The organism is Arsukibacterium sp. MJ3, from assembly GCF_000987765.1.
Taxonomy (GTDB): domain Bacteria; phylum Pseudomonadota; class Gammaproteobacteria; order Enterobacterales; family Alteromonadaceae; genus Alishewanella.
The window spans coordinates 57,672-115,342 of record NZ_LAHP01000010.1 but is presented as its reverse complement, the minus strand read 5'-3'; the positions used below and the strand labels follow the sequence as shown (position 1 = coordinate 115,342).

At 47.2% G+C, this 57,671-nt stretch carries 50 protein-coding genes (2 of these 50 cut by a window edge); 19 read left to right on the top strand and 31 right to left on the bottom strand.

Translation table 11 applies throughout. From position 1 onward, the window contains the following. The 5 genes from VT06_RS09380 to VT06_RS09360 form a co-directional block, all read left to right on the top strand. On the top strand, positions 1 to 42 hold the 3' end of the coding sequence (locus tag VT06_RS09380) for a universal stress protein (RefSeq protein WP_046554031.1). The gene continues 813 nt to the left of window position 1, outside the view; only the last 42 of its 855 coding nucleotides appear in the window; its start codon lies off the left edge, out of view; it ends in the stop codon at positions 40 to 42. A gap of 80 nt (positions 43 to 122) precedes the next feature. Then, positions 123 to 1,580 (top strand): NAD-dependent succinate-semialdehyde dehydrogenase, encoded by a 1,458-nt coding sequence (locus VT06_RS09375; protein WP_046554030.1) that lies wholly within the window; start codon positions 123 to 125, stop codon positions 1,578 to 1,580. Between the two features lie 86 nt (positions 1,581 to 1,666). After that, positions 1,667 to 2,062: a DCC1-like thiol-disulfide oxidoreductase family protein gene (locus tag VT06_RS09370; protein WP_046554029.1), complete on the top strand. Its 396-nt coding sequence runs from the start codon at positions 1,667 to 1,669 to the stop codon at positions 2,060 to 2,062. Between the two features lie 136 nt (positions 2,063 to 2,198). Next, the gene (gene nhaD, locus VT06_RS09365) at positions 2,199 to 3,683 is read left to right on the top strand and encodes a sodium:proton antiporter NhaD (protein ID WP_046554074.1); all 1,485 of its coding nucleotides are present in this window, start codon (positions 2,199 to 2,201) and stop codon (positions 3,681 to 3,683) included. 56 nt (positions 3,684 to 3,739) lie between these two features. Next, positions 3,740 to 4,432: a ZIP family metal transporter gene (locus VT06_RS09360; protein WP_046554028.1), complete on the top strand. Its 693-nt coding sequence runs from the start codon at positions 3,740 to 3,742 to the stop codon at positions 4,430 to 4,432. Positions 4,433 to 4,472: 40 nt separating this feature from the next. Here the strand turns inward: VT06_RS09360 and VT06_RS09355 are convergent, their stop codons facing one another. Genes VT06_RS09355 through VT06_RS09345 form a run of 3 tightly spaced genes read right to left on the bottom strand, consistent with a single transcriptional unit; the run spans position 4,473 to position 6,177 of the window. Beyond that, the gene (locus tag VT06_RS09355) at positions 4,473 to 4,874 is read right to left on the bottom strand and encodes a hypothetical protein (RefSeq protein ID WP_046554027.1); all 402 of its coding nucleotides are present in this window, start codon (positions 4,872 to 4,874) and stop codon (positions 4,473 to 4,475) included. A gap of 33 nt (positions 4,875 to 4,907) precedes the next feature. Continuing rightward, positions 4,908 to 5,618 carry a DUF3379 family protein gene (locus tag VT06_RS09350; RefSeq protein WP_046554026.1) on the bottom strand — a complete coding sequence of 237 codons (711 nt, stop codon included), beginning with the start codon at positions 5,616 to 5,618 and terminating at the stop codon, positions 4,908 to 4,910. A 4-nt stretch (positions 5,619 to 5,622) separates the two neighbouring features. Continuing rightward, positions 5,623 to 6,177, bottom strand: a complete 555-nt coding sequence (locus tag VT06_RS09345; RefSeq protein ID WP_235357399.1) for a sigma-70 family RNA polymerase sigma factor — start codon at positions 6,175 to 6,177, stop codon at positions 5,623 to 5,625. Positions 6,178 to 6,430: 253 nt separating this feature from the next. On the opposite strand from VT06_RS09345, the gene VT06_RS09340 reads away from it, so the two are divergent. After that, on the top strand, positions 6,431 to 7,027 hold the full coding sequence (locus VT06_RS09340; RefSeq protein WP_046554025.1) for a TetR/AcrR family transcriptional regulator: 597 nt from the start codon (positions 6,431 to 6,433) through the stop codon (positions 7,025 to 7,027). Positions 7,028 to 7,065: 38 nt separating this feature from the next. Here the strand turns inward: VT06_RS09340 and VT06_RS09335 are convergent, their stop codons facing one another. From VT06_RS09335 to VT06_RS09310, 6 genes are all read right to left on the bottom strand, one after another. Further along, entirely contained in the window at positions 7,066 to 7,758 is a 693-nt protein-coding gene (locus VT06_RS09335; RefSeq protein ID WP_046554024.1) for a cytochrome c biogenesis CcdA family protein, read from the bottom strand. Further along, on the bottom strand, positions 7,759 to 8,142 hold the full coding sequence (locus VT06_RS09330; protein WP_046554023.1) for a thioredoxin family protein: 384 nt from the start codon (positions 8,140 to 8,142) through the stop codon (positions 7,759 to 7,761). Between the two features lie 102 nt (positions 8,143 to 8,244). Beyond that, a complete protein-coding gene (locus VT06_RS09325) occupies positions 8,245 to 9,021 on the bottom strand; it encodes a DUF2063 domain-containing protein (RefSeq protein WP_046554022.1) in 777 nt (258 codons plus the stop codon). Beyond that, positions 9,018 to 9,872: a DUF692 domain-containing protein gene (locus VT06_RS09320; RefSeq protein WP_082122486.1), complete on the bottom strand. Its 855-nt coding sequence runs from the start codon at positions 9,870 to 9,872 to the stop codon at positions 9,018 to 9,020. The genes VT06_RS09325 and VT06_RS09320 overlap by 4 nt, the downstream gene beginning before the upstream one ends. Before the next feature lie 3 nt (positions 9,873 to 9,875). Next, positions 9,876 to 10,238: a hypothetical protein gene (locus VT06_RS09315; RefSeq protein ID WP_046554020.1), complete on the bottom strand. Its 363-nt coding sequence runs from the start codon at positions 10,236 to 10,238 to the stop codon at positions 9,876 to 9,878. Between the two features lie 78 nt (positions 10,239 to 10,316). Continuing rightward, positions 10,317 to 10,592 (bottom strand): hypothetical protein, encoded by a 276-nt coding sequence (locus tag VT06_RS09310; RefSeq protein ID WP_046554019.1) that lies wholly within the window; start codon positions 10,590 to 10,592, stop codon positions 10,317 to 10,319. Positions 10,593 to 10,762: 170 nt separating this feature from the next. Here VT06_RS09310 and VT06_RS09305 point away from each other — a divergent pair, with 170 nt between their 5' ends. Together VT06_RS09305 and VT06_RS09300 are read left to right on the top strand one after the other, a co-directional pair. Continuing rightward, positions 10,763 to 13,153 (top strand): Lon protease family protein, encoded by a 2,391-nt coding sequence (locus VT06_RS09305; protein WP_046554018.1) that lies wholly within the window; start codon positions 10,763 to 10,765, stop codon positions 13,151 to 13,153. Beyond that, on the top strand, positions 13,146 to 15,059 hold the full coding sequence (locus VT06_RS09300; protein WP_046554017.1) for a TIGR00341 family protein: 1,914 nt from the start codon (positions 13,146 to 13,148) through the stop codon (positions 15,057 to 15,059). The genes VT06_RS09305 and VT06_RS09300 overlap by 8 nt, the downstream gene beginning before the upstream one ends. A 350-nt stretch (positions 15,060 to 15,409) precedes the next feature. Here the strand turns inward: VT06_RS09300 and VT06_RS09295 are convergent, their stop codons facing one another. The 11 genes from VT06_RS09295 to VT06_RS09245 all read right to left on the bottom strand — a co-directional run bounded on the left by VT06_RS09295 (position 15,410) and on the right by VT06_RS09245 (position 31,168). Next, complete coding sequence (locus VT06_RS09295; RefSeq protein WP_046554016.1) at positions 15,410 to 17,047, bottom strand: S8 family serine peptidase; 1,638 nt, start codon at positions 17,045 to 17,047, stop codon at positions 15,410 to 15,412. 307 nt (positions 17,048 to 17,354) lie between these two features. Beyond that, positions 17,355 to 18,884 (bottom strand): apolipoprotein N-acyltransferase, encoded by a 1,530-nt coding sequence (lnt, locus tag VT06_RS09290; protein WP_235357398.1) that lies wholly within the window; start codon positions 18,882 to 18,884, stop codon positions 17,355 to 17,357. Positions 18,885 to 18,919: 35 nt separating this feature from the next. Further along, on the bottom strand, positions 18,920 to 19,792 hold the full coding sequence (locus VT06_RS09285; RefSeq protein ID WP_046554014.1) for an HlyC/CorC family transporter: 873 nt from the start codon (positions 19,790 to 19,792) through the stop codon (positions 18,920 to 18,922). A gap of 48 nt (positions 19,793 to 19,840) precedes the next feature. After that, the gene (ybeY, locus tag VT06_RS09280) at positions 19,841 to 20,302 is read right to left on the bottom strand and encodes an rRNA maturation RNase YbeY (protein ID WP_046554013.1); all 462 of its coding nucleotides are present in this window, start codon (positions 20,300 to 20,302) and stop codon (positions 19,841 to 19,843) included. After that, positions 20,302 to 21,306 (bottom strand): PhoH family protein, encoded by a 1,005-nt coding sequence (locus VT06_RS09275; RefSeq protein ID WP_046554072.1) that lies wholly within the window; start codon positions 21,304 to 21,306, stop codon positions 20,302 to 20,304. The genes ybeY and VT06_RS09275 overlap by 1 nt, the downstream gene beginning before the upstream one ends. A gap of 25 nt (positions 21,307 to 21,331) precedes the next feature. Beyond that, entirely contained in the window at positions 21,332 to 22,756 is a 1,425-nt protein-coding gene (gene miaB, locus VT06_RS09270; RefSeq protein WP_046554012.1) for a tRNA (N6-isopentenyl adenosine(37)-C2)-methylthiotransferase MiaB, read from the bottom strand. A gap of 139 nt (positions 22,757 to 22,895) precedes the next feature. Then, a complete protein-coding gene (locus tag VT06_RS09265; protein ID WP_046554071.1) occupies positions 22,896 to 23,744 on the bottom strand; it encodes a DMT family transporter in 849 nt (282 codons plus the stop codon). 50 nt (positions 23,745 to 23,794) lie between these two features. Further along, on the bottom strand, positions 23,795 to 28,342 hold the full coding sequence (locus VT06_RS09260) for an EAL domain-containing protein (RefSeq protein WP_235357397.1): 4,548 nt from the start codon (positions 28,340 to 28,342) through the stop codon (positions 23,795 to 23,797). Positions 28,343 to 28,497: 155 nt separating this feature from the next. After that, complete coding sequence (locus VT06_RS09255) at positions 28,498 to 29,460, bottom strand: cobalamin biosynthesis protein (RefSeq protein ID WP_046554011.1); 963 nt, start codon at positions 29,458 to 29,460, stop codon at positions 28,498 to 28,500. Between the two features lie 2 nt (positions 29,461 to 29,462). Next, a complete protein-coding gene (gene mtnN, locus VT06_RS09250) occupies positions 29,463 to 30,173 on the bottom strand; it encodes a 5'-methylthioadenosine/S-adenosylhomocysteine nucleosidase (protein ID WP_046554010.1) in 711 nt (236 codons plus the stop codon). 98 nt (positions 30,174 to 30,271) lie between these two features. Then, the gene (locus tag VT06_RS09245) at positions 30,272 to 31,168 is read right to left on the bottom strand and encodes a pirin family protein (protein ID WP_046554009.1); all 897 of its coding nucleotides are present in this window, start codon (positions 31,166 to 31,168) and stop codon (positions 30,272 to 30,274) included. Positions 31,169 to 31,394: 226 nt separating this feature from the next. Here VT06_RS09245 and VT06_RS09240 point away from each other — a divergent pair, with 226 nt between their 5' ends. Continuing rightward, positions 31,395 to 31,931 (top strand): membrane protein, encoded by a 537-nt coding sequence (locus VT06_RS09240; protein WP_046554008.1) that lies wholly within the window; start codon positions 31,395 to 31,397, stop codon positions 31,929 to 31,931. A gap of 77 nt (positions 31,932 to 32,008) precedes the next feature. Here the strand turns inward: VT06_RS09240 and VT06_RS09235 are convergent, their stop codons facing one another. Continuing rightward, complete coding sequence (locus VT06_RS09235) at positions 32,009 to 32,473, bottom strand: methylated-DNA--[protein]-cysteine S-methyltransferase (protein ID WP_046554007.1); 465 nt, start codon at positions 32,471 to 32,473, stop codon at positions 32,009 to 32,011. A gap of 198 nt (positions 32,474 to 32,671) precedes the next feature. Between VT06_RS09235 and VT06_RS09230 the strand changes: the two genes are divergently transcribed. Genes VT06_RS09230 through VT06_RS09220 form a run of 3 tightly spaced genes read left to right on the top strand, consistent with a single transcriptional unit; the run spans position 32,672 to position 35,420 of the window. Continuing rightward, complete coding sequence (locus VT06_RS09230) at positions 32,672 to 33,010, top strand: HopJ type III effector protein (RefSeq protein WP_046554006.1); 339 nt, start codon at positions 32,672 to 32,674, stop codon at positions 33,008 to 33,010. 37 nt (positions 33,011 to 33,047) lie between these two features. After that, positions 33,048 to 34,283 (top strand): DUF819 domain-containing protein, encoded by a 1,236-nt coding sequence (locus VT06_RS09225; protein WP_046554005.1) that lies wholly within the window; start codon positions 33,048 to 33,050, stop codon positions 34,281 to 34,283. Between the two features lie 51 nt (positions 34,284 to 34,334). Further along, a complete protein-coding gene (locus VT06_RS09220; RefSeq protein WP_046554004.1) occupies positions 34,335 to 35,420 on the top strand; it encodes an AI-2E family transporter in 1,086 nt (361 codons plus the stop codon). Positions 35,421 to 35,535: 115 nt separating this feature from the next. Here the strand turns inward: VT06_RS09220 and VT06_RS09215 are convergent, their stop codons facing one another. Beyond that, the gene (locus VT06_RS09215; RefSeq protein ID WP_046554003.1) at positions 35,536 to 35,730 is read right to left on the bottom strand and encodes a hypothetical protein; all 195 of its coding nucleotides are present in this window, start codon (positions 35,728 to 35,730) and stop codon (positions 35,536 to 35,538) included. 167 nt (positions 35,731 to 35,897) lie between these two features. Beyond that, positions 35,898 to 36,557: a DUF2726 domain-containing protein gene (locus VT06_RS09210; RefSeq protein WP_046554002.1), complete on the bottom strand. Its 660-nt coding sequence runs from the start codon at positions 36,555 to 36,557 to the stop codon at positions 35,898 to 35,900. A 196-nt stretch (positions 36,558 to 36,753) separates the two neighbouring features. Between VT06_RS09210 and aceB the strand changes: the two genes are divergently transcribed. Beyond that, the gene (gene aceB, locus VT06_RS09205; protein WP_046554001.1) at positions 36,754 to 38,358 is read left to right on the top strand and encodes a malate synthase A; all 1,605 of its coding nucleotides are present in this window, start codon (positions 36,754 to 36,756) and stop codon (positions 38,356 to 38,358) included. 347 nt (positions 38,359 to 38,705) lie between these two features. Here aceB and VT06_RS09195 read toward each other — a convergent pair whose 3' ends face one another. After that, positions 38,706 to 39,644, bottom strand: a complete 939-nt coding sequence (locus VT06_RS09195) for a LysR family transcriptional regulator (RefSeq protein WP_046553999.1) — start codon at positions 39,642 to 39,644, stop codon at positions 38,706 to 38,708. A gap of 193 nt (positions 39,645 to 39,837) precedes the next feature. Here VT06_RS09195 and VT06_RS09190 point away from each other — a divergent pair, with 193 nt between their 5' ends. From VT06_RS09190 to VT06_RS09175, 4 genes are all read left to right on the top strand, one after another. Further along, positions 39,838 to 41,424: an isocitrate lyase gene (locus VT06_RS09190; RefSeq protein ID WP_046553998.1), complete on the top strand. Its 1,587-nt coding sequence runs from the start codon at positions 39,838 to 39,840 to the stop codon at positions 41,422 to 41,424. A gap of 57 nt (positions 41,425 to 41,481) precedes the next feature. Further along, positions 41,482 to 44,802, top strand: a complete 3,321-nt coding sequence (locus VT06_RS09185; RefSeq protein ID WP_235357396.1) for a winged helix-turn-helix domain-containing protein — start codon at positions 41,482 to 41,484, stop codon at positions 44,800 to 44,802. Positions 44,803 to 44,858: 56 nt separating this feature from the next. Continuing rightward, positions 44,859 to 45,200: a DP-EP family protein gene (locus VT06_RS09180; protein WP_235357395.1), complete on the top strand. Its 342-nt coding sequence runs from the start codon at positions 44,859 to 44,861 to the stop codon at positions 45,198 to 45,200. Between the two features lie 169 nt (positions 45,201 to 45,369). Further along, positions 45,370 to 46,344 carry a GGDEF domain-containing protein gene (locus VT06_RS09175; protein WP_052750215.1) on the top strand — a complete coding sequence of 325 codons (975 nt, stop codon included), beginning with the start codon at positions 45,370 to 45,372 and terminating at the stop codon, positions 46,342 to 46,344. Between the two features lie 81 nt (positions 46,345 to 46,425). Here VT06_RS09175 and VT06_RS09170 read toward each other — a convergent pair whose 3' ends face one another. Continuing rightward, the gene (locus VT06_RS09170; RefSeq protein WP_046553996.1) at positions 46,426 to 46,653 is read right to left on the bottom strand and encodes an RNA-binding S4 domain-containing protein; all 228 of its coding nucleotides are present in this window, start codon (positions 46,651 to 46,653) and stop codon (positions 46,426 to 46,428) included. A gap of 27 nt (positions 46,654 to 46,680) precedes the next feature. After that, the gene (locus VT06_RS09165) at positions 46,681 to 47,373 is read right to left on the bottom strand and encodes a tRNA-uridine aminocarboxypropyltransferase (protein WP_046553995.1); all 693 of its coding nucleotides are present in this window, start codon (positions 47,371 to 47,373) and stop codon (positions 46,681 to 46,683) included. A 118-nt stretch (positions 47,374 to 47,491) separates the two neighbouring features. Here VT06_RS09165 and VT06_RS09160 point away from each other — a divergent pair, with 118 nt between their 5' ends. After that, a complete protein-coding gene (locus VT06_RS09160) occupies positions 47,492 to 48,388 on the top strand; it encodes a pseudouridine synthase (protein ID WP_046553994.1) in 897 nt (298 codons plus the stop codon). 2 nt (positions 48,389 to 48,390) lie between these two features. On the opposite strand, the gene VT06_RS09155 is transcribed toward VT06_RS09160, so the two are convergent. The 5 genes from VT06_RS09155 to VT06_RS09135 form a co-directional block, all read right to left on the bottom strand. Then, on the bottom strand, positions 48,391 to 48,843 hold the full coding sequence (locus VT06_RS09155) for a YaiI/YqxD family protein (RefSeq protein WP_046553993.1): 453 nt from the start codon (positions 48,841 to 48,843) through the stop codon (positions 48,391 to 48,393). A gap of 63 nt (positions 48,844 to 48,906) precedes the next feature. Next, positions 48,907 to 52,245: a two-component regulator propeller domain-containing protein gene (locus VT06_RS09150; protein ID WP_046553992.1), complete on the bottom strand. Its 3,339-nt coding sequence runs from the start codon at positions 52,243 to 52,245 to the stop codon at positions 48,907 to 48,909. A 58-nt stretch (positions 52,246 to 52,303) separates the two neighbouring features. After that, positions 52,304 to 53,821, bottom strand: a complete 1,518-nt coding sequence (locus tag VT06_RS09145) for a bifunctional ADP-dependent NAD(P)H-hydrate dehydratase/NAD(P)H-hydrate epimerase (protein WP_052750214.1) — start codon at positions 53,819 to 53,821, stop codon at positions 52,304 to 52,306. 22 nt (positions 53,822 to 53,843) lie between these two features. Then, complete coding sequence (gene aceK, locus VT06_RS09140) at positions 53,844 to 55,583, bottom strand: bifunctional isocitrate dehydrogenase kinase/phosphatase (protein ID WP_046553991.1); 1,740 nt, start codon at positions 55,581 to 55,583, stop codon at positions 53,844 to 53,846. A gap of 4 nt (positions 55,584 to 55,587) precedes the next feature. After that, entirely contained in the window at positions 55,588 to 57,021 is a 1,434-nt protein-coding gene (locus tag VT06_RS09135) for a YfcC family protein (RefSeq protein WP_046553990.1), read from the bottom strand. A 215-nt stretch (positions 57,022 to 57,236) separates the two neighbouring features. On the opposite strand from VT06_RS09135, the gene VT06_RS09130 reads away from it, so the two are divergent. Next, a protein-coding gene (locus tag VT06_RS09130) for a spermidine synthase (RefSeq protein WP_235357394.1) crosses the window boundary here: on the top strand, positions 57,237 to 57,671 show its beginning. 1,608 nt of this gene lie beyond the right edge of the window; 435 of the gene's 2,043 nt are visible here — the first part of the coding sequence; its start codon is at positions 57,237 to 57,239; its stop codon lies off the right edge, out of view.

Here is a 57,671-nt window from a genome sequence, read left to right as displayed (position 1 = left end):
ATGATAAGCAAAGCTAAATGTTCCTTGTTAATTCTTCGCTAAAACCTAAACCGGCTTGCTATCTGTCGGTTTAGTGCCTTATAGCCTGCAAAGATAACGCGGTATTCGATTAAGGAGGTGTTATGACCACATTAAACGATCAGGGTTTATTAAAAAGTGCATCTTATTGGCAAGGAGCGTGGCACCCGGCAGCAGAACATTTTGCCGTAACCAACCCGGCCAATGGCGACGTTATTGCTAAGGTGGCGAATGCCAGCCCGGCAGATGCTGAACAAGCCGTTACGGCAGCAGCAGCAGCTTTTGCTGGTTGGTCCGCCTTGCCTGGGGCTGAGCGCGCCAGCATGTTAATGCGTTGGCATCAGTTGATGCTGCAGCATCAGGATGACTTAGGCCTGATATTAACGCTGGAGCAAGGCAAGCCACTGGCCGAAGCCAAAGGTGAAATTGCATATGGCGCCTCGTACTTGCAATGGTTTGCTGAAGAAGCGAAGCGCGTATACGGCGACACTATTCCTGCCCAAGCCAATAATCAACGGATTGTGGTGCTAAAACAACCAGTAGGGGTGGTAGCGGCCATTACACCATGGAATTTCCCCAATGCCATGATTGCCCGTAAAGCTGCGGCTGCTCTTGCTGCAGGCTGTACCTTCGTGGTTAAACCTGCGCAACAAACGCCGTTGTCGGCGTTGGCTATGGCTGAATTGGCTCAGCGAGCGGGTATTCCTGCCGGCGTATTTAATGTTGTGGTAAGTACTGACGCGGCCGGTATTGGTAACGTGCTAACTCAGGATAAGCGGGTGGCAAAGTTTAGTTTTACCGGTTCCACCAAAATTGGTAAACAGTTAGCAAAGCAATGCGCTGATAGCGTTAAGCGGGTGTCGATGGAGCTGGGTGGTAATGCACCATTTATTGTGTTTGCTGATGCCAATCTGGATGCTGCGGTTAGCGGTTTAATGGCCTCTAAGTTTCGAAATGCCGGCCAAACCTGCGTTTGTACCAACCGGGTGCTGGTGCAACAAAGTGTATTGGCGGCCTTTACTGCAAAGTTGCAGCAAGCAATGACAAACTTAACCCTGGGGGACGGTACCACAGCGGGAGTAAACATTGGCCCGCTAATCAGTGATGATGCCTGCAATAAAGTAGATGAGCTAGTTAGAGCAGCCGTTAAGCAAGGGGCGCAGCTGCACTGCGGCGGTGAGCGCCAATCGTTAAATAGTTTATTTTATTTGCCGACCGTAATTACTAACGTCACCAGCAACATGACATTGGCACAAGAAGAAATTTTTGGCCCGGTGGTGGCCATTCAATGTTTTAGTGATGAAGCGCAAGCTATTAGTCTGGCCAACGCTACTGAATATGGTTTGGCCGCTTATTTTTACAGTCGTGACATTGGCCGGGTATGGCGGGTAGCAGAAGCACTGCAATTTGGTATGGTTGGGGTGAACGAGGGCATTATTTCTAATGCAGCTGCACCTTTTGGCGGTGTTAAGCAGTCAGGATATGGTCGTGAAGGCTCACAATATGGTCTTAACGATTATCTGGACATCAAATATCTGTGTTTTGGTGGTTTAGACAACTAATATCAACCATGCAGATTGCAGATTGCAGATTGCAGGCGGCTGGCAGGTGAACGAGAGTAAGGGCGACAAAACATGGCATTAAGCTTATGACTACTGCAGCAGATAGTAGCAATGACATTATGCTTATTTTTGATGGCGATTGTCCACTTTGCCGCAACTATAGCCAGGCAGTAAGGATCCGCCAGAGTCTGGGCCAGTTGCACTTAGTTAATGCCAGAAATGATGCGGCTATGCGCAGTGAACTGCAACGTCGGCAACTGGATATTGATCAAGGTATGGTGCTGAAGCTGGGTGATAACTGGCATCACGGTGCCGAGGCTGTGCAAATGCTTGCCATGATTAGCAGCCGCAGTGGCTTGTTTAACCAGTTTCACTATTGGTTGTTTAAATCGCCTGGTCGAACCAAGTTAATGTATCCATTTCTGCGAGCTTGCCGCAACGCGTTATTAACGTTGCTAGCGAAAACCAAAATCAATCAGTAGCCGGCAATATTGTTACGCTGTATTGCCGCTATACAGCTGCCTTTATTGTGAAGCAACCCCAGCTTCAGTATGTTTGAGCTAAGTTAGCCAATTATTGTTATGAAGTTTGGTTTATACTATGCGCCCATCATTTTCCATGTTCTATTTGTTCAACCCAGAGGGTAAAACCGTGAAGCAGTTCCTGCTGTGCTTTTTTCTTTTAGCAGGGTTTTCTCCTGCGGCGTTTGCTACAACCGGAAGCCTTGATCTAACATTGGCGCCAGTCGGCATTATTTCGTTGGCGCTGTTTGTGCTGGCATATATGTTGGTAATGGCAGAGGAAAAACTTCATCTACGTAAATCTAAGCCAGTACTGGTAGCCGCGGGTATTATCTGGGCGTTAATTGCCTGGCGCTATATGCAAGATGGCATTCCAGGTGTTACTGCCGAGGCGTTTCGTCATACCTTGCTTGAATTTTCTGAATTAATGCTGTTTCTACTGGTGGCAATGACGTACATCAACGCACTGGAAGAGAGACGGCTGTTTGATGCACTGCGCGCCTGGATGATCCGCCGTGGTTTTAGCTACCGCACCTTGTTCTGGATCAGTGGCGTGCTGGCTTTTGTTATTTCGTCTTTTGCCAATAATATGACTACCGCCATGCTGATGTGTGCAGTGGTAATGAAAGTAGCTGAAGGTGACAAGCGCTTTATTAACCTGACTTGCGTTAACATTGTGGTAGCCGCTAATGCTGGTGGTGCCTTTATTCCGTTTGGTGACATTACCACGCTGATGGTCTGGCAGGCCGGCATTATTACCTTTAATGAGTTTTTCACCTTGTTTGTTCCGGCTGTTGTGAATTATCTGGTACCGGCGATTATTATGAGCTTTTTTGTCGAGCGGCGTTACCCGGCAGCGTTACAGGAAGACGTTGAGCTAAAACGTGGTGCACTGCGAATTTTAACGTTATTTTTGGCAACGATTGCCATTGCTGTGTTGTACCATTCCTGGTTAGATTTACCGCCGGTACTGGGCATGATGACTGGCCTGGGGCTGCTGCAGTTTTTCGGTTACTTTTTGCGTAAAACGCTGCCCGGTTCACTGGCGCGCAAGCGTGCTATGGCCGAAAGGTATGGTGATACTGAACGTTTAAGGGCATTGGGTAACATTGTGCCATTTGATGTGTTTAGCCGTATCGCCCGCGCCGAATGGGACACCTTACTGTTTTTCTACGGGGTGGTCGTCTGCGTGGGTGGCCTGGGGTATATCGGTTATCTGGAAATGTTATCAACTGGGTTGTATGGGGGCGGTAATCATACTTCAGCCAATATTATTTTAGGTTTAATGTCGTCGGTAGTGGATAACATTCCGGTCATGTTTGCGGTATTAACCATGCAGCCTGATATGTCACATGGCCAGTGGTTATTAATTACCTTAACTGCCGGGGTCGGTGGTAGCCTGTTATCCATTGGTTCAGCGGCCGGTGTGGCGTTAATGGGCCAGGCGCGAGGCTACTATACCTTTGTGGGTCATTTAAAATGGGCACCGGTTATTTTGCTTGGTTATGCCGCAAGTGTGCTTACACATCTGTATTTAAATGCCGAATTATTTGAAATATTTGGGCGTCCTGGCGGGCATTAAAACCAGTAACAATTGTAACAATTGGATCTTGTATCTTAAAAGTTTGGAGTTGCTACATGCAGGAGCTGCATATCATTTTGTTAGCCACCCTGGGCGCTGGGCTTGCTATGCCAGCCGGTGCCATGCTGGCAGCTTTTGAGCGTATCCACTCTGACTGGTTAGAACAAGAGTTTCGTCATAGTGTAATGGCTTTTGGTGCAGGGGCTTTATTGTCTGCTGTGGCTCTGGTGCTGGTGCCAAAAGGTATTCAGCATCAGTCTGCTTTATCGGCCTCGTTATGGTTTATTGGCGGTGGTTTTGGCTTTATGTTGTTGGATATTGCTTTAAAAAAAGCCAATACCCCGGCCAGCCAGTTAGCCGCAATGTTAGCCGATTTTATGCCGGAAGCTATCGCTTTGGGCGCAACATTTAGTGCCGATCCCAAACTGGCACTATTGCTGGCGGGCATTATTACCTTGCAAAACTTTCCTGAAGGTTTTAATGCCTATCGTGAGTTGCATCAGGCGTCTGCCTCACCATGGCGCGTAATTAGCGGTTTTACTGTTATGGCGTTATTGGGGCCGATTGCCGGGCTAACCGGTTATCTCTGGTTGCAACATGAGCCACAAATTATTAGCGTCATGATGTTATTTGCGGCCGGTGGTATTTTGTATTCGGTATTTCAGGATATGGCACCACAGGTTAAGCTGGAACACCACTGGGGGCCGCCAATGGGTGCCGTAATGGGATTTGTACTGGGTATGGCCTGATTTATATTGGCACACTAATCCCTAAAGTTAACCCTTAAAGTTATAGCCACAGCCGCAACAGGCTGGCAGCAATAAGTGCCAGATAAGTAATGGCAACGGTTGGCTTTAACGCCTGGCGGGCATAACCGATAATAAGCTGCAGCGGCTTCTGGCGTTGGAATTGCCATTGGCTATGCCACTGACAACCGATATCCTGTGCTTGTAAAATGGCTTGTTCTAACTGCAACAAACGATCGGCAGCGCGTTGCTGCCAGGTTTTAAGCAAAGCTTCATGCAACCAGAATAAACCAATAATCCCCAATTGCAGTTCCAACCCGGCGGTATTTTTTAGTAACCATAGCCAAACCAGTATGGCTATAATTTTTAGCCAAAGCGCTTGTTGTTCTTGTTTATCATAACATTGTTGAATAAGCAGCCATTCGGCCTGGTTTTTATCAGTCATTAGGCATCCCTGCAGGTTGGGTTTTGTGCTTGGTTAAATAAAAAATTTAAGTTGCTGCTCAAGTTTAGCCGGCAACTGTTTTAAATCGTCATCGTGCTCGCTTACTACTACCACATCGGCGGTTTTTAATGCCAGGCTGCGGCCACGATAAGTGCCGTCTGAAAAATCTTTTTCAAATTCAAGGCTGCTGCCCGTTGGTATAATAAATACGGTCGCCAAGCCATTACTGGTTTGCATCACCAGATGCAACGAGCGGGTGCCACGGAAATCGCAAAAGTTAGCATAAACAATAGCTTGCTGCCAATCACTAAGTTCGGCACCAAAGCTCGCCAACTTAGCATTAACCTGACTTAGTGGTTGCGGTGTAAGCATTTGGTCCATGTAAGGGGCCTCATGGTAAATATGTGCCAGCGCATGCTGGCCCAGTGTCATTTGCGGGTGGCCATAGTTAAACCAATTCAGGGTAAGCCCGGCAATAAACGCCATCGATGCGGCCAAAGCAATAGCACCGGTAAAGCGCTTTTTCTGTACTTGCTGAGCTAACTGCATATGTTGACGTAACAGGTTTAATGCCAGGGTATCAGGCACCTTAAATTGCAACGCTTGTTTTATGCTGGCTTGGTCTAGCAATAATTGGCGTTGCAGCTGTTGCAGCGCAGGATCAGCGGCTACCGCGTTGGACACGTGGGCAGAGCGCGCCTGCGGATCGGCAATTAAGGCTTGTTTTATCGTTAAGTCGGCCATAGCATTACCCCTTTTGTTGCGCAGTTAAGCGCTGTTTAAGTAATTGGCGGGCCCGGAATAAACGGGTATTAACGGTATTTACATTTAAACTCAATAGTTGACTAATTTCATCGCTAGTAAAACCCGCCAAGGCTTGCAGCAGCAATGGCTCTCCATATGCTGGTGGCAACAGTAACAGTTGCTGCTGTAGCAAGGTGTCATCGTATTGTTGCTCCAATGCCGGGTTTGTGTCGTCAGTTAAGCTGTCTTGTTCAACGTCACTGTAATCTAGTTGTTTGCGCTCAAAGCGACGGGCATTTTCCCGGCGCAAAATAGTAATTAGCCAGGCTTTGGCCGCATTATCATCCAGCAGCGACTCTAACGCTTTCCAAGCTCGTAAAAAAGTATCCTGTACAATATCTTCAGCGATATGCTGATCACGACATAACCAAAATGCGTAACGGTATAAATCAGCATGGTACAACCGGACTAATTGCTCATAACGTTGACTGTTGCTTTGCGTTTTACGCTTAAATAAAGAGACCGGCAAACTGAACAGACCATTTCGTGATAGAGGCATTACTAGAGTCTTTTGTTCACTGAAAGAGGTGTTTAGCGTAATTGACATAAGCTGACCCTGTAAAGCATTAATTTGAACATTTGTTCAAGGTAGGTATCAATCGCATTGATTTCTTTTCTTGGTGAGTGCATGAAGAATAAGACAGGATATACAGCAGAAAGCTTTCAACAATATTTTGAATAATGATAAAAAAGCAAAGTTGATATTAAACCGTTTTTTGATGTATATTTGAACAATTGTTCAAGAGGTATTTATGGTAAACAGTGCAAAATTCGACCGGCAACAGGTTATTGCCAATGCCACCCATTTATTTTGGGCCCGGGGTTTTAATGGTTGCTCTATGCGTGATGTGCAGCAAGCTGTCAATTTAAGGCCGGGCAGTTTGTACGCCAGTTTTGGTGATAAAGAAACCTTATACCGTGAAGCGTTATTACATTATGCTTCGCAGGGCATGGTGGCATTACAGGCTTTGGAGCAGCAGCTGGTCTGCCCGCTGGCGGTGTTACGCCAGTTTATGCGGCAGGCCTTGGCCAGTAGTTTAGCTGACGCGCCAGATAAGGTGTGTATGCTGGTCAAAACGGTGCATGAGCTTGGTGGTGCGCAGCACCCGTTAGCTAAACTGGCCCGGGAATTATTGCAGCAAATGGCAAATCAGTTTGCCCGTTTGTTACAACAAGCGAAACAAGCAGGCAACTTAGCCCCCGCGACCGATGTCAACGCGTTAGCTAGCTTTTATCAAATGCAGCTAATTGGCCTGAAAAGTTTTGCTCAGTTGCAGCAAAATCCGGCGTTACTGGATACGCTGTTGCAACAAGCGCTGGCAATATTACCGGCAGAAAAAGCACACTGAAGGCGTGCCATTGCCACGCCTTCAGTGTGAAATGAGACTCAGATAGACGTTACCCAATCGGGCAACCATTCAATGGCCCAGATTTCCAGCACTTTATCAAAGCCGCTAAAAATCATTATTGCGATCAGTAGCAGTGCCGTGCCCAGCAGGTACTTAGTAAACTGACCTGACAGGCGCAGCTTAGCCAGCTGTTTGCCCGAGAGATGCCCAACAAAAACCAGTGGCAGGGCAGCACCCAAACCAAAGGTTAGCATGACAACAAATGCCATTGGCATGCTTTGCCCGGTTGAGGCTAAAGCAATAGCTGTGCCCAGGGTAGGGCCAACACAGGGTAGCCAGATTAAACCCAGTGAGGCGCCCACCACAAACTGCATAGCGACACCATTGCCGGTAATATTCTGACCGGGTAAATGGCTGGTTAAACGAGATAGCCAGAACGCCATTTTATCACTCAGGGCCGGTACTAGCAGCACCACACCCATAAGCAATAACAGGCCAGCTGAAAAGTAACGTAAAACGTCAGGTGATATGCCAGCATTTAACAATGCAAACGTTAACACCGTTCCCGCTAAAGCGAATGATAAACTAATACCCGCAGCCAGCATTAATAAGCCAAGACGCGATGACTGCATTGCCGACGCGGCTACCGCAGGTACCATCGGCAACACACATGGCGATAACAAGCTCAGTACGCCCGCCAGCAAGGCCAGCGGGATAGCCGTAAATTCCATTTAGTTAGCCTGCTCTGCGTCTCTGAGTATTTTAAAAATTCTCTCTTTATTGGTTTCGGCAACGGAAAAATGTACTTGCTCAAAGCCGTTATACACTAACAGGGTAGATTGTCTTGGTGCTTTAAAGTGTGTTACCCACTCTTTTTGGCTGTCAAAATCAACGGTCAGCAACTGGATTTTACTCTCTGGATTTTCAGTAAAATATTCAGCAATAATTTTACTTTGCCGACGACAGGTTGGGCACCAATCGGCATAGATGTCGATTAGTATTAACTGCTCAGCGTGTTGAGCTTGTTGAAATTTTTCAGTGGTAAAGGGGGTTTTTGCCATGGCATTGCTACTAATAAACAAGCCAAAAAGCAGTGTCAAAAAAAGTTTTTTCATGGGGTATTCCTTTGTTATTGAGATTATATGTAAAAGTATCAATAACAAGACCCGCACACACGCAATGCTATTTCAGCAATTTGGAACAATTGTTCAATTTAATTAATTAACTCGGCAGATAGCGCCTTTGCGGGTTAATTCCTGCACTAAAGGCAGGGCGCCCTGTTGCAGTTGTTGCTCGGTTAAGCCGGGTAGTTGCGGGCTAATATTGCGGATTAACGCATTAAAGCTCTGGCCTGGGTGTTCTGCCAACGTATTAAGTAGCAGTAACGTAGCCTGGTTTAGTTGCACAAATTTCACTTCATCTTCTGCGTTGCGATACAGTAAAAAAAACACCGGTTGTTCTGGCGCATCAGGTTGAAAATCAATGCAAATTTGTTGTACCGGGTATTGATAAGCACAAAGCATCGCCAGTTCAGAGAGTTGTAATGCGGTACTATCAAGTTGCGGCTCTGTTAGCTCAGTTGGGTTTACTGCCGGCGGCTGACTACCAACTATGGTGGCAATATACAGCTCGGCCCATTCATAATGTGCCAGCTCTGCTAAAAAAGCCGGGTCGTGCTCATTTGGCTGATAATCTTGTAAAAACGCCACAAACTGCTCGGCAATATGCAAAAAATAAGGGCTGTGGCAGGCATGCTGGCTAAAAAACTGTTGCGCTAAGGCGGTCCAGTTATGGTCGCTGTACAGGCTTTTTAATACCGGAAATGCGGTGTCGAGAAAGCCTTTAACATTATTAAAAAACAGCTCGCGATACACTTTTAGCCGGCGTGGCTCTATGCCGGGCGGCGGCGGGGCGCGGTCCGGGTTACGAATATAAGCCGCCAACTGCTGTTGCACCTGGCTAAAGTCACTTGGGTTGTTGTCTGCAGTACTCATAGCGCAAACTGCTTTAGCGCGTTGGCGCTGAGCGCTTGTTGTTGCAGAGCCCTGATAGTGTCCAGTTCGCCCGCGAGGTCGCTAAGCGCCGGAATATTAAAATCGCGCTCGTATAAGGTGGGTTTTACGCCATGCTGCAGGTAGGCCTGTTGCAGAAGCTGCCATACCGGGTCCGGAATATCGGCCCCATGGGTGTCGATCAATAAATCAGGCGCTTGCTGATAATGCCCGGCGACATGATAATAGGCGATGCGTTCCGTTGGCATTGCTTGTAAAAAAGCCTTGGCATCGTAACCATGGTTTACCGAATTAACATAGATGTTATTGACATCCAGTAATAGCTGGCAATTGGCCATCTGCAGAACTTCACGGATAAAGTCCAGTTCACTCATTTGCTGGCCGGGCGCGGCATAATAAGACACGTTTTCCAAAATAAGCGGCTGCTCCAGAATATCCTGCACCGTGCGAATCCGGCCAGCGACATAGCTGGCGGCTTCTTCGGTAAAGGGAATTGGCATTAAGTCATACAGATGGCCGCCGGCTGAGCAGTAACTCAGATGTTCACTGTACAGGCTAATATTATGCTGGCGCAAAAACAGCTTTAGCTGTTTTATAAAGTTAATATCCAGTGGATCCGGGCTGCCGATTGATAGTGATAAGCCATGGCAGGCAAAGGAATGGCGTTCGGTTAGTGCTTTAAACTGTTTGGCCAGTTTGCCGCCATAAGGCAACCAATTTTCTGGTGCTACTTCAAAAAAATCAATTGCCTGGTTGTCACTGGCCAACACCTGCTGCAGCATTTCACGGCGCAGGCCAAGGCCTGCTCCAGATAATGTTGTTGGCAATGTCACTACTTATGCCACACCGCACTTTCCTTCGCCACACTTCATTTCTTTACTTTTTTCTGTGGCTTTATCATCAGCCTTCGCTTTGGCGTCGTCTTGCATTTTTTCGGCTTTATCACCACCGCATTTGCCTTCACCGCACTTCATTTCTTTGGTTTTATCGGCTGCTTTATCTTTCGCTTTGTCTTTGGCTTTATCAGCACCGCACTTACCTTCACCACATTTACCTTCGGTAGCCGCCAGCTGATAGGCCATGCTAAGTTCTGCGGCCGCAAAAGGGTTAGTATCAGCCTGAACAGCGCTGGCGGCTACTGAGCCTAGTGCCATGGCGCCAAGGGCGAAAGAGAGTTGCGTTTTGTTTAATGTTTTCATTAGAGGTTACCTTAATGGTTGTCAGAGTCAGTTGTAAGACCCCACCAACGGTAAAGGTATTTCAAAAAAATATATTTATCAATGTACCCGGTAAAAACGACAGAAAAAATCAATGACGCTGTCCGGGTCAAGCCGGCTGAACCGGACGTTACGATTAGCCACTATTGCCTCGCCTAAGGTGCGTAATGTATGGTCCAGCGGCGTGCCTGCAGGGCGTGGTATACCGTAATCGGCAAACAAAAAATTTAGCGCGGTAGCGGTATAAGATTTACCTGGCTCCAATGTCACTAGTTCAAGCTCTTGTAAACGAACACCAAGATTACGAATTTTTTGCAGGCAGTGTTGTTCGTTCATAATAGCCTCGGCTAAGGTTAATTTCTGTTACTAAGCTTGTATCGGCGTGATAGCGGTTTTCTTTAATCATTGTCTTGCAACATCAGGCCAAAAAAGCAAAATAGCCCGCACAGCTTGCCGGGTTTTTGGTAGTATGTCGGCAATTGCACAAGCTTTAATTAAGGGATGACATGACCCACACCCATTTGCCGTTAGCACTGGAACCTGCTCACCTTGGCCCACAATTGGACGATGCTCAAATTGAGCTGGCGCTGGCCACGGCTGAACTTATTCCTGGTTTTATTGGCCAGGAACGCGCCAAGTCAGCACTGGCGTTTGCCATTGGCATGGATATGCCAGGTTATAACCTGTATGTAATGGGTGAGCCGGCACTGGGACGCTTTACTCTGGTTCAGGATGTGTTGCAACACGCGGCGGCAGAGAAAGCCACGGCTAATGAGTGGTGCTACCTGAATAATTTTGAAGATGAACGGGTACCAAATACCTTAAGGTTGTTACCTGGCGATGGTCGGATCCTGGTAAAAAAAATAGAAGCATTAATTGACGAGTTGTTGGATACCTTTCCGGCGGCGTTTGATAATCCGGGCTATCAGCGCAAGAAAAAATCTATTGCCCGTCAGTTCGACGATCGTTACGAGCAAGCGATAGAGCGGGTTGAAAAAATTGCACTGGAAAAACAAGTAGTATTGTACGAAGACAATGGTGCGGTGAGTTTTTCACCAATTATTGACGGCAAACCGCTGGATGACAGTGAATTTAGCAAAATGACTGATGAGCAGCGTCAGTATTTTTACGCGTTGGTGTCAGAACTGGAAACCGTGCTAAATGATGCGTTGCTGGAGCTGCCGCGCTGGAAGCGGGAGTTATCGGAAAACCTGCGTACGCTGCGCAACGAAACGATAGAGCAAGCGATTAAGCCAATGCTAAAGCAAATGGAGCATGATTACAGTACCGAGCTTGGTGTACTGAAGTACCTAAAAGAGATGCGGCCACATTTGGTAAAAGCCGTGCTGGAGTTACTGCCGGATGAATCAGACGGCGAAAAACAAGAAGAGATCGACAGCCGGGAAATATTTGTTGAAGAATTTGTACCTAATGTATTAGTGCATCATGAAGCCATGGCTGGCGCCCCAATTATATTTGAACCTAACCCCAGCTATGGCAACTTGTTTGGCCGGGTAGAATACAATTCGTCCAGTGGTGCTCTGTATACCAACTATCGCATGATCCGGCCCGGTGCGTTGCATAAAGCTAATGGTGGCTATCTTATTCTGGATGCCGACCGTTTGTTATCACAAGCGCCGGTATGGGATGCACTAAAACTGGCCTTAAAATCTGGTGAAGTGGTTATTGACACCTTAAGCGAGCATGCGGTAACCAACTCCACTATTATTACGCCCAAGGCCATTCCATTGAATGTCAAAGTGGTGTTGCTTGGCTCGCGTGACTTGTATTATCTGGTGCAAGAGGTAGACGAGGAATTTAACGAGCTGTTCAGGGTGTTGGCTGATTTTGAACATTATTTGCCTTACAACGAGCAAACCCTTAGCTTTATGTCACGACAGATCCAGCTGCAAATGCAGCAACTTAACATTAATCAGCTAACAAAATGTGGCTTGCGCCAATTATTGCAGTTTAGTTTCCGCCAGGCAGAGCATCAACGTAAACTGTCGGCACGTTTTGCTGATGTACTGGAGCTGGTGCGTGAGGCCTGTTTTTACGCCGCGCAAACGGAGAGTGATATTTTAAATGAAAGCCATGTGCAGCAAGCGCTGCAAGGTAAGCAGCACCGCACTGGCCGGATAAGTGAAGGTTTTTTAGAAGACATTCAGGAAGGGCAAATATTAATTGATACGGAAGGCCTGGCGGTTGGTAAAATCAATGGTTTGACGGTGCTGGAAATTGGTGACACCGCCTTTGGTACGCCGGCCAGAGTCAGTGCTACGGTATTTGCCGGCTCTAGTGGCGTTATTGATATTGAGCGGGAAGTAGAGCTTGGTAAAGCCATTCATTCTAAAGGGGTATTGCTGTTAACGGGTTACCTCGGCGCCAAATATGCCCGTAAATTCCCACTGACCTTAAGTGCCAATATTGCTATGGAGCAATCTTATGGGCATATCGATGGTGACAGTGCATCGTTAGCCGAGGTGTGCGCCCTTATTTCTGCTATTACCGACATTCCCATTAAGCAAAGCCTGGCGGTCACGGGGTCTATCAATCAGCATGGCCAGGTGCAGGCCATTGGTGGGGTTAACGAAAAAATTGAAGGGTTTTTCCGATTGTGCCAGTCCCGCGGTCTGACCGGTGAGCAAGGCGTAATTATTCCCGCCAGTAATCAGCTAAATCTGGTGTTGCGGGATGAGGTTATTGCGGCGGTGCAACAGCAAAAATTTCATATTTTTGTCGTAAAAACAGTGGATGAGGCACTTGGTTTGTTAACGGGTGAGGAGACTGGCGAGCTAAATCGGCGCGGTCAGTATCCGAAAAAATCTGTAAATGGTCGGGCAATGCAACGTTTGGCTGAAATTGCTGAACTGGTAAACGGCAGTATCGATGAATAAACGTCAGCTAACAGATCAGCCGATTATATTATTGTATGCGGATTTAGATGCGCAGCGGGTACAGCAGCAGGTAATGCCATTGCTAGCTAAACGCTTGGGTGATGACTTTAGTGCGCTTAGGCTTCAGGTATTTAACCCGGAACAGCCGGTCTGCTTTAACCCGGGCAGCCGACTCGTATGTTACCTCAGCGATGAACAGTTGCGTGATGTAGTGTTGCAAATTCAACAGCAGCCTCTTACGCTGGCATTACTACCACATCCGGAAATGAAACATGCCCGTTATGGTTTTGGCATTGCCGGTAAAATGGATGATGCACTGGCCGATGCGTTAAATACTGTCCAGATAGCGGCTGACTTATTGCTGTGTAATGACGTGCCGGTATTTAATTCGGTGGTAATAGGTGATGCCCTGACCTTAACACCAGGCGAAGCCTTAGCCGAACCCTTAGCGCAGCGCATAAAACGCTTTGCCCGGCTGGTCAGTGGTATTGGTGAGGTCACGTTTAACGCCTTTAAAATGACCACCCATAAAGAAAAAATTATTGATACCGCCGCTCTGGGAATTGTGGTGGTTGAGCATGGCCGTAGTTCAGTACTGTCGCGCCGGTTGGTGGCCGACTCTAGTGTAAATGACGGCATGTTGCATGCTCTGGTGTTAGCGCCGCGTTCGGTGTTTGAAATGCTGCGGTTTTTATTTGCCTCGTTGTTTTTACGTCATTATTGGAATAATCATCATCCGTCATTTGTTGGCCATATTAAAAGTCGCAGCTTGATCATCACCAGCCCTAAAGTGATCAGTTATACCCATGATGGCTTGATTGAAAAATGTACAATGCTGCAATTAAAAGTAGAGCCACGGGTGTTGCAACTGGCCCCCGGTCGCCACCTGGCGCTGGAGGATACAGAGGTTGAAAGCAAAGAAGTGGTTAAAACCCAGGCATTGCCTGCCGGGAAGGCAAAAACTGAGCTGGTAACGTATGCGCTGCCGTGGATCCATCATGCGGCAACGGACGAGTTTAAAGAATTGTTTATGGCCATGCGTGAAAGTGCCAAAGCCTCGCCTTCTTATTTAACACTGATGGTGCTGGCAACCTTACTGGCCGTATTTGGTTTATTTGCTAATTCTACGCCGGTCATTATTGGCGCGATGATTCTGGCACCACTAATGGGGCCGATAATTTCCATGGCGCTGGGTACCCTGCGCCAGGATGAAAGTTTAATGCTGGTAAGCAGTCGCAGCATTGCCGTCGGCACGGGGCTGGCCATGGGCTGCGCCATGGTTGCTACCTGGTTTATACCACTGACCACCATTAACAGCGAAATTGCGGCCCGAATTAGCCCAACGTTATTAGATTTAGGCGTCGCGGTCATATCGGGTGTTGCCGGCGCTTACGCTCATGCGCGAGCCGAAGTGGCAAAAAGCCTGGCGGGCGTTGCCATTGCTGTGGCACTGGTGCCGCCGTTGGCAGTAGCGGGTATTGGCCTGGGCTGGCTTGATTTTACGGTATTTTGGGGGGCTTTTCTGTTGTTCTTAACCAACCTGGTGGGGATTATTTTAGCTGCAGTAGTCACCTTTATGTTTTTGGGTTACAGCCCGTTTCACCGGGCTAAACGTGGCTTGGCGTTAACGTTAACGCTGGCGGTTATTTTGTGTATTCCACTGGCAATTGGTTTTGGCCATATGGTCACAGAACACCAAATAGTGCAGCAGCTGGATGGGTTTGAATTAGATGAAGTAAAACTGCGGGATGTTAGTGTCAGACCCGGGACACCGCTTAGAATAAGCCTGACATTAGTCTCGGGTAGTGCAGTAGATGATGCCATTATGGACCGTGTTAAGCAGCGTATTGAACAAAAACTGCAACAGCCGGTTGAACTGGAAATTGGTGTTAAAATTATTCGTTAGAGTGGGCTAATGTTCCATTATTAATGTAATGACAACATGACATTACAATTTCTGCCTTGCTGCTAAATAAACGGTCGTCGTCATCAAAGCCCTACTGTTGAATAACATAGGGGGCTACAATGCCAACATTGTTAACCTGAAGAAAACTGTCATAGTGTTTTAGTTACATCGGAAAACCAAGCAAAGGTTGTCAGTCTAATGGATATCCTGATGATGAGCAAAATAAAGTAATGACTAAAGTGACTAAAGCCAAAAGTGCGTATTTTTTATTGTCCAGAGTATAGTGCGAGTCTTTTACGTTATAAAACAATAAGCCGGCAGTAAACCGGCTTATTGTTTATGTTAGCAATTTAACCGCATTTTCTTGGGCCGCCTTTACATGGCGCTGGTTCGGTACCGCCACCACCACCTGTGCCGCCACCAGCGCAACCATTGGCCGTCAGATAATCGTATGCGGCTTTAGCTTTAACAATGCCATAGCCGAAGTATACGTCTTTACCCGCTGCACCAGCATCTTGAGCCGAAGCTTTTAAGGCATTGCGGATTTCAGTACCGCTACAACTTGGGAAGTTAGACCATACCAAAGCGGCCACGCCCGCTACTGCTGGTGTTGCCATTGAAGTGCCGCTCATATAGCCGTAATCACTGCCTTCAATTGTTACGGTCATGCTGCTAGCTGCTAACAGCGCAGAGCGATCTTCCAGTGCAGCACCTACCGCAGGAATAGAGGTGGTGTTGGCGGTGCCTTCACCTAAAGTTCCGTACAGCATGCCAGCTGCGTTATTAATAAGCACGGCACCGATACCGCCTGAGGTTTCGCAGTTTTTCACTTTGTCATGGAATGAAATAGTGCCGCGGTCGATTACGCACACTTTACCGGCAGCGCCACTGTTGGTGCTGGTCGCTTCGCCCATAAAGAAGGTGCTACCAGTTGCTGAACCGGTGTTTTCCATCGCAGATGAGGCAAACGCGCTAGTACCTGCATACAGTGATGAAGATGTTGCGCCATCAGCAGGGTAAGTAGACAGGGTGTCTACGCCGCCGGCAGTTACTTCGACACAGATGGTTTCATCATTGGTCGCATTTTTACCTTTGCCGCTGCTGCAGCTTGGGAACTGCGAGAAATCAGCAATAGCGTTATTGCCGTCATTCGCGCCAATCATCATTACTGACGGATAACCGGCAGGGTAAGAGCGGGTAGTGTTACCATCGTTACCGGCTGCGGCCAGCACTAAGCCACCGTTATTGGTAAAAGTAGCAAAGGCATTAGACTCGGTACTGTTAGCACCACCACCGCCTAAGCTCATGGTAATAATATTGGCACCGGCTGTGGTACATTTCTGTGCTGCAAAAGCCAGGTCGGATGAATAACCCCAGCCGGCAGCATTAAATACTTTAATAATGTGCATGGCGACACCAGGAGCCATTCCTACCACGCCAACGCCGTTATTTGCAGCACCTACCGTACCTGCTACGTGAGTACCATGTGGGCCGCCATTTACGTCCCAATTACCCGTGCCAGAGTTATTGTCACCACTAATATTGCCCCAGTCAAAATCGATGTTAGAGCGGTCCAGTCCAGAGTCTATAACACAAACTTTCATACCCGCACCCAGGTTTAAAGCAACTTGATTGGCCTGCGACTGATACACCGCATAGGGGGTTAACTGCTCCGTCATAGGGTTACCCAAGTCATCATTGTACACTGCCAATGGCTTACGTAACTGGTCTTCTTCTACTAACGTAATATGTGGATTATTTAACAGCCCTTTGATTTCACTTAATGATTTGCCGCTGAATTGCGCCGCAATAAAGCCATCCGCATCAACTTTTACGTCACCGCCAAGTTGTTTGGTCAGCGCTTTAACCACGCCTTTTTTGCTGTTATCAACCTGAATAACAACCCGATCAGATGCTGCCACAGCAGCAGTAAAACCCATCGCCAGCAGGGTGGCGGTCGCGATGGTAGATAATTTATTAAACTTCATTTAGGTACTTCCTCTGGATTTTGTTTCAATCAGTCATATTGCTGATTTTATCTGATGCTTATAGCGCTTTAATAGCGCTTTATCGCATTGCTGTTTTATTCAGCATGAACAAAGTTTTTTCACAGAAAAAGCACCAATGCAACCATAAATGAAAAGTTCCCGAAAAGTGTTGTTTTGTGTAATTTCTATGCTAGGGCTTAACTAAACATTTGTTACAATTTGTAATTCAGCTGATTTTTATCAGGCGTACAACCTTAAAAAAGTGTAGAGCTTTAGCAGTTTAGGTGGCTGGGTGACGCAATTAAAATCAAGACTGGCGAAAATGACGATGCAGCCATCCGCTAGCTAGGAATACTGTCAGAAATAACGCCAAGGGCCAATCGCCAAAGCGGCTATACCAAGTATGGCCGATGCTAAGTGGTACAGTGTCCAGCAATACGGCTTCTTTAAACTGCGGTAACCGCTGCCGGATGCTGCCATCGGCATTTATTGTGGCGGTAATGCCGTTATTGGTAGCACGCAAAACCGGTTTGCCAAACTCGCGGGCGCGCATTTGGGCAATTTGTAAATGTTGATGCGGGCCAATACTGTCACCAAACCAGGCATCGTTGCTTACTGTTAAAATAACATCAGTATCGTTAGTTAGGTTCGCCCGAATTTGCCTGGGAAAGGCAATTTCAAAACAAATGGCACTAAGCAAGTGATAACCGTTGGCCAGTAAATTTGGTTGCACAAAACTGCCCCGGCTAAAAGAGCTCATGGGCAAGTCAAAAATAGGGGCCAAAGCACGTAGCCAGTTTTCCATTGGCACAAATTCGCCAATAGGCAGTAAATGATGTTTACTAAAACGGTTGTTATGGCCATAAAAATATTGGCCTTCAGTTGCCTCGGGCTTATCTTTACCCAGCACAATTAAGTTATTCCAGGCTTGTTCTGTTTTAAGGTTATAGTCAAGAATACCGGTAACAACAGCCGTATTGTTATAAAATGCCGCTCGGTTCAGGTTGTCCAGAAAGGCTTCAGCCAGCGGTTCTAATTGCGGTATAGCGGCCTCGGGCCAGATCACAATATCAGCATTGACGAAGTGTGGCCGGGTAAGGTCAAGATACTTCAGCATGGTGAGCCATTCTTGCTCTGGCTGCCAGCGTAACTCCTGTTTAATATTACCTTGAACCATTACCACGCTAATGCTGCGATCACTGGTGTGCCAGCCTTTCATCCTATCCAATAACGGAGCGCTTGCCAGTACTACTGCTGCCAGAACCAGTGGCACAATTCTGTGTAATAGCGTTGGCGTTAAAAGCGATGGCGTTAATAAGGGGGCTCTCTGGTATACCCGCGCCAGCGCGGCAGCGCTGGCGGCAAGTATAAAACTAATACCCGTTTCACCAATCAGGGGTGCGTAAGGGGCTAAACCAGCAGAGGTTTGGCTATAACCGAGCGACAGCCAGGGAAAACCAGTAAATAACACGCTTCGCAGCCATTCAACCGCAACCCACACTGCGGCAAACGTGAGTACACCGTGGCGTAAACGGTAACTAAGCAGTGCCGCCAGGGCCGGAAACAATGCCAGATAGCTAACTAACAGGGCCATAAGCCCCAGGCTTGCTGCCAGTGGTAAGCCACCAAACTGCTCAATACTGACGTGGACCCAGCTAATACCAAACCCAAACCAACCCAGACCATAAATAAAACCGGCCATAGCCGCTAGCCGCCAGCTACGGGCCCGGTTGATCACCGCGCTTAACAACGCTAAAGTAAAAAACGGCAGCCACCAAAAAGTAAATGGGGCAAAAGCTAAGGTATTTAACGCACCGGCGCCGCTTAGCAGTAGCACAACAAAGGTGGTTTTAGCGGTAACAGTAGCGATGATTAGGCGTCCTCAGCAGCAACAGGCTCTTTTGCTTTAATAACCTGCAGTTGCAGCAGGCGACGGCTATTGGCTTTACTGACTTTAAAGGTCAGATCGCCCAGTTGAATGCTTTCGCCGCGCTCAGGCATATGGCCAAAGGCGTGCAACACTATGCCGCCAATAGTATCAGCATCTTCTTCGTCAAAGCCGGTACCAAAACTTTCATTAAACTCATCCAGTGGCGTCAGGGCACTGACTTGGAACACCCGGGAAGCCATTTTTTTAATGTCGTTATCTTCTTCGTCGTCGTGCTCATCTTCAATTTCGCCAACAATCTGTTCCAGAATATCCTCAATGGTAACCAGCCCAGATACACCACCATATTCATCCACAACAATGGCCATATGGTAACGCTTTTGCCGGAACTCTTTTAACAGTGCATCAACCCGCTTACTTTCCGGAATAATAACGGCAGGGCGCAGAAAATCACGAATATGCCAGTCAGTTTGATTTGGGTTAAGGGCGAATTGCAATAAATCTTTTACCAGTAAAATACCTTCGACGTGGTCTTTATCTTCGTTAACCACCGGATATCGGCTGTGGTTATTTTCCAGCAAAATGGGTAAAAAAGCGCTAACTGGCTGTTCAATGTCGATGGTGGCCATTTGCGAGCGCGGCACCATAATGTCGCGTGCCCGCATTTTTGATACATCTAACACGCCTTGCAGCATGCTTTTCGTATCACTATCAATAAGTTGGCGCATTGCTGCTTCGCTTATTATCTCGACCAGATCTGAAATATCCTGTGGTTCTGCACTAAAAATACTGGCGATACGCTCTAACCAGGTTTTGCCGGCAGAACCGCGGCTAGAGTGGGGGTTGTCGTCACTCATTCGTGAACTTATGCTCCATGATTAATAATAATTAAGCGTAAACAGGCCCTAGTTATCATCTAACAAATAGGGATTATTTATACCAAGACTAGCCAGGATCTGAATTTCTTCGGCTTCCATTTCTTCAGCATCGCTGTCATTTATATGGTCAAACCCCAATAAATGCAAGCAACCGTGCACCACCATATGAGCCCAGTGGTGGTTAAGTACTTTTTGTTGCTGGCTCGCTTCGCTCGCAATAACCGGCGCACAAATAACTATATCGCCCAGCAGCGGCAATTCCATGCCAGGAGGTGCTTGAAATGGGAAGCTCAGTACATTAGTGGATTTGTCTTTACCACGATATTGCAAATTAAGTTGCTGACTTTCCGGGTTATCGACAATGCGCACCGTGACTTCTGCTTCGGTTTGAAACGGTTGAATAGCGGCGTTAATCCAGCGCTCAAAATCATGTTCTGTTGGCAATTCGGCATGGCAGCTGGCCAGTTGTAAATCCAGTACGATGCCCATTATTCAGTTTTGGCCGATAATTTTTCCAGTTCGTGCGCTTCATAAGCTTGCACAATACGCTGCACTATGGGATGTCGTACCACATCTTTCGCAGTAAAAAAGTTAAAACTAATTTCGTTAACGTCAGATAAAACATCGATAGCATGTTTCAAGCCAGAGTATTGACTGCGTGGCAAGTCAATCTGCGTTACATCGCCGGTGATCACTGCTTTAGCACTAAAGCCAATGCGGGTTAAGAACATTTTCATTTGTTCCATGGTGGTGTTCTGGCTTTCATCTAAAATAATAAAAGCATCGTTAAGGGTGCGACCACGCATGTAAGCCAGTGGCGCAATTTCAATAATGCCACGTTCCAGGTATTTTTCTACTTTTTCAAAACCAAGCATTTCAAATAGCGCGTCGTACAATGGCCGCAAGTAAGGGTCTACTTTTTGCGCTAAATCGCCAGGTAAAAAACCAAGCTTTTCTCCCGCCTCTACTGCTGGTCGGGTTAACACAATACGTTTAACCTTGCCACTTTCTAAAGCGTCAACCGCACAAGCTACTGCGAGGTACGTTTTGCCTGTGCCGGCCGGGCCAACCCCAAAACAGACATCGTGCGCAAGCACATTAGCCACATAGCTTGCCTGATTAGGATTGCGGGGTTTCACCAGCCCTTTTTTCGTTTTCAGGCTGAAATCGCGGGCACTGTCATGTTGTTCTTCATACTGAATGTCAAAATTTTCACTGATGGTTAGATGAACCTGTTCCGGGGTAAGGTCCTGAGCTTGCTGGCGCGTGCCAGACGTTAGCTGAAACAATTTCAGTAAAACCTCGGTGGCCGCGCCAACATTGACATCGGGACCGGCAATTTTAAACACATTATCGCGATAGCTGATATCAACCAGCAAGCGACGTTCAAGGTGCTTTAAATTATCGTCATAAGGGCCACAAAGTTGTTTTAACCTATTATTGTCGGCCGGTTCCAGAACCAGTTCTGCTACGTTCACGTTATCAGTGTTCAATTGTGCACTCGCGGTTATGGCCGGCTCAGGGCGTAAAAGTAGCGACACCCAAAGGGTCAGCTTTGGGTTGTCTGGCTAAAATTTGGGCCGGTGCCACTTGGCGGCGCAAGCCCATTTCAGCTTCAGTCCGGATTAAATTACCACGGAGTGAGTTACTAAACACATCAGTAATTTTCACATCAACAAACTGGCCAATCATCTGTGGCGAGCCTTCAAAGTTAACTACCCGGTTGTTTTCTGTGCGGCCGGTCAGTTCCATAATATTCTTTTTGGAGGGGCCTTCAACCAGAATGCGTTGCTCAGTGCCCAGCATATTGCGGGCTATTTTCAGTGCCTGCTGGTTAATCCGGTCTTGTAAAATATACAGCCGCTGTTTTTTTGCATCATCGGTAACATCATCAGGTAAGTCGGCTGCCGGGGTGCCAGGGCGGGCACTGTAAATAAAACTAAAGCTCATATCGAAGTCGATAGCCTGAATAAGGTCCATGGTGGCCTGAAAATCAGCATCGTCTTCACCGGGAAAGCCAATAATAAAGTCTGACGACATGCTTAAATTAGGCCGCACTTTTTTCAACTTACGAATTTGGGCCTTATATTCCAAGGCGGTATGGCCACGCTTCATCAGGTTTAGGATCCGATCTGAGCCCGATTGTACCGGCAGATGCAAGTGGTCTACCAGCTCTGGTACGTCACGGTATACTTCGATAATGTCGTCGCTAAACTCGATAGGATGCGAGGTGGTATAGCGCACACGGTCAATGCCATCAATCGCCGCCACTAAACGCAATAGTTCTGAGAAGTGGCAAGTCACCCCATCATAGGTGTCGCCACGGTAACCGTTAACATTTTGCCCCAGCAGGTTTACTTCACGCACGCCCTGGGCAGCCAGTTGGGCTATTTCAAACAATACGTCGTCCAGCGGCCGGCTGACTTCTTCACCACGGGTGTAGGGTACGACACAAAAGGTACAGTATTTAGAGCAGCCTTCCATAATCGACACGAAGGCGGTTGGCCCATCGGCTTTAGGTTCTGGCAGGCGATCAAATTTTTCAATTTCAGGGAAAGACACATCGACCACTGGCGAGTGTGAACCGCGGACTGAATTAATCATTTCAGGTAAGCGATGCAACGTTTGTGGACCAAAAACAATATCAACAAAGGGTGCACGATCGCGGATGGCTTTGCCTTCCTGCGACGCGACACAGCCACCAACACCGATAATTAAGTCAGGGTTTTTTTCTTTTAAAGGACGCCAGCGACCCAGTTGATGGAACACTTTCTCCTGAGCTTTTTCGCGGATAGAGCAAGTGTTTAGCAAAATTACATCGGCTTCTTCCGCTATGTCAGTCAGAGTATAGCCATGTGTTGCATCCAGCAGGTCTGCCATTTTCGATGAATCATATTCATTCATCTGGCAGCCCCAGGTTTTAATGTGCAGCTTCTTGCCCATTGTTGATTGTTACCTGTGTTGTCGCTTAAAAAAAGGAAACTATTTTAGCGTGTTCTTTGCCGCAGTACCAGTATCGTTGGCAAAAGCTTTGTAGCAAGCCATTTTTCTATCTCTACACGTATTTACGTTACAAGCTGTATTAAAAAAGGCGTTGGCGGGTAGTGACATAACCGGCATAAAAAATGACGATAACCCCGGCTACCCAACCCCAGGTTACCGGCTCTTGCCAAAAAAAATAACCAAAAGCACCGGCAAATAATACGCTGCTGTATGTCCACATGCCAATATCACTGGCTGGGGCAATAGCAAAGGCATTGGTCATTGCCAGCTGGCCAATTGCCGCCAGAATACCCATACCAATAAATGCCAGCCATACACTGCCTGGCAAAGGTTGCCAATAAAAAGGTACCGGAATGGCAGACATTAAGGCCGTTAGTAACGAAAAGTAAAATACTATTCGTACCGCCGATTCTGTGCTGGCCATCGCTCGAATGGTCGTTTTAGTAATGGCAACCAAAAAAGCTGAAAATAACGCTAACAAAAGCACCATATTAAGGCTTGGATCGGGGGTAGGCAACGCCAGGACCACACCAATAAACCCCAGCACAATGCCAATGCGGGTAGTGCGGCTGGGGCGTTCATTTAACCAAAAACGGGCCAGTATCGGCACAATGAAAGGCGATGACATAATTATCATCATCGCCTGCGCTAAAGGCAATTGCGATAACACATAAAAAAAACAATACATTGATATTAAGCCAGTAAGCGCTCGGCTTACATGCAAATACCAGCGTTGAGTTTTTAACATGACGAAGCCATGACGATATAAAAACGGTAACATTAACAATAAGGCAAACAAGTTGCGAAAAAACACAATTTGTACTTCGCTGGCCATATCGCTGGTGTATTTAACAATAGCTCCAATGCCAGCAAAGCAAGCTTCGGCCAGCAACAGTAATAGTGCGCCTTTTAGCAGGTGAGGTTGCATAGCGTTCCCGGCAACGAAGGGTTCAGGCCGCGCAGTATAACAGGCCGCAATTAAAGTTGCTGTTGCCAAAATACCGTAATTTGTGCTGCGCTAAGCGGTTTAGAGAATAAATAGCCTTGGATCAGCACACAATGTCGCTCGGTAAAAAAGGCCAGTTGCTCGGGCGTTTCAACGCCCTCCGCGATGCAATAAATGCCCAGGCTATTAGCCATGCTAAGCATAGCATCGATAATGGTTTCATCGTTTTTATCAATGCCAATATCACTTACAAAACTGCGGTCAATTTTTATCGCATCAATCGGTAATTGTTTCAAGTATTTCAGTGACGAGTAGCCGGTGCCAAAATCGTCCAGTGCTAGCTGAATACCTAGCGCATTTAACGCCAACATGGTTTCAATAGCACTTTGCGGATCATTCATCAGTGCACTTTCAGTTACCTCAAACCTTAAGCAGCTGGCGGGCAATTGATATTTGCTCAAAAGATTGGCGGTATGGCTAGCCAGATTAGTTTGCTCTAAATGTTGGGTAGCTAAATTAACCGATAAGTAGATGTCGATACCGTTGGCACGCCATTCGCTTAAATCAGCCAGGGCCCGCTCTAATAACTGCTGAGTCATGCTGATGATTAAGCGCAATTCTTCTGCCAGTGGAATAAATTCAACTGGAGAGACAACGCCATCGGTACTTTGCCAGCGCATCAGTACTTCTGCACCAACCATTTTTCGCTGTTTGCTGTCGACAATAGGCTGGTACACATTAAAAAACTCATTATTTTGATGCGCCTTTCGCAAACGAGTTTCCCGGGCCAGTTGCATATGGGCTTTAATGTTCATTTCATTGGTAAAAAACTGAAAGTTATTTCGACCGGCTTCTTTGGCATGATACATCGCTACGTCGGCATGTTTTAGCAGCTCTTGTGCTGTTAAGGCATCGTCCGGGTACAGGGCGATACCAATACTGGGTGAAACACCAACGGTATGTGGCCCTAATTTCATCGGCTCACTGACGACAGTTAGCATTTTTCGAGCCACCATGCTGACATTTTCACCACGGCGATAGCCTTCTAGCAGCACCACAAACTCATCACCGCCTAACCTGGCAACTGTATCGCGCTCACGCAGAGATAGGCCAAGCCTGCGGGCCACTTCTTTTAATAATAAATCGCCAATGTCATGGCCCAGCGAGTCGTTAACTTGCTTAAATTTATCTAAATCAATAAAACATAAGGCCAGCGATTTTTTCTCTCGCCGTGATTGCTCCATGGCATGCAGAATGCGGTCCATTAGCAAGGCGCGGTTTGGCAAGCCGGTCAGTGCATCATAATTGGCCAGATAACGTAATTCTTCTTCGGCCAGTTTTTGGGCGGTGATGTCGGTAAACACTAACACAAAGAACGCGACCTGTTGTTGCTCACCAATAGCGCTAATGTTAATCAGCGCTGGGCGCTCTCTTCCATCAGGGGTAATGACCAGTTCTTCGCCTTGCCAATGCCCGCCGGCGCTTAATTCACGCAGTAGCCGGGTATAAAAACGTCGCCTAACCAAGCTAATACCTAAATGGTGGCTACGTGGATTGTCTAAATATTGTTCAACACTACCAAAAGCCGCTGAGAATGACTGGTTAGCAGCAATAACACGCTGTTTACTATCAAGAATAACTACCCAATCACGCGTTTGTTGAAAGGCCTCGCCAAACAGTTTGGCCTTTTCCATATTGGCGCGGGTTTCGGTGATATTGCTATAAGTACCGGTGATGGTAAGCACCCGATCTGCGTTATCTAAAATAGTAGCCCGGCCTTGATCCCGGAACCATAACCAGGCGTTTTCTTTATGTTTTAAACGATAAGTTATATCAAAGCTGCCGCTAGGCTGTTGCAAAAAGCGTTGCCATTGTTGCTGATAATTATCACGGTCTTCCGGGTGAATAAGCGACTGATGCTGTTGCATGGTGATGTGATTCATTAAGTCGCCATAGCCCAGCATTAGTTGCATTCTGGAGCTATACAAGGTGTCTTTGCTGGCTTGCCACTCAAACGCACCACTGTCTACTGATGCCAGCGCTTGTTTCAAGCGTTGCTCGCTAGTAGCAATATCCTGATGAGCTTCGGTGATGATCCGCTGTTGCTCGCGGCGTAACCGATACAAGTAATAAAACAGTCCCAAGCTTATTATGGCATAAAGTAGTAACGCCCTAGGGGAACGCCAGGGCGCAGGTTCAATAACAAAGCTTATCGAGCTAACATCACTTTCCAGGCCGGTATGTGGGGCTATAGCCACTATATTAAAGCGATAACGGCCGCTTCTAAGATTTGGAAATACCACTTTATTCGTTTGTTGTTCCGGGTAGTTAATTTTATCGCGGCCTTCCAACCAGAAACGGTAGCGCATTTTATGGTTATCCCGAAAATGCATGGCACTAAATTGAATTTGTATACCAAGATCATCATGGCTAATATTGAAATTCTTATCATTCAAAATATCACTTTGTGCTTTAAAGCTACCGCTTAAGACACGAATATCGGTAATATTCACTTTAGGCCGCGGCTCTTGGCTGGTCAGTTTTTTTGGGTCGACCAGCGTAATGCCGCGCATACTGCCAAAGGCTATACGACCGTCTGGCAACACCGTTGATGCGCCGCCGTTAAACTCATGCACCATTAAACCATCAGCTTTACTAAAATGTTCTATTTGCAGCGTTTTAGGCTGTAATCTGGAAAGGCCACTGTGCGATGAAAACCAGATATCGCCAGCATGGTCTTTTTGCAGCGCATATACTTGCTCTGCTATTAACTTATTTTTGGTAGTGAAATGGTGTGTTAATTTAAGCGACTCGCTGTCAAAACCTAGTAAGCCAATGCCGTTAATGCCGAGCCAGAGAATGCCGTTATTATCCAGCACCATTTGATCAGCATAACGTTGCAACTCAGGTTGGTAAGAGGAGGCCTGATAAAAAAGGCTTATCTTGTCAAGGCGGCTATTGTAGATCCAAAGCTGATCAGCTGTTGCCAGCAGTAGCTCATCCGGTTTACCGGGCAGTGCACCGACAATACCTGCAAAATAATGCATCGGTAACTGCTGAAAAATCTGCAGTTCGGTGACCGAGCCATCGGCTGGGATATAGCGATAAAATGTGCTGTCCTGGCCAAAATATACCTGACTGACCCCTTGCTTATTATCAACGTAAAAATAGTAACTGCTGCTTAATAACCGCCGATTTGCTTCATTCGCCAACGGAAGTGGCAATAATTCACCGTTAACAGTATCAAACAAGTTAAGTCCGGTTGAAGACGTAAACCATAACTGCTGCGGGTTATTCGGGTCTAACATCACTTGTTGTATGGTGCCGGGGTGCCAGACGGCTTTGGCATCGTCAGAAACAAAGTAAGCGAGCGTGACGCTGCTGTCGATATTAAGTTTATTTAAACCGTTGTTGGTACCAAGCCATAAATTATTGTGCGCATCGGCAGTCAGTTGATAAATTTTGTCGTTACTTAGCTGTTTACCAAGAGCAGTCTGGCGGCTGATGTGCTCAAAGGCCAGCGAGCGCGGGTGCCAGTAATAGGCGCCATCATCGCGGGAGGCTAACCAGTAGCCACCAAAATCATCAGCAACCAAGTCCAGAATATTATCGTCATATAGGCCAAGTTGACTATCGCTAAAACGCAGCAGAAATTCCAGGGTATTATCTTCGCTGCTAAAACTAAACAGACCTTGTTCGGTAGCCACTAATGCCTTAGTGCCTTGCCAGTGCATCTGCCAGATATTGTAGTTGGCAATATTTTGCTGGCGTTGTAGTGGCTCAGCATCGCGCTTAGGGTCTTCCAATTGCGCCAGGTCAAGGCTGTACAAGCCTTCAACCGTTCCAATATACAAACGGCCGCCGGCGCTGCTAAGATGTTTTACCTGACGCTGATCTGCATTGACGTCCTCGGTAGCAAGATAAGGTACAAATTGATGCGTGGCAGTGGCAATGTTGTACTGAAGCAGGCCAGTAGTAGCACCGGCGTAGATAAAATTACCATTTAAAAACAACACTCTAAACCACGCGCTTTCGGCATTGTACTCTTTTAAACTAAATAACAGGGTACTCTGGCCGGTTGTTTTATTTAAGCGGTGTACTTCATCGTCGAGGCTAAACAACAGATGATTAGCGTCTTCGTCAATTACATCAAAAATAGCATGATAGCGCTCAACTTCGCCATTGTTAGGCAAAGCCATAAACAAGTTAAACGTACTATTATTATTATCATATAAGTACAATCCGATAGTTTCAGCCGCCGCCCAAATTCGGCCCTGTTTGTCTTCAACAATCCGGCTAAAAGCGATGTCATCTAAACTATGTTCAGCGCCAGACATGCGGCTAACGTTGTTCGCATCGAATCGATTTAAGCCACCAGCGGTGGCAACCCACAAAAAACCATTGCTGTCGATCATCAGATCATACACGGTGCTTTGCGATAAACCTTGATCCGGGGTAAGGGGTTGTAAAAGAGGTGCTTGGGCCAGGCTGTGCCCCGATAAAACTAACAACAAACTTAGCAGCAAGGTTCTGATTAATAACTTACTATAGTCAGGTAACAGATTAACTCTGGATATCACGTAATGTTCCGCCCCGGCCGTTTTATTATACTAAGTAGTGCTACAGCATTGTAGATGCGCTAGACCTTATACCGAGTTCGACGCCAATGTCCAGTGCTCTGTTAGGCGTACTGGTGTAAAGCGACTGTGGGTATTAGCTTAAACTAGGGCAGTAGCTACGGTAGCAATACTATGTTGGCAACATACAGTGCCAGCACACTACTGCATAAAACAATTAACGCTGTTTGCTGTGCATTAATTAATAATAGTGTTCGCCGAATATCCGTTGCTACCGGGTCGTGGTAATGACCAATATTATCCCGCTGTATTTTTATGCCGCCATAATAGGCTGGCCCTCCCAGCTTAATCTGCAATGCACTGGCCCCTGTTGCTAATAGTAGCCGGCATGGCCAGCTAAAATAGCGGTTTCCAGCAGCACGATAAACCTGCCAAGCCTTTATTACGCCGGTTTGAATGGCTATTAGCAGTGCTGATATCAGCAAACCAGGTGCCACGGAAATATGGTAAATAATGCCGGTAGTGCGGCCAAAGTAGCGGTAGTGTGGCAATTTGCTGTTCCATTGCTGCGCTGCGGTTTGAAGCAGGGTAAAGGCTAACACTAACATGCCACCACCGGTTACAAACCATAATAATACCCCAACCTGCGCCGCAGCTTGTTGCTGCAGTAAACTCTCAATACAGGCCTTACTTAACCCCATAGCCGATAAATTATCGCGCTGGCGCAATAACAGGGGTTTAGCCTGATCTTTAGCCAAGCTAAGCTGCTGACGCGAAAGGCTAGTGGCAACAGTGGCAGCTTGTTGCATGGGTTGTCTGCTACCCAGACAAAAGTACAAAAGCAGTGCATCCAGCACCAATGGCAGTTCTGAAATTAAATAAAAGCCATAGGTAATAGCCAGTGGCACAGCCAGCATCAGCATTAACGCTAAGCTACCAGATAGCTGTTGCTGAAAATGGCTGCGGCTAGCATCAGGATGCACCCGGCTTGCCAAACGTCGCAACAGCAGTGCAACCACTTTTAATGGGGCCCTGGCTCCTGGTAAGCTAATCAGGCGGCTAGCAATCAGTGCTAGCAGCGCCAGTATTAACCAGGCGGGCAGGGCATTAAGCCATGGCATAATTATAAGCTGACATTGTGTAATTGGCCGAGTAAGGCGACTACCATTGCCGAGCTGTTTTTTGAGGCAACCTCAAGATAGGCATCAAAGGATACTGGCGACTCTTTACCGGCAATATCGCTTAAGCTGCGGATCACTACAAACGGGGTTGCCAGCATATGGCATACCTGGGCAATAGCGGCGCCTTCCATTTCTACTGCCAACATAGTGGGGAAACGTTCGCGGGTTTGATTTATTCGCAGCGGATCACACATAAAACTGTCGCCAGTGGTAATCAGGCCGCTTTTGGTTTGGCAAAACCCCAGACTGGCAATGGTTTGCTCCGCCGCACTAACCAGCGCCGGGTGGGCCAAATAAGCGGCAGGCATTTGTGGCACCTGGCCGTATTCATAACCAAAAGCGGTAACGTCAACATCGTGATGACGTACTTCAATACCAATGGCAATATCACCTACATTTAACTCCGGATGAAAGCCGCCGGCCGACCCGGTGTTTATAATGCAATCAGGTTTAAAATGATCAATTAATAAAGTTGTGGCTACGGCGGCGGCTACTTTACCAATACCTGATTGAACAATGACCACTTCGCAACCCGCTAGTTGGCCGCGCACAAACTGAAAACTGCCAATTTTCTTACTGCTAACGGCGGTTAACTGCTGTTTTAACAGCGCAACTTCAGGTTCCATAGCACCGATAATACCAAATAATTTCATAACAGGGCCTTTGTGCTAAAAGCGCTAGTATAATGGCCCCTTATCAAAAAATCCTCTGTTTATCACCTTGCTACCTGAAGTTGCAGCGGTGTTGGCCGCTATGCTGGGTTATTTAGCGTAATTTGACTGGCCGGGCCAGCGTTTGTTAAGGTTCCTTGTTGGTAATCTCTGATCGCCTGTTCAATTTCGGCTGCACTGTTCATCACAAAGGGCCCATATTGTACTACTGTTTCTGCAATAGGTTTGGCCGCCAGCAACAATAAACTAACGGCGCTGGCAGCGGTTAGTGTGACATCGCTACCCTGAGTGAGTAAGCCGGCCTGATGTTCTTTTACTTGCTGGTGGTTAGCAGCTGTTTTTACTGTAACTTCGCCACTAAAAGGATACAGCAGCGCATGATGCTGCTCGGGCAGCGTTATGGTAAGTTCGCTACCGGCACTAAGCCTTATATCGTAAAATTGTGGTTCTGTACTTAAGCCATTAATGGGCCCAGCTAATGTGCTGCCTGCATGCTGAAAATTGCCGGCAATTACTTTTACGCGTATGCCTGGCATGGGTTCGGTTTGCGGAATGCGTTCAGGGGGAAGGTCAACGTAGGCTGCTGGTTTCATCTTTTCTGCCGCAGGCAAATTTAACCACAGTTGAAAACCGCGCATTAAGCCTGCTTCCTGTTGTGGCATTTCTGAGTGAATAATACCGCGACCAGCGGTCATCCATTGCACTCCTCCACTTTTTAGATGGCCTTTATTGCCTAAATGATCCTCATGTAGCATATGGCCATCCAGCATATAGGTTACCGTTTCAAAGCCACGGTGTGGATGGGGAGGGAAGCCTTTAATGTAATCGTCGGCCTGCTCGGAGCCAAAACAATCTAGCATTAAAAAGGGGTCAAAACGTAGCTGAGCGTTAAGCCCTATGCTACGCTTAATCTTTACCCCGGCACCGTCTGATACCGATACTGCGGCAATAATCTGCTTTACACTACGTGTACTCATGGTGTGCTCCTGTCAGGCTAATGGCTGTTGCCACTGTTGATACTATTAAAGCGCAATAAAACAGAATTAAAAATGCCATTTTTAGCCATTCTTTGTTCGATTAACCTGAACGGTCGGTACCCATCAGCAAGAAATTCAGCAGCTGTTAAGTCTGAACTTGCATAATGCATGTTGTTTTGAGTCACTGATTTTATCGGCTTATCTTGCAGAAGTAATGGAGTAACACATGAAAAAAATAGTAGCAGTATCCGCCTTGATGGCATTCGCAGTAAGCGCATCGTGTATGGCAAACCCGGTTTGGGATTATGTTGGCGCTGGTTATACTGATGCTGCTGGCGATGGTCCTTATGTTGAAGGGTCGTTCCGCTTAGATCGTAACTGGGTAGCTGACATTAGCCTGGCCCGTTTATCAAAAGGCCCGTTCGATGCAAATCAGCTGAAAGCTGGTTTGAACTACATTACCGGTTTTACTCTGGACTTTTCGCCTAACACCCAAACTTACTTGTTAGGTGGGGTAGAAAACTGGTCTGGTGACGCTGATGAAACCGGTGCTTACGCTGGCTTGGGTATGCGCCATCCGTTAACACCGCAAGTTGAGCTTTATACGGAAGCTACTTACCATACCGTGTATGACAGTCATGGCAGTCTGGCCGGTGGTATTGCGTATTTTTTAAGCCCGGATTGGGCCGTTCGTGGTAATTTAGCGCTGAACAGTGGTGACACTAAAAATGAATTCCGTTTTGGGGTGTCATATCAGTTCTAGCCATTACTACGGTTTGTAACGCTAAGATTAGTTTGCAACCATAACATGCAAAAGGGCCGGGTTTATCCCGGTTTTTTTTATGTCTGCGGCATACACTGTTGCTCGTGCGCCAACAGCCAGGCTTTTTTATCCAGCCCGCCAGCGTATCCGGTAAGGGTACCATTTGCACCAATAACCCGATGACACGGCACCACGATGGCTATGGGGTTTTTACTATTAGCCTTGCCAACTGCCCGCATGGCTTTAGGGTTAGCAATTTGTCTGGCAATTTCGGCATAACTGCAGGTAAGGCCAAATGGCAATTCGCTAAGGGCTTGCCATACTTGCTGCTGAAAAAGGGTACCCGTAGCGGCCAGTGGCAAAGTAAACCGGGTTAATTGCCCGGCAAAATAGTGTTGTAATTGTCTGGCTGCAAGCTCTGTCAGCACTGAGGGGTGATCCGGCTCTACAGTGTAAATATCGAGGCTGATCTGAGTTATCCCCTGAGTATTCGCTTGGATCAGCACCCGGCCAAGCGGGCTGTCGATAGTTTGCTGAAACATATTCGTCTCCTAGTTGTAGCGTATTTTAGTATACCAACAGGGCTAACAAAAACGTGCTTGGTTTGCTATTAACAGTAAATTTAACGCTAAGCAGCGTGGTCTGTATTGCAGTTGAAGCCACCGCGGCTTAGTATCAACTTTAAAATGAGTAAGCATAATAACAGCGGCCAGTGAGGCCAGCAAAAGGCAGGAGTGGCAATGTTAGAGCGCTTTTTTATTCAATTAAGTACTGAACCAGAAACCATTAGTTTTCAGCAAAGCATCGGTATTATTGACCAGATGTACCATTTTCAGCCGTGTGCTTTTAGCAACGGCGAGTTGCAAAACTCGGCCGGTGAAAATAACGGCGCTTGTAAAATACTGGCATTTGGTTTGTTGCATCAATTATCTGAACCGCAAACCCTGTATATGTTTGGCGACTTTTATCAGGCCGTGCTTGCCAGCCCGAAGGGCGATGATCATCTGAATATTCGTAATTTTATGCGCAGCGGCTGGCATGGCATTGAGTTTAATACTCAACCATTACGTTTAAAATAAAATAAAATAAAATAAAATAAAAATTTTAGGGAATGTTATGTCGCAACCACCCATGTTTACCAATGACGCGGTAGTCCTTGGCTTACTGGCCGTTATTCTTGGCCTGGTGTTTTACAGCAGCCACAGTAATAACCGTTTTTGTAAGGGATTTTACAAATATGTACCCGCTTTACTGCTTTGTTATTTTATTCCGTCATTATTGAATAGTTTTAATATTATCGATGGCGAAGCCTCTTCTTTGTATAAAATTGCCTCGCGTTATTTACTTCCTGCCAGTTTGGTATTACTAACCTTAAGTGTTGATTTTAAAGCAATAGTAGGACTAGGCCCGAAGGCGCTAATTATGTTTTTAACTGGCACCGTCGGGATTATTATTGGCGGTCCGATAGCACTGGCGAGTGTCGGCTATTTTTTCCCGGAACAACTCGGTGGTGATGTCTGGCGTGGCATGACCACGGTTGCCGGCAGCTGGATTGGCGGTGGTGCTAATCAGGCGGCTATGAAAGAAGTGTTTAATGTCGATGGCAGTTTGTTTTCGGTAATGATTACGGTTGATGTATTAGTGGCCAATGTCTGGTTGGCAGTATTGTTGTTTATGGCGAGCCGTGCGGAACAGATTGATAAAGCCAATGGTGCCGATACCCGCGCTATTGTTCATTTGCGCCAAAAAATTGAGCAATATCAAGCAGCGAATTCTCGTATCCCAACTATTCAGGATATGATGCTGATTATCGCGGTGGCTTTTGGGGTTACTGGCTTGGCCCATGCGCTGGCTGATGTACTTGCGCCCTGGATTGCTGAGGTGGCGCCACAGCTGGATAAATACAGTTTAACCAGCGGCTTTTTCTGGCTGGTGGTGGTGGCTACAACGGTGGGTTTATTGTTGTCATTAACGCCCGTACGTAAACTGGAAGCGGTGGGGGCGTCTAAGGTGGGTACGGCGTTTTTATATATTTTGGTAGCTACTATTGGCATGCAAATGGACGTTACTGCCATTATGAGTAACAAGCTAATGTTTTTGGTGGGTATAATCTGGATGCTGGTGCATGCCATTTTACTGCTGGTGGTAGCCAGAGCTATTAAAGCGCCACTGTTTTATTTAGCGGTGGGTAGTCAGGCTAACGTTGGCGGTGCTGCTTCTGCCCCAGTGGTGGCAGCAGCGTTTCACCCGTCATTAGCCCCGGTGGGTGTGTTGTTGGCGGTGCTTGGGTATGGGTTGGGGACCTATGGTGCCTATATTTGTGGCTTAATTTTACAGCAGGTTGCGCCATAACATCCTGTTATTGCAGCGTGCAGTTAATGTAGATTTTAAAGGGAGTTATTGGTGAGTAGCCAATTTAAAACAGAACCACGGCACTGGGTGTTGATCATTGCATTAATGTTATCACTTTATGCCAGTTATTTGCTGGTAGCGCCATACATGGGTGCAGTGGTGTTAGCGTTTGTCTTATCGATGTTATGTTTTCCGGTACACCAGAAAATAGCCAAAAAACTGCCCAACAAGCCCAATGCAGTGTCGGCATTAACTTGCGCGTTATTAGTGGTAGTCATTTTGGTGCCGGCAATCCTAGTGTTTATTGCTATTGTGCAGCAAGGTGTTGCCTTTGCTAAGCAAAGTTATCAATGGGTAGAAAGCGGCGGAGCTGAACAATTATTACAGCACCCGTTTGTTGCCAAAGTTCTGGCTCAGGTAAACCATATTTTGCCAATGGGAGACATTACCGGCCAAAGTATTATTGAAAAAGTAACCCTGTTTGCTTCTGGCTTTGGTAAAGAATTGCTGAATATCAGTACTAAAGTGGTGGGCGATGTTACCGGGCTGATTTTTGGCTTCGTACTTATGCTGTTTGTGCTGTTTTTCTTGCTGCGTGACCATAAAGCTATTGTTGAAACGCTTCACTGGATAGTGCCGCTGGCACGATCACAAGAAGAAGAGCTATTAGATGAGGCCAGTAAGGTAGCGCGCTCTGCTGTGCTAGGTTCTTTTTTAACAGCTATTGCGCAGGGCATCGCCGGCGGCATTGCGATGGCGATTGTGGGTTTGCCAGGGTTATTTTGGGGCACCATGATGGCGTTTGCCTCTTTTATTCCGGCTATCGGTTGTGCCTTAATTTGGATACCGGCTACTTTGTATTTGTTGTTGATCGGAGATTGGCCGATGGCACTATTTTTAGCGCTGTGGGGTACTATTGTTGTCGGTTCTATTGATAATATTCTGCGGCCTATCCTAATGCAGGGCAGTTCTAGCATGAGTACCTTACTCATTTTCTTATCATTAATTGGTGGCTTACAGCTATTTGGTTTAATCGGCCTGATTTATGGCCCGATTATTTTTGCGTTAACCCATGTGCTAATTAAGCTTTATACTAATGAATTCAAAGATTTTTTGGAAAAACAAGACAAAAGCTAACTATGAAATTTAGCCATAGCACCTACCAGTTACCATTTAGTGCAAAGCGCTAAATTGCTGACAAAAAAAGGCCAGCATGCGCTGGCCTTGGTTTTTACCGGGTAGTCGAACACTGCTATACGTTGATATTGATGTTTTGACCAATATTACCAACCGGCGACGCAGCAGAAGTTTGTTCAACCGTTTGCATGGCACTTTGTACCAACATGTTGGTCATTTGTGCTTGCTGGTTTTGCTGCTTTTTAGCCATTACGGCACCTAATATTTCAAAGCTCTGAGCAGTTGCCAGAGTACCAACGGATTGACTCATAGTACCTCCTATTAACAATACGTCATCTTGCTATCGGCAACTGTCTGAAAAACTTTAGGCATTTTTTTGCCGTGACGTTAATTTTGTCGTATTTAGAAAAATGAATGCCGCCCGTTGCAGCGGGCGGCATTCCAACTTAGCGCGGAGTGACTCATTTCTCCAAAGCGTTAAGAAGCCTGTATTAGCGCTGTTTGTTGCGCTTTAATCTGGGAGTGCGACAGTGCCGGAGTTAGCCCGGTACCCGCTGATTGTAATGTTTGAACCGGTTTAAAAGAGCGTACAGGTCGAGTAGGGCCCTTTTTAACCAAGCCTTTGTACATAGGTTCGGCTTTTACCGTTGGCTTACCTAAGCGGGTTGCTAGGGCCTGCTGTAAATCTGTAGCAGTGTAACCGGCTTTAATTTTAATGCGTAAGTAGGGTAGGCCTGCTGCTTCTAATGCACCGCTGACAAACCAGTCTGGTGCCGCTTTATGTCCATCTTTATTACTGTTATTAACTAAATCGAGTACGGCGATCACTCTTAAATCATCTGCGGCACACAATACAAAATCAAGATATTTAGCATTTAACTTAAGTAAGGTACTGCGGCGGGACTTTTCTGTGGCATTGCCTTTTACTTCAATTAAATCGGCAAGTTTAACCCGGTTTAAAATTTTGTATTCGCCTACCACGGCTTTTTCCAGCAGGTTTTGAAATGAGCGCTCTACCGGGCTGAATAAGCTGCTGCGCTTTTGTACCTGAAAAGGATTGTTATTATCAATAAACCGACTGGCGACCATCGCCACCAGCACCACCAGTGCTACCAGCAATAACATAATAAATTCCATGTTCACCTCCGACGATAATTTGACATACGTAGTTCTGCCAAGAACCTAAAGCACAACCCGTGCCACAAATTTGCAGAATTTCAGCTTTAAGCTATTGTTTTTGGTGATGCTTGGCATTTTGACCATTAATAGCATTTATAGTAGGAAAGGGCTTATAGTAAGATTATCTAACGCAACAGTAATAAAAGGTCTGGATATGTCTGACACGATTACCCGCGGCGGTTTAACGATAACCGGCCAGCTTAACAGCGCTTACGAACAAATATTAACTGACGATGCCTGTGCTTTCGTGGCGGAACTGGCGCGCCGGTTTCAGCCAAAGTTAACCGAATTACTGGCTAACCGCGTTAGCCGACAGCAACAGTTCGATGACGGAGCCTTACCTGATTTTCTGCCAGAAACCGCGTCAATTCGTGATGCTGACTGGCAGGTAGCGCCTATTCCGCTTGATTTGCAGGACCGACGGGTAGAAATTACCGGCCCGGTTGAGCGTAAAATGATTATTAATGCGTTAAATGCTGATGTAAAAGTATTTATGGCTGACTTTGAAGACTCGCATGCGCCTAGCTGGGCGGGCGTTATTGAAGGCCAGATTAATCTGCGCGATGCTAATTTAGGTACTATTAGCTATACCGATCCGCAAAGCGGTAAGCATTATGCGTTGCAAGACAACCCGGCCTTGTTAATTGCCCGGGTACGAGGCCTGCATTTGTCTGAGAAACACCTGCTGGTTGATAACGTGCAGGTGCCTGGCTCACTGGTCGATTTTGCGCTGTATTTTTATCATAACTGGCAAACCCGCTTAGCGAACGGCTCAGGCGTATACTATTACTTACCTAAATTACAAAGCCACACTGAAGCCAAGTGGTGGGATGATGTTTTTAGTTTTACAGAACAATATTTTAAGGTAGCAACCGGTGCCATTCGCGCTACCGTGCTGATTGAAACGTTGCCGGCCGTGTTTGAAATGGACGAAATTCTGTATAACCTAAAAGATCACATTGTGGCGCTAAATTGTGGCCGTTGGGATTATATTTTTAGTTATATCAAGACGTTAAATAACCATGCTGACCGGGTACTGCCAGATCGGCAAGTGGTAACCATGACCAAACCGTTTTTAAATGCTTATTCACGCTTACTAATTAAAACCTGTCATAAACGCGGTGCACTGGCGATGGGTGGTATGGCGGCTTTTATTCCGGCAAAAGATGCTGCTGAAAATGAAAAAATTCTGGCGCGGGTAACCGCCGACAAAGAGCTGGAAGCCAGTAATGGCCACGATGGTACCTGGGTTGCCCATCCGGGCCTGGCGGCAACGGCTAATGGCGTGTTTGCTAACTATTTACGCGAGGGTAAACAAAATCAGTTAAGCGTAAGCCGCGAGCAAGATGCTGCGATTACTGCCGCTGAGCTACTAGCACCGTGCGATGGTGAGCGCACTGAAGACGGTATGCGCACCAATATTAGGGTAGCACTGCAATATATTGCTGCCTGGATCAGTGGTAAAGGCTGTGTGCCTATTTATGGCTTAATGGAAGATGCGGCTACTGCCGAAATTTCGCGCACTTCTATCTGGCAATGGATTAAGCATGGCAAGAGTTTAAGCAACGGTAAATTAATTACCAAGGCCCTGTTTGCCGACTTTTTAGAGGAAGAGGCAAAAGTAGTGTTACAGGAAGTAGGACGCGACAGCTGGCAGAGTCAAAACTTTGACCGGGCTAAGCAACTGCTGCTGGACATTACCACAGCTGATGAGTTGGTGGAGTTTTTAACGCTACCAGCTTACCAGCTGCTTGATTAACCTGAGTAAACCAAACCAAAGGCGCTGCCATTGCTGACAGCGCCTTTTTTTATATCCGGCATGTAGGGGAGAGCAGCTGCAACACCCGCCTTGGCTCGACACAGCAACTCGCTCGCGCTGGCGCACTCACTCAGACACTCTGTGTCGACCAAAACGGGGTTCCTGCCGTTCTCTTTCAAGTTTCGGCTTAACCAATAGAGGATAGAACCTCTTTTGAAGGAGTCGGGGAGTGTCTGAGCCCTGCCGCAAGGCAGGAAGCCTTGCGTAGTTCCCCGGCGAGTGAGGGAGAGTGTTGTGTCCGGCATGTAGGGGGAGAGCAGCTGCAACACCCACTTGGCGGTAAAACGCTAATTCAACTCATCTGCAGTTTCAACAATCTGCCGTCGAAACCAGATATGGCTGGCATCTTGATGCAATAGCGGGCTCCAAATCATTTTTAGTTCAATCGACGGTATAGCGAATGGCGGGTCCATAATGGCCATGGTGGGGTCGTTTTCATACAGCTTTGCCGCGCGGCTTGGTAATGTGGCAATTAAGTCTATGCCCACCGCCAAATGCATCGCCACATGGTAATTACGGGTAAATACCGAAATAGTGCGCTGCTTGCCCAGCTTGGCTAGTGCCTCGTCTACCCAGCCAAGTTTTTGCACGTCTTTGGGGTCCATGCCCACGCCCACACCAAAGCCGGTTTTGCTTACCCAAATATGCTGTGATTTTAAGTAACTGTCTAAATTAAAGTTTTTTACTACCGGGTTACTGGCGTTAATCAGACAAGAAAAGCTGTCGCGCCATACCGTTTTCTGGTGAAACGATTGAGGTAGCTGATCAAAGCGATTAATCGCCATATCTACCTTGCCGTTTTCCACATCATGAAAGGTTACATCGGACGGCGTCATAATATCTAGGCTGGTTAACGGTGCCTGCACCCGCATTTTCTTTAACAATGCCGGTATCAGCGTAGACGCCGCATAATCACTGGCCATAATCCGAAATACCCGGTTGCTGTGTAGTGGCTCAAAATCTCTATTTGGCTGCAGGGTTTCTTCTAAAGTTAGCAATACACCGCGTACTATGGGGGCCAGCTCGCGGGCGCGCTCGGTTGGTACCATGCCGTCAGAGGTACGCACTAATATTGGGTCATTTAGCAAATCACGCAGCCGTTTTAAGCCGTTACTCATGGCTGGCTGGGTAATATTCAGCTGGTTAGCCGCCCTGGTAACGTTTTTTTCGCGCAGTAACACATCCAGATAAACTAACAGGTTTAAATCCATCTTATTAATATTCATCTGCAAAATGCTCTTAGCGTTAACTATCACTGAATTGAATCATAACATTGGCCGGGCTGTACTCGTCAAGCGTAAGTTAGTATTCACAAAAGAAATGATGAGCATCATAAAAATTAGCTAGATGAATTGTTGTTTTGTTATCTATAGTGAATACCAACAACCCGCATAACAGCTTTAGCAAGAGGAAACGGCCATGACAGCTTATCAAGATGATATTAAACACTTCGACCATGTAATTAAAGAGGCCGGTTCGGCCTGGAATGCTATTAGCCCGGAATATGCGGCGCGGATGAAATTGCAAAACCGCTTTAAAACCGGGCTGGATATTGCTCAATATACCGCTGACATAATGCGGGCCGACATGGCGGCATATGATAACGATACCAGCCAGTACACTCAGTCATTGGGTTGCTGGCATGGTTTTATTGGCCAGCAAAAACTGATCGCCATTAAGAAACATTTCGGTAGCACCAACAGAAAGTACCTGTATTTGTCAGGTTGGATGATTGCCGCCCTTCGCTCTGAGTTTGGGCCATTGCCAGACCAGTCGATGCATGAAAAAACCTCAGTACCAGCATTAATAGCAGAGTTGTATACCTTTTTACGCCAGGCTGATGCTCGTGAGTTGGCCGGCTTATTCCACCAGTTAGATGACGCTACTGATGCAGCCAAAAAAATTGATATTCAGGCGAAAATTGACAACTTTACCACCCACGTAGTGCCTATTATTGCCGACATTGATGCCGGTTTTGGTAATGCCGAGGCCACGTATTTACTGGCTAAAAAAATGATCGAAGCCGGTGCTTGTGCTATTCAGATTGAAAACCAGGTGTCAGATGAAAAACAGTGTGGCCACCAAGATGGTAAAGTTACCGTGCCGCATGCCGATTTTCTGGCCAAAATTAATGCGGTGCGTTATGCCTTTTTAGAGCTTGGTATTGATAATGGTATTATTGTTGCCCGCACCGACTCACTGGGCGCCGGGTTAACCAAACAAATTGCGGTAACCGATGCACCGGGCGACTTAGGTGATTTATACAACGGTTTTCTGGACGGCGACATTATTAACGGTGCCGACGATATTGCCAATGGTGACGTAGTAGTAAAGGCCAACGGTAAACTGTTAAAGCCAAAACGGCTGGCCAGTGGGTTATTTCAGTTTAAAGCAGGCAGTGGCGTTGACAGAGTAGTACTCGATTGTATTACGTCATTACAAAATGGTGCTGATTTACTGTGGATTGAAACTGAAAAGCCCCACGTAGGGCAAATTGCCGACATGGTTAATCGCATTCGTGAAGTGGTGCCCAATGCCAAGCTGGTTTATAACAACAGCCCATCATTTAACTGGACCCTGAACTTCCGCCAGCAGGTATTTGATGCCTTGCAGCAAGCGGGTAAAGATGTCAGCAAGTATGATCGTGCCGCACTAATGAGCGCCGATTACGACAGCACTGAGCTAGCACAGGAGGCCGACAACCGTATTCGCACCTTTCAGGCTGATTCAGCGCGTGAGGCTGGTATTTTTCATCATTTAATTACCCTGCCAACTTACCATACTGCGGCGTTGTCTACCGATAATCTGGCGAAAGAATACTTTGGCGACGCCGGCATGTTGGGTTATGTTGCCGGGGTGCAGCGCAAAGAAATTCGCCAGGGTATTGCCTGTGTTAAGCACCAGAATATGTCGGGTTCTGATATTGGTGATGATCATAAAGAATACTTTTCGGGTGAGGCGGCGCTAAAAGCCGGTGGCAAGCACAACACCATGAACCAGTTCTAGCCTGGGTTCTGTTGCCGTAACATACTGCAACAATGGCTCATAACCTAAGGCAGCCACATGGCTGCCTTTTTTGTTAAAAAAAACGCGCCAGCATGTTATGTTATGGCGCAAATTCATTATTATAAATTAGCTATGAACGACACCTTCTTCTTTGGCGACTGGCAAGTGGAACCTGCGGCAAACACCTTACGCAAGGGTAAGCAGCTGCAACAGCTGGAACCCAAAGCAATGGATGTGCTGAAATTGCTGTGCCAGCATGCCGGTGAGGTACTAAGCAGTAACGATATTGTTAGCCAGTGTTGGCCCGGAATTGATACCGGCGATAATCCGCTGCATAAAACCATTACCCAGCTGCGTAAAGCGTTGGGCGACAGTGCCACCGCATCGCGTTACATTGAAACCATTCGTAAACGCGGCTACCGTACGGTGGCAGAGGTTCGTTTTCCCTTGGGGCAAGAGCAACGTGCAGAGGTGCAAAGCTGGCAGCATGGCTCGCCATTTCCTGGGTTACAGGCCTATGATCAACGCTATGCCAACGTATTTTTTGGCCGTGGCGCACAAATAGACACCTTACTTAGCCGTATTGCCCAGCAAATAAAATATGGCCGGGCTTTTTGTTTACTGCTGGGACCAAGTGGCAGTGGTAAATCGTCGCTGATTAACGCCGGGGTTATGCCTAACCTAATGCAGCCAGGCGGTTATAACGGCGTACAGGTGCTGGCTTACAGTGGCCTCGACTTAGCCGATGTTGCACCCAACCAGCTGCTAACCGATTTAGCCAGTGCCATGCTAGATTGGGATATTAACGATGTGCCGGTATTTGCCGGTGAAAGTGCAGAAAGCCTGGCGCTGCTACTGGCAACCACCCCCGAACAGATTATGCAGCGCTGCATTTCGCAACTGCCCAAGGCACAAAGTAAGCCCCGTTTTGCTTTATTTATCGACCGTTTAGAAGTGCTGCTGTCATCGCCACTATTTAGCCAGGCAGAGCGCGTCCAATTTACCGTGTTAGTAGAGCAACTGGCCACCAGTGGTGCGGTGCTGGTAATAAGCGCCTGTCGCAATGAGTTTTACCCGCTACTGGTTGACTACCCCAGCCTTATTGCCGGTAAAGCCAAAGGCGCACATTTCGATTTAGCCCCACCAGGGCGCACCGAACTGTTGCAAATGATCCGCTTGCCAGCATTAGCTGCCGGGCTAAGTTTCGATACCGACCCTACTACCGCCACGCCGCTGGATGAACTATTGTGCAGTGAAGCCGCCAGTAACCCCGATGCCTTGCCAATGCTGCAATATACCTTGCAGGCGCTGTATCTTAAACGTAGCGCCGATAACCATTTGCTGGTGTCGGAATACCAGGCACTGGGCGGTATTGAGGGCGCTATTGGTAAAAATGCCGAGCTGGCTATTTCGGTATTGTCGGGCGAGGAAAAAGCCAGCCTGCCAAGAGTGTTATCCATGCTGGTAACCTTGCGTGAAGATGAAAAAAGCATTACCAGCCGCAGTGGTCGGTTGGCCCAGTTGCAAACCCCGGCTGAACGTACCTTAGTGCAAACCATGGTAGAGCAGCGGTTATTTGTGACACAACTGCAAAACAACGAGCCCTGTTTTAGTATTGCCCACGAAGCGCTATTGCGGCGCTGGCCACGGGCCACCGCCTGGATAAGTGAGCACCACCACAGCTTAAGTGTAAAAAGCCGCTTGCTACATTTAACCCAGCGCTGGCAAGCCGAGCAGCAAAATAGCGCTTATTTACTGGCCGAAGGTAAGCCATTACAAGAAGCGCAAACCTTGCTGAATAACCACTTGTTTTTACTCGACAGCACCGAGCAGCATTTTATTCAAGCGTCTAACCGTAAAGCCCGGCTAAAACGCTGGACCCGGCGCAGCACCCTTGCCTTATTGTGTGTGCTAACGGTAACCGCTGCCAGCATGAGTGTTAAAAGCTATAACGCCGAGCAACAAGCCCAGCAAAAGCGGCTGGCTGCCGAAAACCTGCTGGGTTTTATGGTAGGGGATTTTGCCGACAAACTGCGCAGCATTGGCCGCATGGACTTACTCGACGGTATCAGCAATAAAGCGCTGGAATACTTTACTGATTATTCAGCCGACGATAACAGCTTAAGTATTGCAGCAAGGCTGCAGCACGGCCAAACACTGGAAGCGATGGGCGAGGTGGCTTATTCCCGTGGTAAAACCGACGAAGCCAGCGCCGCCTTGCAAGCGGCCAGAACTCAGTTGGAGGCCGTACTTACCCAACAACCGGATAATTTAGAGCTGCTAAAAACCCTCGGTGCCAATGCGTTTTGGTTGGGGCAAATACAGTACGACGCCAGCAACTGGCAGGCCACCCAGCCCGAATTTGAGCGCTATTACCAGTACAGCGAGCGCATGTACCAACAGGCACCGGATAACCTCGATGCGATTATGGAGCTGTCCTACGCCACCAATTCACTGGGCTCGCTGGCGATGCAACAACAGCAATTTGCTGTGGCGCGTAAGAACTTTGAAGAGTCGTTACGGCTTAAATTATTGGCTCAATTACAACAACCTGATAATCGGCAGCTAATCGCGGATATTGCTGATACGCGGTCCTGGCTGGCAAGTGCAGCTTTAGCTGACGGAAATGTGTATTTAGCAATTGAAATTCATAAAAAATTGCAGGCTGAGTTAATAAATACTACAACAAAGCCGGACCCTTATTTACTCGATATTCTGTCGAGCAGCTATCAAAAGCTTGCTGACCTATTGATTTATCAAGGGAAAATAGCAGAAGCTCAAGCCGCCTCTACACAAGGGGATCACGCTTTATCACAAGCAATAGTACAAGATCCGGAAAATAGCAGGTGGCTGAGAAATAAACATTTTCTTGATTATCAGAAATTTAATATTAATCCCGGTTCAAGTGCAAAGCAGATCGAGCACAACTTAACTTTATTGACTGAGACATTAGATGCGCAAAAAAAGGTGCTATCAAACGCCAATATTAAAGATATAAAAGCAAGGCTTTGGCTCTCCACGGCAACGCAATTACAAGATATTGGCCAATTGGCGCTCAGTAAGAAATACGCCGATTTAGCTAATGCTTCCTTCACTAAACTTACAGAACAGTACACGCAGAATTTAAGTTTCAGTGGTGCTGTGGCAGACAGCCAATTACGGCAAGCTAAAGCTTTAATGGCAACCGATAAGCTCGATACAGCGGTAATTTTTTGTAACCAAGCCAAAGCTCGTCTATCTATAATCACCGAAAAAAATAAAGAACCGCGATATGTTATTAGCTATGCAAAGGCGCTGGACTGCTTAGCACAGCTAAGCAGTCACCCAGAACTAATTCTTCTGCTGCAGAAGAATGGCATAGTAAGGTACCTTTTTTAACCAATAACCAAAGGAAACACATTATTCCTACTACTTAAGCTGCCAGTTTAATTCAGGTGTTAGTTCATCTGGAAAATGGTGAACCGGTATTTAATTATCAAACTAGCGGCGGCCAGCCTTTAGCCAACGGTGATGTTACGGTAACCGAAGCCGGTACTATTACTTATCAACTGGTGGATCATACCGGTAAAGGCCTGCGCTTTATCGGCGTCGGTTTTGTAACGCCGTTTGACGGCATTATTGACGCCATTACCGTCAGCAGTGATGGCCAGCTGCTGCAAATGCTGGATATGGATCGCAGTGCCGGCACCACCAAGTTTCAGTTTGTGCTGACCAATGCTACTAATACCTTGATGGTACTAAGTCCCGATCCGCAAGTTAAAAATGATCCTAGTTAACTCTGGCAACTTGGTTAGCTAACATAAGCCAAGTATAAGCCAAAGCCGCGCGAGGGGCTTTTTAGTTGATTAATATCATAAGCTTAAATCAGAAGGTTGTCAGAAGGTTATGGCCGTTGCTAAAGGTTAAAGTTGTTAGCAGTTAAGCCAACAATAGCGAGATAGCCCAATGACTAAAGCCCTAAGCAAACCCCAACTGTTGCTTGCTGCGCTAAACGATGACAGCCACTGGCTGGATAATACCGACCCTGTCATGTCGACGGGTATGGATGTTGGCGGTTTTATTCAATACCTGGCAGAAGCGGTGTTGGTGGTAAGCCCTGATGGAATTATAGAATGCGCTAATGCCAAGGCAGCGCTGTTATTAAACTGCGTAGCGCAGCCCTTAATTGGCCGCAACTGGTCAGATTTTTTAGTTAGCCGCTGCCAGCCACAATATGATGGTTTAGTGAAAATGGTGGCCAAACGTATTTTGTCATTGCAAGCCGGCCCTACCGAAATGGCGGTGCGCTGCGCCGATGCCACCCTAAAAGATATCGAGCTGTCGGTATCGTATTTACCCGAGCCAGCACCACGACTGTTATTGGTATTGCGCGACCTTACCCGCTACAAAGCAGAGTGTAGCCAGTTGCGTCAATTAGCCGCAACCGACGCCTTAACCGGCCTGGCGAACCGACGGGCGTTTGATGAGCAACTACAACATCACTGGCAGCAATGCACTGCCAGCAAAAGACCTCTTAGTGTGGTAATTATTGACATTGATTACTTTAAGCAGTTTAACGACCGTTATGGCCATATTCAGGGTGACACATGCTTGCGTAAGGTTGCTACCGCTATTGTGCAAGCCATGCCAGGGGATACCAAATTAGCTGCGCGTTACGGCGGTGAAGAATTTGCGCTTATTTTGCCACATCACAATGAAATTATGGCGCTGCAGGTAGCCAGAGAAGTGCAACAGGCCATACGGCAGCTGCGGTTTAACGACGCTGGCTTGCCTTTATCGGTTAGCGTATCAGTAAGCCAGGGCATTGCCACTGAAATTAACGGCCAGTATCGCACCAGTACTGCGCTGCTGTGCGCCGCCGATACGGCCTTGTACCGAGCTAAAGCCGATGGCCGTGATTGCATTAATACCTGTAGCTAATATTAAAAACTAAGGCGTAGTGCCTTTGCTGCCATTGATGTATAACGCTGATGAGGTATAACGCTGAAAACCAGCGTGTTATTACTCCAATAGCTTTAGTAGCAGGGTTTCATTGGCAAACGTTACCGTATCGCCGGCATTAATTTGCTTACGCTTCTGGGTTTCCACTACGCCATTTACTTTTACCAAACCGCCATCTACCGCAGCCTTAGCTGCGCCACCACTGCTGCACAGGCCCTCAAATTTTAAAATTTTATACAGTTCTACTGGTTGTTTACTGAGAGTGACATTACGTGTTGTTGTGCTCATAAATTTTAGCCTTGTTATGCGCTGCCGTTAAGCAGGTTCGTTAAAGGTTAAGTGGGGTTTGCCAAGCATATAAGCGCGGCGAAACTGCAAAAAATAGTCAGCCAGTTTGCTGGCCGAACCAGCTTCACCCGCTAATGCCAGCACTTCAATGGCCACTTCAGCGGTGCAAAGCTGATGCAAATGTGCCGCTTCACGAAGCTGATAACGTGATGCCTGCTCTGGCTGTATTCCCAGTACCGGCATTGTTGCCAAGTAAGGGCTTTTAAACATTTTCTTTGCTTCACGCCAGGTGCCATCGAGCATTACAAACAAGGGTATTTTAGCCGATGTCGCCGTGCGTAGCTCGGCGGCATTTTGCAAGCAACGCTCTGCTGTCGCATATTGCTGCGGAAATATGAGTATTGGCGCATAACGACTGTCAGCTAATAACGCCAGTAAGCCTGCATCGGGTTGGGTACGGTTCCAGACAAAGGCATAATTGTCGGCAATAACATCACACACCAACCGGCCGGTATTGCTGGGCTTATAACATTCGCCAGTGTACAGGATAAAGCAAAAGGCACAACTGCCAGCAGGGCTGGGTGTAAGGGCGCAAATGCAGGCGCTGGCTGGTAACAGGCAGTGTTCGCAGCGCTTAACTTTACTGCCTCGGGCATTAAATACCCGGCTGGCTTTAGCCAGTTCGAGAGCCCGCAGCGCTAACACAGAATTTTGCTTCACTTATTTCCCCGTCACGCCTTTAGCTATCTGGATAACCGCTAAGACAAAAGCGTAATTGTAAGGCTTTTATGCTAAGGTTGGCAGCCTTTTTCATGATTATCTGTTAATAGAGTGAACAGTGTCGATAGCCAGCCAAGCCTCTGAAATTACCTTACCTGCGGTTAATGAAAACGGGCAAACTGTGCTGCAGTTTTTGTGTGCCCACTTTCCATATATTGCTGAAACTGTCTGGCGTGAACGTATTGTTCAGGGCAAAGTGCATTGGTTTAATGGCCCGGCTATTACCGAACAAACCCCTTTTATGCCCAGTAAGCGCTTATGTTATTACCGCGAAGTCGCTGCCGAGCCGGTTGTACCATTTGCGCACCATATTCTGTATCAGGATCAGCATATTATTGTGGCCGATAAACCGCATTTTTTACCGGTAACCCCCGGTGGCGACTACGTTAATGAGTGCTTATTAGCCAGGCTAAAACGGCAAACCGGTATTGACGATATAGTGCCAGTGCACCGGCTGGATCGCGAAACGGCGGGTGTGGTGTTGTTTTCTATTAATGCACAAAGCCGAGCTGCTTATTATCAGTTGTTTAGTGCTGGCACAGTGCAAAAACACTATTTAGCCGTGGCGCAGTTAACGCCTGATGCAAAACAGGTAACACTGCCACAGCACTGGCATATAGCCAACCGTATTGAAAAAAGCCAGCCGCGTTTTATTAATACCATTGTGCCGGGCGAGGTGAATGCGCGCTCAGCTATTTGTCTTAGTGCCAGACAAGGTACCTTGGGGTTGTTTCAGCTAATACCGCATACGGGTAAAACACATCAGTTACGCTTGCATATGCTAAGCATGGGTATGCCAATACTGCACGATAAATACTACCCGGTTTTGCAAGCTAAAGCGACGCCACAATTTGATCAGCCTTTGCAGTTACTGGCCCGCCAGCTTAGCTTTATCGACCCACTAACCAGCCAAATTCAGACGTTCAGTAGTAAACAACAACTTACTAGCTGGTAAAATTAGCGCTGCTGGTAGTGTTGTAACAACTTATCGAGCTGATTTGCAAACGCCTGCCGATCACTTTGGTTAAGTGGCGGTGGGCCGCCAGTATGCACACCGCTGCCACGCAATGTGTCCATAAAGTCTCGCATGGTGAGTTTTTGTTTAATAGTGTCAACGCTATACAGTTCGCCGCGCGGGTTTAACGCTTGGCCACCTTTTGCTAGTACGTCGGCGGCTAAGGGAATATCGGCGGTAATCACTAAATCACCTGGTGCACAGCGCCGGACTATTTCGTTGTCTGCTTCGTCAAAACCATGCGCTACCTGCACGCTACTGAGATAGGGCGAAGCTGGCACCCGGATTAATTGGTTAGCTACTAGTGTGGTACTAATTTGTCTTTTTATGGCAGCCCGAAATAAAATGTCTTTAATTACTACCGGACAGGCATCGGCATCAACCCAAATCTTCATTGTGGCTCTTTTTCACGTTGTTTATTCTCGTTTTTAATCAATTTACGTCATGCTGTTATGCAACTAACCGGCGTGTGTGGCAACTTCCAAGGGCAGAGTAAGGCTAAATACTGATCCTTTGTCTACCTCAGATTGCATCTCAATAATGCCCTCTAATACCTGAGTGATCAGGTTATAACATAAATGCAGGCCTAGGCCTTTACTGTGGCTAGCCCGGCGGGTAGTAACAAACGGGTTGAACAGGCTGTCTTTAATACTGCTGTCGACCCCTTTGCCATTATCGCTGACTTTTATCAGTAAATGATGTGAAGTCTGGCTTACTTCTAGTCGTATTTCGCCACGCGCATTTGGCGCAAAAGCATGCAGCAAGGCGTTTTCTAGTAGTTGACTTAACACAGTAGCCAAAGCATTGGCACGTATGTTTACGCTAAGGTTATCGGGACACTGTAATATAATACCTATAGCGACGTTCGGGGGATTTAATCTGGCAATTAAGTGTTGTAACCAGGGTTTAAGGGTAATGCTAACCTTGTCAGTAACTGTTTCGTTTACCGCTAATTTTTTGAATTGTGTAACTAAATCGGCAGCCCTTTGCAAATTATAGCCAATAAGTTGCAAATGTTGTTCACTGTCGCTGACAAATTGGCTAAAAGCTTTTGCACTTAAGGTTTTATTGTCAAAATGGTGTTTTAACTCAGCTAATCTTGCTGCAAGGGCACTACTGGCAGTAATGCTAACCCCAACTGGGGTATTAATTTCATGCGCTACTCCGGCGACAGTTTGACCCAATGCTGCCATTTTTTCATTTTCCTGTAAGCTTTTTTGTGCCAGTTTCAGCTGTTGACTTCGCTCTTCTACCAGCTGGGTCAGCGCACGCGCTTGCAATTGCGCTACCCGGGTTCTAACCCGAACTAAGGCGTATGTTGCTAGTAGTATGCTTATAATTACCATGACGGCAAACCACAGTTGTTGCCAAAAAGCAGGTTTAACCGTTAGGTGTAACTCAGTTTGCAACTCGCTCCACTGTCCGGTGCGATTGGTCGCTTGCACTTGCAGTGTATAATCGCCGGGCCATAAGTTGGTATAGCTGGCCAGGCGCTGTGATGCATCTGAATATTGCCAATCTTGCTCAAAGCCTTGCAGCCGGTAGCGATAAAGTAACTGCTGGGGAGAGGATAAATCCATACCACTGAATTCAACACTAAAACTGCGCTCATCAGCTTGCAGCGTAAGCGCTGCCTGGTCTGGGGCTATCAACCTGGTATTGCCTTGCACACGAAGCTCTGACAGCAGCACGTGTGGCTGATAGCGCCAGGGATTAAATTGCGCCGGGTCGATAACCAGCACACCACTGCTACCACCAAACAATAATAAGCCGGCGCGGGTTTTGTTGAATGAGCGATACCAGGGCGTGGCGATATCAACACCATCAGCAGCCGAAAGCTGATAAAGCAAACCATTATCAGGGTTAAAACGGTATTTAGCCGACCAGATATTACCTTGTTCATCTTGCAGCAAATTAGCGCCAAAATCTTCATTTAGCACTCTGTTGCTAAAACGTACTTTAGTTAAGGCACTGCTGACGATTTGTTTGTTTTGTTGTAACTGATTTTGCTGGTATTGTTGATAGTCAAACTGATATAGCCCAACCGGCGTATCTAGCCACAACCGATTATGGCGAGCGCTGAGTAAGCCTAAAATACTGCCAACTTCTGGTGTTACCATCGCTTTTGCTGTTGGTATCGCGGAAATATCGCTAGGTGCTGCGCCAATCAGAAAGAGACCGCTGGCACCGGCACCAACCCAGATATTTTGGTCGGCATCCTCAACCATCGCATTAATATAACCTTGCAATGGTTCACCATTATGCTGTGCTATCCGCACAAAACGCTGCTGCTGTGGCAGCCACAAGGCTACGCCAGTGCTGCTGCCCAGCCACAGCCTTTGCTGGCTATCGATAAACAGCTTACGGACATTGGTACGCCAAATGCCTTGCTCTGGCTCCAGCAGGGTAAATTGGCCGCTGCTGGGGTGGTAACGGTATAACTGGCCCGGATTAACCCCAACCCAGAGGGTACCATCGGTTTGCTCCGCCATCGCTGTAATCCAGCCGTATTCTAGCTTGCCCGGTGTGTTAGTTTGTGGCCGGTGACGGGCAATAATGCCGCTGCTTGGTGCAATAACGTCTATGCCATTACCGCGACTGCCCAGCCAAATCTGGCCATTCGCCAGCTCCAGAATGCTGCTGATATCGTCACTACTGATGCTGCTGCTATCTGCCAGACTGCGGCGCAAAGTGCTAACGCCAGCCTGGCCATCAAATCGCTGTAAACCTCCACCATAGCCACCCAGCCATATTTTACCCGACTGATCTTTTAGCAAGGTGCGCACATCCTGATGCGCCAGACTAAAGGGATTAGAGATATCATGCTGATAATGACCAAGTCGCTTTTTATCGGCAGTGGCAAGCCTTGTGATACCGGCAAAGCCTGCTACCCATACTTCGTCATCACTAATTTGTAAAATATCGTATACCGGCCCAGAGATATTATCTGACAAACTGGCTTGTGTCAGTGCACTGAGGCTGCGATTAGCCTGGATAACAAATACACCGGCGTTATCAGTACCAAGCCAAATTTCGTTGGCGACATGAGCCAAGGTGAGCACCTGGCCAAGCTCATCAGTGGTGCTGGTTATGTGTTGTGGCCGGCTACTGCCGGGTGTTAATAAAAATAAACCACTGCGGCTGCCAATCCACAAGTTGCCTTGCCGGTCAGTTAATAATGCCCGAATATCTGTTAGTTCAGCTTGCGGTGGAATAAACTGCAGTACCTGGCCTGCCGGGTTCAGCAATACTATGCCCTGATTTCCTGCCAGCCAGATATTGCCGTTGTCATCTTCAGTGATAGAGTGCACCTGATAGCCAAAATCCTCACTGATGCCTGGCGCTGTTATGATAGGCTGATAAAACCTATCTGTGGTGCTGTCGTAACGTTGTATACCACCCGGCGCGGTGGCCAGCCATAACGTGCCATCACTGGATTGCAGCAAATCTCTGACAAAATTACCTGCTATGGTACTGTTGTTATTAGCGCGATTGTTGTAGGAGGCTATGCTGCTTTTTTGCTCGTTTGCCGGCAAGTAACGGCGAAAGCGGTAACCGTCGTAGCGGATCAAGCCACCGGCACTGCCTATCCATAAACGGCCATATTTGTCTTGCTGAAGTTTGGTGACAATGTTATCAGGAATATGCTGGCGTTCGCCAATACTGACAAAAAGCTCACTACTTGGCGGAAAAAATGTTGCAGGGTTAGCGCCATAAGCCAGTGTTGCGGTAACAACAATGACAACCAGATAAGTGGTTAGCGTTAAAACCGAACGTATTAAAAGGTGTAACGGCAATTGTTGCTCTCACTCTGCAAATACAAGGTGTTAAATTTACGGTGTTTATTATTAATTATCAATTAATTAACTGCATTTTTATTTGATTGAGTAAATCAGTAGCCAGTAGCCACGGCTGCTGCTGTTGCCGGGCTAGTGTTACGGCGGCACTGGCATGTAACCAGGCTGCCAGTTGACAGGCATCAACGCTGTTAAGACCCTGAGCCAATAACGCGGCAATAATACCGGTTAGTGCATCCCCCATACCGCCACTGGCCAGGGCAGGGCTGGCTAACGCGAGTAATAGTATGTTGCCGGGTTGATCGCAAATTAGCGTGCCGGCGCCTTTTAGTAAGATAACCCCGCCAAAACGGAGCTGCAACTCACTAACCGCCGCCATTCTGTCTTGTTGAATATCATCAATGCTGCAGTTTAATAAGCGCGCAGCTTCAGCGGGATGTGGTGTCAGGATCCAGTTTTGTCGCGTTAATCTGGCTTGTGCTGCTGTCGGCTGGTTTGCGATATAGTTTAGGGCATCAGCATCAAGTAGCATAGGTTTGTTACTGGCTAACACCTTTGTCATTAGCGCCTGGCCCCAGCTGTGCTGCCCCAGCCCAGGACCAATAGCAATAATGGAGGCGCGGCTAAGCAGGCTGCTGCAGTCATCGCTGCAGACCATTACTTCTGGTTGGCGGCTTAACATGGCGCTGACATGCTCGCTGCGGCTAAATAAACTCACCAGACCGGCGCCACATTTGGCAGCTGCCTGGGCGGTAATAATAGCGGCTCCGCCAAAGCCATGCTCACCGCCAATAACCAACACATGGCCAAAATGGCCTTTATGGCTATTGGCCGGGCGCACAGCTAGCTTGTGGTGTAAGCTGCTCACTGCCAGCGTGTGGCACACTGGCGTGGCGGCGTTTAGCTGTTCAGTTAATTGCAGCGGGCTTAACCAAAGCTGGCCGGTGTGGTCCAGACCATGTTGCATTAATAAGCCAGCTTTAAGACCAATAAAACTTAACGTGACGTCCGCTTTAACCGCCAGTGGCATTATGGCGCCACTATCTGCTGTAAGGCCGCTGGCAATATCAACCGCCAGCACGGTTTTGCCGCTTTGGTTAATGTGGCTGATAAGCGTGGTTGTTGGCAGATCCAGCGGCCGGTTCAGGCCCGTGCCAAACAGCGCGTCAATTAGCAACTCTGCCTCGATAAACTCGCTGACGACTGGAACGCCTGCGGCGCTGGCGGCGATCATGGCCTGACGGGTACTGTTACCCGGCTGGCTATGATCGCCATGCTGATAGAGTCGAATATCATAGCCTGCTGCCCGGGCCAGTGCCGCCAGCAGGTAGCCATCACCACCATTGTTGCCGTTACCGGCGTAAACCAGAATATTACATGGTGCCGGCCAGTGTTGTTGTAGCATAGCCAGTAACGCAGCAGCGGCCCGTTGCATTAAAATAAAACCACCATTGCTGCCAAGCGTTGTTATTGCCTGTTGCTCGACGTGTCGAATACTGTCGACTCGATATAATGGCTGCTGGCGGCTAGTATCTATTTGGTATAGCCTATCTGGTGCGGCATGGTTATCTGACATAACGCGGCTATGTGCTCCATAATTATTCTTGGCTATTAGTATAGCGCTGGCAAAACCGCAGCTTACTGGGGTAAGGAAAAATATCTTCTACTACGCCTTCGCGAATGGCTTGTTGCTTGGCGCGCCAGTAAGCCGCATCTAATAGCTCAGGATGTTTACTAAATAATAGCTGACGAATGTGCGGCTGGGGTGTAACAAAGGTAGCAATTTGCTCCGGAAATACATCGCCAGGCGCTGCACAACAGTTTGCCTCGGCATTTATGGCGTCTTCAAAATTGTCTGTTTTGGTAAAGGCACGGAAGTTCACATCCAGTAAGTACTGCACTTCATCATAGTCGTAAAACACCACTCTTTTATGCCGGGTTACCCCAAAATTTTTCAGCAACATATCGCCGGGAAAAATATTAGCGGCAATCATTTCTTTAATTGCATTGCCATAATCTTGCATAATATCGGCTTTTTCCTGATCTGTTGCCTGCTCCAGGTAGAGGTTAAGCGGTATCATGCGTCGTTCAATATACATATGTTTAATGATCACCAAGTTACCGTCAATCTGCATCGACTGGCCAATAGTGTTGGTTAATTCTTGCAGCAACTCAGGGGTAAAGCGGTTTTTTGGTAAGGCCACGTCAGAATACTCCAGCGTATCGGCCATGCGGCCAACCCGGTCATGTTTTTTGACCAGTAAATAACGGGCTTTAACGGTAGCCCGGTCAAATTCTTTGCTAGGAGCAAACTTATCGCGAATAACCTTAAAAACATAAGGGAATGACGGCAAGGTAAACACCATCATTACCATGCCGCGAATGCCCGGCGCTGCGACAAACTGATCATGGCTTTTAGTCAAATGGTTTAATAGTTCGCGATAAAACTCGGTTTTACCCTGTTTATGCAAGCCGATACTGGCGTAAAGCTCAGCTAAAGTTTTATGCGGTAATAGCTCTCGTAAAAAATGCACCAGCGCCGAGGGTACCGGGCATTGCACCATAAAATATGCGCGCGAGAAGCCAAAAATAATACTCATATGCTGCGGCTCGGTGAGTAAAGTATCGAGATACAAACCGGCACCTTGCTGGTGCAACAGTGGAATAATAAACGGTTGCTGGCCATCGGGTGTTACTACACGGCCGACGATATAAGCTGCTTTGTTGCGGAAAAATACCGATTTCAGCATATCAAAGCGAATTTGATGCACCGGGTAGCGGCCGTGCAGGGATTGTTGAATAAAGCTTTTCACAATGTACCGAATATCTCGCTCCAGATGAATAAAGGCGGTACTAAAAGCAAAATCGGCAACAATTTGTCGGATACTTTGTTTTAAACCATCCTGCGCTGGAAAATAACTTTGATAAACCGAGGAAATGGGCGCCGGTAGATGCTGTAAATTTAGGGTGGATTCAACAAAAATATTCTGGTTGTGATAGTACTTACGGGCAAACAAGCGGCAAAAAACTGAATTATAAAACGTTTCGGCCAGCTCTGCCTGCGGGTGAAACAACAGATACTGTAAATATTGCTGTTTCACCTGTTGCCACAGGGGTTCATTTAAGTAGTCTGATGGCATGGTCTGTTTTAGCGCAGCGACAGTTTCTGCAACCCTGTGGTCATAAAACGAAATACGTTCAGAGCTGTCTTGCTGATAGGCGCGCCAGTCAGCTTGTTCAAACCGTTGTTTCGCTTTCGCCGTTACTTTTTGAAATAACTGAAAGTGCTTACGAAAACCGTGCAGGATAATTTCAGCAATTTGCCGGGTTTGGCTCATAGTGTTACTCAGTAATTGGTTGACTACCAGCTAACGGCACCGATGGCGGTTGAACATCAGCACCATAATCAAATACTACGGCAAGCACCAGCACCACCGATGCTGCCAACATTAGTTTTAAAATAAGGGGCAAGCAAAAACGGAACCAATGGCCATAAGGAATGCCGGCAATACCAATAATACCCATTAAAATGGCATTGGTAGGGATGATCATATTAGAAAAACCATCACCAAACTGATAAGCCAATACCGCTACCTGGCGTGGAATATCCAGTAAATCTGCCAGCGGCACCATTAATGGCATTGTGACAAAGGCCTGACCACTGCCCGATGGAATAAAGAAATTCAGCAAGGTTTGAATGATCAGCATGCCAACTACCGCCACTTCGGCGCCCACATAAGATAATGGCAAAGACATACCATGCACCAATGAATGCAAAATCTGGCCATCTTCCATCACCAGTGAAATGCCACGTGCTATCCCGATTAAAATAGCGGTAGTGGTAAGCTCCATGGCACCATCAATAAATTTTTGGGCGGCAACATCAACTTTTATTCTACTAATGGCAGTGGTTAGCAGGCCCCAGGCCAGAAAACAGGCACCCAGTTCATACAGATACCAACCATGCACCCGAATGCCATAGGCCACAATAGCAATAGTGGCCAAAAAGCTGCTTAATATTAGTTTATGGCTTAGCGCCAGTGTTGGGTAAGCAACGGCTTTAGTGTCGCCCAGGGGGCAGGGCAGGTCGGCCACCATGGAATTAGCCGGGTTAGCCAGCACTTTTTTCGAGTAACTCCACACATGATGAAAGCCAATTAATACAAAGGGTAAAAAGATGGCAAAGCGTAACCAATTGCCCGACAGTGGCGGTAGTTCTGCTATTTGCTGGGCAATGACCAGGGTGAAAGGGTTAACTGCTGACACACCATAACCAATGCCGTAGCCGGCGACGGTCATACCGACTGCCGTCATCGCATCCAGCCGCATGGCTTTACACAAGGCCACTAAAATCAATACGAAGGGGATATATTCACCGGCGGTTCCAATAAAGCTTGAGGCCATTGCAAAGCAGAACACCACCATAAAAATTAAAATTTGTGGTTTTTCACCGAACCGCTCCAGCATGCGGCCAATTAATGCATCGACAGTGCCGGTAGCGCGAGCAATAGATAATACACCACCTAAAATCATCACAAAGAAAATAACGTCCTGTGCGCTGGCAAAGGCGCGGGGTATGGCAGTAAGTAATTGCCAAGGCGTCATGTAGTTTTTTGTGTCGGCTAGGGTAAAGGTGCCAGGCACTACCGCCTGACGGCCCGATTCCAGTGTTTGCATCTCAAAGGCGCCCTGCGGCACTATCCAAGTAGCGATCATTGCCAGGATCATCATTGCAAACAGCAGAGTAAGGGTGTGAGGTACTCTAAATTTTCCCATGATTAAACATTCCCATAAGTGTAACTTTGATTAACTACTGTGCGCTTTACGCAGCGTTATTCTTTTAAAAAGGATTGGAGTCTACCCCAAGCAGGGCGACACGACAAATACGACGTGGGTATTAGGGTTATTGTTGCTACTTGCCTGCAAGCCTGCCTTTGTATAGGCTTGGCGCCTTTAAACAGTGTTGTATATTTTATGTTGTGGAGTGTGCCTTGGCTTTGTTTCCCCTGACCATTTTGTTAAGCGCTGCGTTGTTGTTTCTGGTGCAGCCGATGCTGGCAAAACAGTTGCTGCCATATTTTGGTGGCGGCGCGGCGGTCTGGACAGCGTGTATGCTGTTTTTTCAAAGCCTATTGCTGGCGGGCTATGGTTATGCTTATTTGCTGAGTCGTTATTTACTACCACCGCAGCAGCGAGTGGTGCATAGCGGCTTGTTACTGTTGGCGCTGGCTAGTTTGCCGTTACTGTGGCAAGCCAATATTAACCTTGCACTGCTGGCATCGCCGTTATTAGCCATTTTATTGATGTTGACGCTAACGGTAGGCTTGCCGTATCTGTTGCTGTCGGCCACCGGCCCGTTATTACAACACTGGTTTGCCGGGCGTTTTCCGCTGCGCTCGCCATATCGGTTATATGCGCTGTCTAAT

Bases quoted from the DNA above. Each gene is read 5' to 3' on its own strand.
- VT06_RS09370 (WP_046554029.1), top strand. From the start codon at position 1,667: ATGACTACTGCAGCAGATAGTAGCAATGACATTATGCTTATTTTTGAT.
- VT06_RS09235 (WP_046554007.1), bottom strand. From the start codon at position 32,473: ATGTTTCAGCAAACTATCGACAGCCCGCTTGGCCGGGTGCTGATCCAA.
- VT06_RS09170 (WP_046553996.1), bottom strand. From the start codon at position 46,653: ATGAGCACAACAACACGTAATGTCACTCTCAGTAAACAACCAGTAGAA.
- VT06_RS09310 (WP_046554019.1), bottom strand. From the start codon at position 10,592: ATGAACGAACAACACTGCCTGCAAAAAATTCGTAATCTTGGTGTTCGT.
- VT06_RS09195 (WP_046553999.1), bottom strand. From the start codon at position 39,644: ATGAATATTAATAAGATGGATTTAAACCTGTTAGTTTATCTGGATGTG.
- VT06_RS09305 (WP_046554018.1), top strand. From the start codon at position 10,763: ATGACCCACACCCATTTGCCGTTAGCACTGGAACCTGCTCACCTTGGC.
- VT06_RS09340 (WP_046554025.1), top strand. From the start codon at position 6,431: ATGGTAAACAGTGCAAAATTCGACCGGCAACAGGTTATTGCCAATGCC.
- VT06_RS09155 (WP_046553993.1), bottom strand. From the start codon at position 48,843: ATGAAGATTTGGGTTGATGCCGATGCCTGTCCGGTAGTAATTAAAGAC.
- VT06_RS09230 (WP_046554006.1), top strand. From the start codon at position 32,672: ATGTTAGAGCGCTTTTTTATTCAATTAAGTACTGAACCAGAAACCATT.
- VT06_RS09135 (WP_046553990.1), bottom strand. From the start codon at position 57,021: ATGGGAAAATTTAGAGTACCTCACACCCTTACTCTGCTGTTTGCAATG.
- VT06_RS09285 (WP_046554014.1), bottom strand. From the start codon at position 19,792: ATGAGTGACGACAACCCCCACTCTAGCCGCGGTTCTGCCGGCAAAACC.
- VT06_RS09375 (WP_046554030.1), top strand. From the start codon at position 123: ATGACCACATTAAACGATCAGGGTTTATTAAAAAGTGCATCTTATTGG.
- VT06_RS09325 (WP_046554022.1), bottom strand. From the start codon at position 9,021: ATGAGTACTGCAGACAACAACCCAAGTGACTTTAGCCAGGTGCAACAG.
- VT06_RS09360 (WP_046554028.1), top strand. From the start codon at position 3,740: ATGCAGGAGCTGCATATCATTTTGTTAGCCACCCTGGGCGCTGGGCTT.
- ybeY (WP_046554013.1), bottom strand. From the start codon at position 20,302: ATGGGCATCGTACTGGATTTACAACTGGCCAGCTGCCATGCCGAATTG.
- VT06_RS09225 (WP_046554005.1), top strand. From the start codon at position 33,048: ATGTCGCAACCACCCATGTTTACCAATGACGCGGTAGTCCTTGGCTTA.
- VT06_RS09350 (WP_046554026.1), bottom strand. From the start codon at position 5,618: ATGGCCGACTTAACGATAAAACAAGCCTTAATTGCCGATCCGCAGGCG.
- VT06_RS09185 (WP_235357396.1), top strand. From the start codon at position 41,482: ATGGCTGCCTTTTTTGTTAAAAAAAACGCGCCAGCATGTTATGTTATG.
- VT06_RS09300 (WP_046554017.1), top strand. From the start codon at position 13,146: ATGAATAAACGTCAGCTAACAGATCAGCCGATTATATTATTGTATGCG.
- VT06_RS09345 (WP_235357399.1), bottom strand. From the start codon at position 6,177: ATGCCTCTATCACGAAATGGTCTGTTCAGTTTGCCGGTCTCTTTATTT.
- VT06_RS09330 (WP_046554023.1), bottom strand. From the start codon at position 8,142: ATGAAAAAACTTTTTTTGACACTGCTTTTTGGCTTGTTTATTAGTAGC.
- aceK (WP_046553991.1), bottom strand. From the start codon at position 55,583: ATGAGCCAAACCCGGCAAATTGCTGAAATTATCCTGCACGGTTTTCGT.
- VT06_RS09255 (WP_046554011.1), bottom strand. From the start codon at position 29,460: ATGCCATGGCTTAATGCCCTGCCCGCCTGGTTAATACTGGCGCTGCTA.
- VT06_RS09335 (WP_046554024.1), bottom strand. From the start codon at position 7,758: ATGGAATTTACGGCTATCCCGCTGGCCTTGCTGGCGGGCGTACTGAGC.
- VT06_RS09295 (WP_046554016.1), bottom strand. From the start codon at position 17,047: ATGAAGTTTAATAAATTATCTACCATCGCGACCGCCACCCTGCTGGCG.
- VT06_RS09175 (WP_052750215.1), top strand. From the start codon at position 45,370: ATGACTAAAGCCCTAAGCAAACCCCAACTGTTGCTTGCTGCGCTAAAC.
- VT06_RS09315 (WP_046554020.1), bottom strand. From the start codon at position 10,238: ATGAAAACATTAAACAAAACGCAACTCTCTTTCGCCCTTGGCGCCATG.
- miaB (WP_046554012.1), bottom strand. From the start codon at position 22,756: ATGGGCAAGAAGCTGCACATTAAAACCTGGGGCTGCCAGATGAATGAA.
- VT06_RS09145 (WP_052750214.1), bottom strand. From the start codon at position 53,821: ATGTCAGATAACCATGCCGCACCAGATAGGCTATACCAAATAGATACT.
- VT06_RS09245 (WP_046554009.1), bottom strand. From the start codon at position 31,168: ATGAGTACACGTAGTGTAAAGCAGATTATTGCCGCAGTATCGGTATCA.
- nhaD (WP_046554074.1), top strand. From the start codon at position 2,199: ATGTTCTATTTGTTCAACCCAGAGGGTAAAACCGTGAAGCAGTTCCTG.
- VT06_RS09190 (WP_046553998.1), top strand. From the start codon at position 39,838: ATGACAGCTTATCAAGATGATATTAAACACTTCGACCATGTAATTAAA.
- VT06_RS09215 (WP_046554003.1), bottom strand. From the start codon at position 35,730: ATGAGTCAATCCGTTGGTACTCTGGCAACTGCTCAGAGCTTTGAAATA.
- VT06_RS09355 (WP_046554027.1), bottom strand. From the start codon at position 4,874: ATGACTGATAAAAACCAGGCCGAATGGCTGCTTATTCAACAATGTTAT.
- VT06_RS09265 (WP_046554071.1), bottom strand. From the start codon at position 23,744: ATGCAACCTCACCTGCTAAAAGGCGCACTATTACTGTTGCTGGCCGAA.
- VT06_RS09240 (WP_046554008.1), top strand. From the start codon at position 31,395: ATGAAAAAAATAGTAGCAGTATCCGCCTTGATGGCATTCGCAGTAAGC.
- VT06_RS09210 (WP_046554002.1), bottom strand. From the start codon at position 36,557: ATGGAATTTATTATGTTATTGCTGGTAGCACTGGTGGTGCTGGTGGCG.
- mtnN (WP_046554010.1), bottom strand. From the start codon at position 30,173: ATGAAATTATTTGGTATTATCGGTGCTATGGAACCTGAAGTTGCGCTG.
- aceB (WP_046554001.1), top strand. From the start codon at position 36,754: ATGTCTGACACGATTACCCGCGGCGGTTTAACGATAACCGGCCAGCTT.